Source organism: Flaviaesturariibacter aridisoli, from assembly GCF_004343705.1.
Lineage (GTDB): Bacteria > Bacteroidota > Bacteroidia > Chitinophagales > Chitinophagaceae > Flavisolibacter > Flavisolibacter aridisoli.
The window spans coordinates 56,931-112,267 of record NZ_SKFH01000001.1 but is presented as its reverse complement, the minus strand read 5'-3'; the positions used below and the strand labels follow the sequence as shown (position 1 = coordinate 112,267).

Sequence of the window (55,337 nt, the reverse complement as noted above, 5' to 3'; positions counted from 1 at the left end):
TTCTTTTCTTCGCGGTTATGAACCTTTTTTTACTCCCTTGCCTTCCATCCACGAAATACTGAAAGAATACTGGGGCTACGATGCCTTCCGGCCGCTGCAGGAGGACATCATTCACCATGTACTGGAAGGGAAGGACGCGCTGGCCCTGCTGCCTACCGGCGGCGGCAAGTCGCTTTGCTTCCAGGTGCCGGCGCTGGCCCAGGAAGGCATCTGCATCGTCGTGTCGCCGCTCATTGCGCTGATGAAGGACCAGGTGGAGAACCTGAAAAAGCGCGGCATCCTCGCCGCCGCCATCTACACCGGTATGAGCCGCCGCGCTATTGTGCAAACGCTCAAAAATGTCGCGCACGGCCCGTATAAATTCCTGTACGTATCGCCCGAGCGCCTCGAGACGGGTCTCTTCCAGGAATACCTGCCGGCGATGGACGTGAACCTCATCGCCATCGACGAGGCGCATTGCATTTCGCAGTGGGGCCACGACTTCCGCCCTGCCTACCGTCGCATCGCCGCCCTGCGCGAAGAGTTGCCCGACGTGCCGGTACTGGCGCTGACGGCATCCGCCACCGCAGAAGTACAACAGGACATCCTCACCCAGCTGGCGCTCCGCAACGCGCCCACTTTTCGCCAGCCCTTCCTGCGGCCCAATCTTTCCTATTCGGTGCTGAAGGTGGAAGCAAAGCCGGCGAAGATCGTCGACATCATCGGCAAGGTGCCGGGAACGGCGATCGTATACGCCAGGAGCCGCCGCCGCACCGTGGAGATCGCCGACCTGCTGCGGATGCACGGCCACAGTGCCGAGCACTACCACGCCGGACTGCCGGCGGCAGAGCGCGCCAAGCGGCAGCAGGACTGGATCGAGAACCGCACCCGCGTGATGGTGTGCACCAACGCCTTCGGCATGGGCATCGACAAGCCCGACGTGCGGCTCGTGGTGCATGCCGACATTCCCGACTCGCTGGAAAGCTATTACCAGGAGGCCGGGCGCGCCGGGCGCGACGGCTTGAAATCCTACGCCGTGCTGCTCTACACGCCACAGGATATCCGCGACCTCGACGCCCTCCACGAGCAACGCTATCCTTCCTTTGAAGAGATCAAAGCGGTGTACAGCGCGCTGGTCAACTTCCTGCAGATCCCGAGCTACACCGGCGAGGACCGCTCCTACACCTTTCACTACGATACGTTCGTGCGCAACTTCGGCCTCGATCCCTTCCGGGCGCTGTACGCCCTCAAGGCGCTCGAAGGCGAAGGCTGGTTCGACTACAACGACCGGAGCTACATGCCGCCTACCGTCACCTTTCAAACAAACAAGCGGGGACTGAACGAATTCCAGGAAGCGCACCCCGACCTGGAGCCCCTGCTCACGACCCTCCTGCGCACCTATGCCGGCATTTTCGACGTGCCGGTGTTCGTGTCGGAACTGCAGGTGGCGCAGCTGATGGGCGTGCACATCGATGAAGTGACGGCCGGCCTGAAGCGGGCTGCTGCTTTCGGTGTGATCGATTATACACCGCAGAACGAAGACCCGAAGTTGGTGTTCCGCCGCCACCGCGTGAACGTGGACGACTTCCGGATGAACACTGCTCCCTACGAAGCGCGGCGCGCGCATTTCCGGGCACGGGTTGGCCAGATGATTTCCTACACTTCGGCGGAGGAATGCCGCTCGCAGTTCATCAACCACTACTTCGGGGAAAGCGACGGGCCGGCCTGCGGCATCTGCGACCGCTGCCTGGCGCGCAAAAAGAAGCCCCTCGACGGAGCGGACTTCGAGCGCATCCGGGTCCGCGTGGAAGGCGCCCTGGCCGATCGCCCATTGACCGTAGATCTACTGCTGGCCGCACTTGGCGACGTAGGAGCGAACCAGCTCTGGCCAGTGCTCGACTTCCTGCAGGCAGAACAGCGGCTGCGCATGGACGGGAATGGCCTGCTGACCTACCGCTGAGTCACATTATCTATTTTATTTATGTAACTTCGCGGGTCCTATGAAAACACTCGCCACCCTCCTGTTGTCGTTGGTCCTGCTGGGCGCTGAAGCCCAGGGAGGCTGGAAGCTCACCCGCGACCAGGGCGGTATCCGTGTTTTTCAATCGGATGGCAAGGGCTTTCGCAACATCCGCGTGGAATGCACGCTGAGCGGCACGCTCGACGCTTTTGAACGCACGCTGCGCAACGTAGCGGCCTTCCCGGATTGGGTGTATGGGAACAAGCGCGCCGAGCTCCTGAAGAGCGGCGGCCCCGACGACTACTATTATTATTCCGAGACGGCCCTGCCCTGGCCGCTGCAAAACCGCGACGCTGCCGTGCACGCCCGCTTTGAGCGCGACCCGAAGGGCCAGTGGCTGCGCCTCTACGAAAAGAGCGAAAACGGCCTCGTTCCGCCCCGCGACGGCAAGGTGCGGGTAGCGCAATCCGCCATCTCCTGGATCGTAACCCCGGCCGCAGGGGGGCAGCTGCACATTGTGTATACCTTCCAGGCCGACCCCGGCGGCTCTATCCCCGCCTGGGCTGCGAACGCCTTCGCGGACAAAGGCCCGTATGAGAGCTTTAAGAAGCTGGCGGTGCTCCTGAAGAGTCATTAAACCACGGCAATAAAAGTGGGCAAAGGAGCTAAGGTTCGGAACCGCAAAGAGAATAAGAAAAGAAGCTGGTACGCTAAGAGTAGTGTTACTTAGCGAATACCTTATTCCCTTCTTTTCTTCGCGGTGAAAAACTCTTCCTTACTTTTTCCACCTTTCCCATGGTGCTGTTTTTGCAGGGGTCTGGCTAACGGCTCCCTGTAAACGGGAATCCGTTACCTTTAAAGCGAATTAAAAAAGACAACATGGACGGAAAGAAAGCGAAGATCCTCCTGTGCGAGGACGATCCGAACCTGGGCAGTGTACTGAAGAATTACCTGGAACTGAACGACTACGACGTCACCCTGGAGCGCGACGGGCGCCTCGGACTGGCCGCTTTTCAGCGCGAGCCCTTCGACCTCTGCCTGCTCGACGTGATGATGCCGAATATGGATGGGTTTACGCTGGCTGAAGAGATCCGCGACATCAACCCCGACGTGCCCCTGTTCTTCCTGTCGGCCAAAACAATGAAGGAAGACATTATCCAGGGCTACAAGCTCGGCGCTGATGATTACATCACGAAGCCCTTCGATTCGGAGGTGCTGCTGCATAAGATCAAGGCCATCCTGAAACGCAACGAAGAGATCAACCGCGAACAGGAAAACCGCGAATACGACCTTGCTTCCTATCATTTCAACCCGAAGCTCCGCGAGCTGAGCCATGATGGCAAAACGCAAACCTTGTCGCCCAAGGAGAACGAGCTGCTCAAGATGCTCTGCGAGCACCTCAACGACCTCCTGCCCCGCGAGCAGGCCCTGAAGCGCATCTGGGGTTCCGACACGTATTTCAACGGCCGTTCGATGGACGTATACATCGCCAAGCTCCGCAAATACCTCCGCGATGATACACAGATCGAGATCGTGAATATCCACGGCAACGGCTTCCGCCTCGTGGTGCACAAATAGCCCCCTGCCCCCCGAAAGGGGGACCTGGATGGTCGTATCCTTATTACTTCAGTCTTACTTCAGATCAATACTAAACTAAAAGACCCGGATCGCTTCGCAATCCGGGTCTTTTCTATTCCCCCTTCCTATCGGGAAGGGGTTAGTGGAGGGGCGGGGTGGTCTACATGCTGAACAGGTTTCCCGTAGCGCCGAACTGTGGCCGGATCTTTCCCAGGTGCTGGTAGGCCTTGTCGGTAGCCTCGCGCCCGCGGGGTGTGCGCTGCAGGAAGCCTTCCTGGATGAGAAAAGGCTCGTATACTTCTTCGATAGTACCCGATTCCTCGCCCACTGCCGTAGCAATGGTGGTGATGCCGACGGGCCCACCCTTGAATTTTTCGATGATGGCGGCGAGTATGCGGTTGTCCATTTCGTCGAGGCCGTGCTCGTCTACGTTGAGGGCGCGCAGGGCGTGCTGGGTAATGCCTATATCGATCTGCGAGTCGTTGAGCACCTGGGCAAAGTCGCGCACGCGGCGGAGCAGGCCGTTGGCGATACGCGGCGTGCCGCGGCTGCGGCGGGCGATCTCGCCGGCGGCATCGGCCGTGATCTCGGCTTTCAGGATCTCGGCGGCGCGCAGGATGATCGTAGTCAGCGTCTTCGCATCATAGTATTCGAGGCGGCTCTTGATGGCAAAGCGCGACAGCAGCGGTGCCGTAAGCAGGCCGGAGCGCGTAGTGGCGCCGATCAGTGTAAAAGGATTCAGGTTGATCTGGATGGAGCGGGCGTTCGGACCCGAGTCGATCATGATGTCGATCTTGTAGTCTTCCATCGCCGAGTAGAGGTACTCTTCCACGATGGTGGACAGGCGGTGGATCTCGTCGATGAACAGCACGTCGTTGGGCTGCAGGTTGGTAAGCAGGCCCGCAAGATCGCCGGGCTTTTCAATCACCGGCCCGGAGGTCTCCTTGATGTTCACACCGAGCTCGTTGGCCACAATGCGCGACAGGGTGGTCTTACCGAGGCCAGGAGGTCCGTGAAACAGCACGTGGTCCAGCGCCTCGCCACGGAGCTTGGCGGCTTTGATAAAGATCTTGATGTTCTCGATGATCTGCGGCTGCCCCGAGAAGTCTTCGATCTCCTTTGGACGGATGTTGTTTTCGAACTCCTTTTCCGCCGCCGTCAGGCCTTCGGCACCCGACACTAAATTGGGATTGGACATGCGCTAAAGTTACCGAAAAAGTGCCGGAACGGGCTTTGGAAATCCGTTAACGAACTGTTGCAAAAATTTATTTGCATATACAAATGACAACTACCTACCTTTGTCTCGGAATGAAAACGACCGGCAGCAAATTCGCGCGATGCCTCTACTTCATGAGCGGTGCCCTGGCCCGCAAGGTGGAGAAGCTGGCACAGGAAAGCTGGAAGCCCCTGGGCCTCTCGCCTTCGCATGCCTACCTGCTGCTGGCCGTGCTGGAAGAACCGGGCATTCAGCCGGGCGCCCTGGCGGGCCAGCTGCAACTGCAACCAAGCACGATCACACGCCTGATGCAGAAACTGGAAGAAAAAAAGCTCCTCGTGCGCACCACCGAAGGCAAGGTTGCCAACGTGTACCCGACCCCCAGAGCAAAGGAGCTGCAGCCGAAAATGAACACCTGCCTCGAAGTTTTCTATGCGCAGTGCGATCGCCTGATGAACCCTTCGGAAGCCTCCGAACTGCTCCACTCGATGGGACGGATCGCCGACCGCCTGCACGAATAACATTTTTTTGACTCATCATTTGTATATACAATTATTGAAACCGAAAAACACGTTTCCAACCCACTCAAACCTTTTTAAAAACCCTCTTAAAACCCTTTCTTATGAAGTATGTGCTCCTGGGCGCTTCGGGCAATGTGACCCGCCCTCTTGCTGAAAGCCTGCTGGCCGCCGGCCACGATGTAACCGTCGTGGGCCGCAACGCCGAACACCTCAAGCCCCTGACCGATCGCGGTGCCCGTGCGGCCACCGGGTCGGTGGAAGATGTGGCCTTTCTGACCGAAACCTTCCGCGGCGCCGACGCGGTATACACCATGGTGCCGCCCAACTTCGGCGTACAGGGCGACTGGAAGAACTGGATCGCTGCCGTAGGCAAGGGCTATGCCGAGGCCATTAAGGCAAGCGGGGTTCACTACGTGGTCAACCTGAGCTCCATCGGCGCCGACCAGCCCGAAGGCTGCGGTCCCGTTACCGGCCTGTACCACGTGGAGCAATCCTTCAATGACCTCGACGGCGTGAACGTGCTGCACCTGCGGGCCGGCTATTTCTACACCAACCTGCTCGGCAACATCGGCATGGTCAAAGGAGCCGGTATCATCGGCGGCAATAACGGCGACGCGCAGGCACCGATGGTTCTCGTGCATCCCTCCGACATTGCCGAAGCGGCCGCCGCGGCCCTGCAGCAGCGCGACTTCAATGGCCACAGCGTGCGCTACGTGGCGAGCGACGTACGCAGCGGCGGCGATGTGGCCCGCAGCATCGGCGCGGCCATTGGCAAGCCGGAACTGCCCTGGGTAGGCTTCAGCGACGAGCAAACGCTCGAGGGCATGCAGGGTGCCGGGCTTCCTGCCGAGATCGCAAAAAATTACGTGGAGATGGGCGCCGCCATGCGTGAAGGCCGCATGCAGGCCGACTTCCTCAACAACGGGCACAAGCCCGTCGGCAAGCGCAAGCTCGAGGATTTCGCACCCGAATTTGCAGCGGCCTACAACGCCGGCTAAAGCCAGCACCGCCATGGAAGGAAGACGTTCTTTTCGTAACTTAAAGGCTAAACAGGATCACCATGAAGATCGGCGTATTGGGAACAGGCATGGTGGGCGAAACGCTCGCTACCGCTCTGATACAGCAAGGGCACTCCGTGCGGATGGGCAGCCGCAGTGCCGGGAATGACAAGGCCGCGGCCTGGGCCGCAAAGCACGGGGCCGATGCCTCCGAAGGTTCTTTTGCAGATGCGGCGGATTTTGGAGAGCTCCTGTTCGTGGCTACCCACGGCGGCTCCACGCTCCATGCGATCCAGATGGCCGGACCCGATAACTTTCGCGACAAGATCGTGATCGACGTGACCAACCCGCTCGATTTCTCGCACGGTATGCCCCCGCGGATCCTCAAAGAGTTCCAGGACGTATCGCTCGGCGAGCAGTTGCAACACGCCCTTCCCAGCGCGCACATCGTAAAGACCCTGAATACGATCAACAGCGAACTGATGGTGGATGCGCGGCACGTGCACGGCGGCGACCACGAGCTTTTTCTCTGCGGCGACGACCTTGCCTCAAAAGCCCTCGTCAGCAAGTTCCTCGAGCAGAATTTTAACTGGGAAGCGGCACACATCCGCGACCTGGGCGGTATATCCCTGGCCCGCACGATGGAGGCAATCGTGCCGTTGTGGGTGGTATTGTATGGCCATCTTGGCACCGGGATGTTCAACTACAAAATTGTACACTGATCGAAAGCCCCGCCCCAAGCGGGGCTTTTACGTACTTTCCCGGTATAAACCGATCGCATGAAATTCCATCACCTGCTACTGCTGTTACCGGTGGTGTCCGTACTGGCCGACTGTAAGTCCAAAGAATGCAGTAAAAAGATCTCCTGTCCTGCCTACGAACCGGGTGTGCTGGAAGCCTGGTTTCCCTACAACGCCAACGACCGCCTTCAGTTCCGCAACGCCAGCGGCCAGGTACGCACCGTAACGCTGCGCACCGAACAAACAACGGGTCCCTATGAAAGCAGGAACGGCACCGACTGCCAGGCCGTGCGGGCACTGGTTTCGCTGGAAACCGGAGCACGCGGCTTGCCCCTGGCCGTTTTTTCGCTGGAACAATTGCGTTCCGGGACCGACGGGTTCCGGGATCAAAGCGTATCGATCCGGATGGATAGCATTCATGGAAGCATTTACGGCGTACAGGATGCCGGCTTCGCCGGCGCGGAACTCGGCGGCCCTTTTACACCCCCGCAGACCGTTGCCTCCCTTACGTTGAACGGCCAAACATTTACCAACGTGCGGGCATTCCAACGGGACACGGGCAATTATCATTTTCCCGGTTTTCAGCGTTTATTCGTGGCGCGCAACAAAGGCGTCGTAGCTTTCTCCTTCTACCCCGACGACTCGCTCTGGGTACTGCAATAAGCTTATGAACTTCCCGGTTACCCTCCACATCGGCTCCTACGCACTTACGCTGCACGCGCTCCTGGAAACGGCGGCGTTCTTCCTCGGGTTTCGCTATTTCCTCTACCTGCGCCGGCGGCAGGGAGATGCGTTTGCCACGCAATCGCGCGCCTGGATCGTGCTCGGCGCCATTGTGGGCTCGCTGCTCGGCTCACACCTTATCGGCTCGCTGGAGCGGCCCTATGAATTGGCAATGAGCAAAAACCTGTTGCTCTACGTAGCAGGGAATAAAACGGTGCTCGGCGGCTTCCTGGGCGGACTGCTTGGCGTGGAGCTTACCAAAATGATCATCGGCGAGCAGCGCGCCTCCGGTGATCTCTTCGTGTACCCGATGATCCTGGCGCTCATCGTCGGGCGCATCGGCTGCTTTTCAATGGGCATCTACGAGGAGACGTACGGTATTTATACGGATAGTTTCTTCGGGATGAACCTCGGCGACGGCATCCCGCGGCATCCCGCGGCGCTTTATGAGATCGCGTTCCTGCTCCTGCTCGGCATTGCAATTCGATCAACCGCGCGACGCTTCGCACTGGCCGAAGGCGCCCTGTTCAAGCTGTTCCTGATCGCTTACTGCGCATTTCGCTTCGGACTCGATTTCCTTAAGCCCCACACCCCGGTTCTGTTCAGACTTTCCACCATCCAGCTTACGGCGCTTGCGGGACTTTTGTACTACCTTCCTTACCTGCTTCGCCCCAAAAAACTGACCGCCGTTTATGCCTGAACGCCCCTATACCTATTACGACTTCACCCTGAGCCTTTGCCCCGATTGCCTGAAGCGCGTCGACGCCAAGATCGTGTTCGAAGACGGCAACGTATACATGCTGAAGAACTGCGCCGACCACGGCTTTCAAAAAGTGCTTATCGCGACGGATGTGGAATACTACAAGAATATCCGCAACTACAACAAGCCCTCCGAGATGCCATTGCGCTTCAACACGAAAACGCAGTACGGCTGTCCCTACGACTGCGGCCTGTGTGTGGACCACGAGCAGCACGGCTGCCTGACCATCGTGGAAGTGACGGACCGCTGCAACCTGGCTTGCCCCACCTGCTATGCGGGCTCCTCGCCCTATAACGGGCGACATCGTACGCTCGAAGAGATCGAGCGCATGCTCGACATCATCGTGGCCAACGAAGGCGAGCCCGACGTCGTGCAGATCAGCGGTGGCGAGCCTACAATTCACCCCGATTTCTTTGCCATCCTCGATGCGGCGAAGCGCCGGCCCATCAAGCACCTCATGCTGAACACCAACGGCATCCGCATCGCGCAGGATCCCGGCTTCGCCGAGCGCCTGGCTACCTATTTGCCCGACTTTGAGATCTACCTCCAGTTCGACTCCTTCAAGCCCGCGGCGCTGGAAGCCTTGCGGGGAAAGGATCTCACTGATATACGAAAGAAAGCGCTGGCCGAGCTCAACCGGCTCAACCTCTCCACCACGCTTGTGGTGACGCTGCAAAAAGGACGGAACGACGACGAGATCGGAACCATCATCGACTTTGCGTTGCAGCAGCCTTCTGTGCGGGGAGTCACCTTCCAACCCACGCAGATCGCCGGGCGACTGGAAGGTTTCAACCCGGCCACCGACCGGATCACGCTCACGGAAGTGCGCCGGAAGATATTGGAGCAAACGGACGTGTTTGCGCCCAACGACATCATTCCGGTACCCTGCAATCCCGATGCGCTGGCCATGGCCTATGCGCTGAAGGTGGACGGCAATGTGCTCCCGATGACCCGCTATATAGATCCCGCCGACCTGCTGAACAACAGTAGAAATACGATCGTATATGAACAGGACGCCGGCCTCCAGCAACAGTTGCTGAAGATCTTCAGCACCGGCATCTCGGTGGACCGGGTGGAAAGCAACATGGCCCAGCTCCTGTGTTGCATCCCAAGGGTTGCGGCTCCCGGCCTTACGTACAACAACCTGTTCCGCATCATCATCATGCGCTTTATCGATGCCTGGGATTTCGACGTGCGCGCCATCAAGAAAAGCTGCGTGCACATTGTGCACAAAGACGGCCGCGTCATCCCTTTTGAAACGATGAATCTCCTTTACCGCGATGAAAAGGAAGCCTATCTTAAAAAACTGACCGGACGCGAAGAGGCGGCCGACCCGATACCCAGCTTCTCATGAACAACTCCTCCTTCGACAAGAAAACCTTCTGGATATTCGTGGGCCTCAACGTGGCTCTTTTCCTCGTGGGCATCGCGGGCGCCTTCCCGGCGTTCATCCTGTGGCTGGTGCTGAACTTCGTTCAGTTCATCGTGGGCGTGGTGCTGTCGTTCGGAAAGAACACCCGGCTGACGGGCACGCTGTTGCTGATCAGCGCATTTGTGCTGGTGGCGATCGGCGTTTCGGTGTGTTCGATGACGCTGGATTCCCTTTAGGCTATTCTGCCCGCTCCATCACGCGCAGCAGCACGTCGGGGTCGGGGCAGTTGCGGAGCCAGCTCTCGCGCTGCGAGTAGCGGCAAACACCAGGGTAGTCGCCCCACTTGCCCTGCATATCGATGATGACCTGGAAGTGCAGGTGCGGTGGCCAATGACCGTTCTCTTCGGCGACGCCGAAGGTGGCGATCTGCGTACCGGCTTTTACGGCCTGCCCTTCGACCTTCCCCTGCAGCGATGCGCGGCCCAGATGTCCGTACAGCGTATGGAATACGAATCCATTCACCTCGTGTTGTAGAATTACGGTGCCGCCATAGTCGCCGAACACGTTGTTGTCGGCAAAGCTGTGCACGATGCCGTCCAGCGGCGCGCTGACCGGAGTGCCGGCTGGCCCCCAAATGTCGATACCCAGGTGCAGGCGCCGCGGCTCCTCGCCCGACGTATCGAACTTTTCGGCGCGGGCGTAGATGGTCCGGTGCTCATTGTAGCCACCCACGCCGTAGCGGGCGCCTTTGCGGTGCAGCAGGTCTTCCACCCAGGCCGAGAAGCGCTCCGTGCTGGTAAAGGTCCCGGCATTGAGCCCGGCATTCCCGGCTGTCAGGTTCATCCGGAGCAGTTTGTCTCCGGCATCCAGCGGTACCACCGGCGCAGGTACCAGGCCCTGTAGCCGCATTTGAAATTCGTGGGTCTCCATCAGCACAAATATCGGGAACGGAAAGATTGGGTTACGTTTCGATACCAACAACGGCTGGTCGCTGGAATGCAGCTTCAATGTCGATGCGTGGCAACAGCCGCTCCTCGAGCAGCGCCGCGAAGGTTTCAAAATAGAGGATCACGTCTTCCCGCACATTCTTCTGCAGCCAGCGGAATCCACCCGGCAGGCGGTCGAGCACGGCCCGGTCCTGCAGGTATTCGAGGCAATGGATATCGGTAGGCGTCAGGCCGATGGCTTCGAGCTTGCTCAGCAGCAGTGTCACCGGCGCATCGGTAACGCCGCAATAGTCTTCGGCGATCTCGGTCCACTCACCGATGCCGCTGCGGGCATGGCGAAGGATCTCTTCGCGGCTGAGGTGCGTCAGCACCTGCAGCAGGTGGCCGCAGTTGCAGGACCCGTGGTCGCCCCAGGCGTAGGGCGCACCGCCGCGCAGCTGCCCCGCTGCATGGCGCAGGGCACTGATGAGGGTGAGGTTGGGATAGGCCATAACATGTGTTTCACCCATACAACAACAAACACCGTGCGTTGGTTTGCCAGAAAAATCCCATTTTTCGCACTATTGCTTTCCCGTCTTTTTTAGGCCAGGAAAGGAAGTAAGTGCCCGTTGCAGGAACAGCGCTCCGCGCAGGTCCGCGCAGCGGGACGCGTCAACTACGCTGCGAAACACGTCCTGAAGAGCGCGAAACCTTCAACTGAAACAACTGCCTTGTTTACGTGCGCCACCATAGCGTCAAATGAATTTCTTCAAGTTTTCGCGCTAAAAAAGGCGCTCCTTGCGGGGCGCCTTTAAACGTATTGCTATCCGTACTTATACAACTACATTGATCATACGTCCCTTCACAAACACCAGCTTCTTCAGGGGCTTTCCTTCCATCCACTTCTGCACCGTTTCGTTGGCCAGCACGATCTGCTGCACCTGCTCTTCGGTGGCGTCGAGGGCGATGTTGATCTGTGCGCGGTTCTTGCCGTTGATGGAAACCGGGTATTCCTTCGAGGATTCCACGAGGTATTGCGCCTCAAATGCCGGGAATGGTGCATCCAGCACAGAACCCTCGCTGCCGAGCGCAGCCCAGAGCTCCTCGGCGATATGCGGCGCATAGGGCGTCAGCAGCACCAGCAGCGGCGACAGGATGGCGCGCTTGCTGCACTTCAGGTCGGTCAGCTCGTTGACCGCGATCATGAAGGAGCTGACGGCCGTATTGAACGAAAAGCGTTCGGTGTCCTCTTCGATCTTCTTGATCGTTTTGTGCAGCACCTTCAGTTCCTCGTTCGTCGCGGCGGCGTCGCTGACCTGCAGGCCGCCTTCGTTGTAAAACAGGCGCCACAGCTTTTTGAGGAAGCGGTGGACGCCCTCGATGCCCTTCGTATCCCAGGGCTTCGACATTTCCACCGGCCCCAGAAACATCTCATACATCCGGAAGGTGTCGGCGCCGTACTTCTCCACGATGTGGTCGGGGTTGACGGTGTTCACCTTGGACTTCGACATTTTTTCCACTTCCGTGCCGCAGATGTATTTGCCGTCTTCGAGCAGGAATTCGGCATCCGCGTGTTCCAGCTTCCATTTGCGGAACGCTTCCACGTCGAGCTCAACGCCATCCACGATGTTTACGTCCACGTGAATGGGATCCACGCCGTCGTTGCCGAACTGTTCGATCAGGTTGAGCGAGGCGTAGGTTACGACCTTTCGCTTCGAAACGGGCAGCGTACCGATGTTGTCGCCCAACATCCGGCCCAGGAACGGCACCAGGTCGCCGCTGGCGTAGCGCTCCAGCACATCTTCGCGGCTGAGGACGCACAGCTGGTAGTCTTCCGTTTCGGGTGTCTGGAATTTCTTCGGCTCCCTGCCTTCGATGTTGCGGGAGCTGGTCACTTCGATGGCCACGCGTTTTGCATGCGAAATGAAATCGATCGGCGAATCCCGGTCGTGCTCGAACCCATACTCGCTGAACCCGGTGCGCAATACGTTCCAGAGCAGGTGCTCCACGCCTTTTCCATTGACGCGGTAGGCAAAGCGCGAGCTGCCCTGGATCATTCCCTGGTTGAGGAGCCGCTTGAACGGTTCATCGAACGAAATAAAGTCAAGATCGTACAGGGCTTTCGTCCACATTCGAGCGTACAGCAGGTGTCCCACCGCGTGCTCGGTACCACCCACGTAGAGGTCTACCTGGCGCCAGTAATCGGAGGCGCTTTTCGAGCAGAATTCGCGGTCGTTGTGCGGGTCCATGTAGCGGAGGAAGTACCAGGACGAGCCGGCATACCCTGGCATCGTGTTGGTCTCGAGGTGCTGGGCCGTCCACTCGGGCACATTGGCCAGCGGACCTTCGCCTTCGGGCCCGGGACCGTATTGCTCTACGTGCGGCAGTTCTAGGGGCAGCTCGCTTTCGCTCAGCGGGTACGCGATGCCTTCCTGCCATTGGATGGGGAAGGGCTCGCCCCAATAGCGCTGCCGGCTGAAGGCGGCGTCGCGGATGCGGAAGTTGGTGCGGCGGCGGCCGATGCCTTTTTCCACCAGCTTGTCGATCACCAGATCGATGGCTTCTTTGGCTGTTTTGCCGTTCACGAAATCGCTCTCGTGGAGCAGCAGGTTCTTGTCGGTCACGGCGTCTTCGCCGGTATAGGCATCGCCGAAAATATTGGTGATGGGAATGTTGAAGTGCCTGGCGAACTTATGATCGCGCTCGTCGCCGGAGGGCACGGCCATGATGGCGCCGGTGCCGTACCCGGCAAGCACGTATTCGGAGATCCACACCGGGATCTTCTTGCCGGAAAAAGGATGCTGCGCGTAAGCGCCTGTAAAGACGCCCGAGATCTTCTTCTCGGCCATGCGCTCGCGTTCGGAGCGGCTCTTTACATGCGCCACGTATTCATCCACCGCAGCACGCTGGGCTTCCGTAGTAATACGGGACACCAGCTCGTGCTCCGGCGCCAGCACCATGAAATCGACACCGAAGATGGTGTCGGGACGCGTGGTATATACGTCGAGGGTGAGGCCTGAGTCGTGAAGGGTGAAGGTGATCTCCGCGCCGCTGCTCTTGCCGATCCAGTTGGACTGCATTTCCTTCATTGCATCGGAGAAGTCGACCGTTTGAAGGCCATCGAGCAGGCGATCGGCGTACTCAGTGATCCGGAGGTACCATTGGCGAAGGCGCTTCTTGATGACGGGATAACCGCCGCGCTCACTCACGCCGTTCACCACCTCATCGTTGGCCAGCACGGTGCCGAGGGCCTCGCACCAATTCACCTCGCCGTACCCACAATAGGCGGTGCGGTATTCCATGAGGATGCCCTGCTGCGTTTTTTCATCGAAGCCTTTCCAATCGTCGGCCGTGAAGCCTGCGCCGCTGTTGCGGGAAGGGCTTTGCGCCTTGTGCCCCGGGATGACGTACTGCGCATTGGGGATCGGGTGGGAGGCATTGCCTTCCCGCTCAAAGGCGGCAATGAGGGTATCGATCTTTTCGGTCTTGTTCGTTTTGCGGTTGTACCAGCTGTGAAACAGCTGGAAAAAGATCCATTGGGTCCACTTGTAGTAACCGGGCTCAGAGGTGTTGACCTGCCGGCTCCAGTCGAAGCAGAAGCCGATCTTGTCGAGCTGGCTGCGGAAGGTGGCGATGTTCTTCGCCGTGGAGGCGGCAGGGTGCACACCGTGCTCGATGGCGTATTGCTCGGCGGGAAGTCCGAAGGCATCGTAGCCCATCGGGTGCAGTACGTTGAAGCCGCGGTTGCGTTTATAGCGGGCAAAGATGTCGGAGGCAATGTACCCGAGGGGATGCCCCACGTGCAGGCCGGCGCCGCTGGGATAGGGAAACATGTCGAGCACGTAATATTTCGGCTTCGACGATTCATTGGACACTTTGTAGGCGCCGCTGTCGGCCCAATGCTGTTGCCACTTCTGCTCGATCGCTCTGAAATGATACTCCATGGAAAAATTCTTCGAGATTAAAAACGGCAATAAAGGCCGCAGCCGGGCCGTTAGAGGGGCAAATTTAGCCCTTTCACGCCTTCGGTTTTGACAAAGCTTTAAGGGCCGCCCCCCGGGCAATTGCGGCAAACGACTATTTTTGTTCACTTCTAAAACTCGCGCATGGCACAATCCGGCAAAGCTTCCCTCAAACGCGGCAAACCTTCTTACTTCATGTCGGTCCTCGGCGTGACCCTGGTGTTATTCCTCCTGGGCATCCTCGGCTGGCTGGGCATCAACGCCAAGAAAGTGATGCAGCAGATCAAGGAAAGCGTGGAAGTGCAGGTGTACCTGAAGCCCACCACGCCCGAAACGGCGCGCGCGGCCCTGCAGGACAGCATCGGCGCCATGGCGGGGGTGAAAAGCGTGCGCTACGTAGACAAGGAAGAAGCGAAGCGCCAGTGGCTGAAGAGCGGCAACGAGGACTTTTCGGAGTTTCTCGAAAATTCGCTCCTCCCCTCCTCCATCAACTTCAACCTGCGCGAGGAATTCGTGGATTCCGCGCAGCTGGGTGCCATCAAGGCGCGCCTCCAGCATAATCCCAACGTAGACGAGGTGCAGTATTCGCGCGTGGCCGTGGGCTCAATGCAACGCAGCTTCCGCAACGTATCGCTGGTGCTGCTGGTGATTGTGGTGGTGGTGAGCGTGCTGGTGATCATCCTCATCGACAACACCATCCGCCTGGCGATGTTCTCCAACCGGTTTTTGATTAAAACCATGCAGATGGTGGGCGCCACCCGCGGCTTTATCGCCCGCCCGCTGGCGCTGCGGGCCGTGGTGAACGGCGCCGTAGCCGCCGCCATCGCCACCGCTGCCGTGTACGGCCTCATCCTGCTGGCCGAAAACTTCATCCCCGGTTTCAACGCCCTGTTCGACAGTCAGCTGTTCCTGCTCCTGTTCCTCGGACTCCTCGTCATCGGCGTCAGCATCACCGTGCTGAGCACCTACCGCAGCGTGCTGAAATACCTGAAGATGAAGCTGGACGAGTTGTATTGAATAATAACGATTGAATAAAGTCCATTGAATAATGTATGCAGAATAAGCAGGCCTCTGCGCCGGCGTTATTCAATATTCAATAAATATTAGACATTATTCATTTATTTTGCCCCTCTTATGGCTACTACTATCAGAAGATCCAAAACGGCCCGCGAAGAGCTGCGCCTGAGCGACAAGCCGCTTTTCGGCCGCGACAACCTGCTGTGGATGGGCATCGGCGCAGCCGTGATCATTCTGGGCTTCGTGCTGATGGCCGGTGGCGGCAGCAAGGATCCCAATACCTTCAACGCCACAGAGGTTTATAGCAAAACGCGTATCACCGTAGCACCGATCGTGATCCTGGTTGGCCTCGTTATCGAGATCTACGCCCTATTTCGCCGCCCGCGTAAAAGCGACCCTGCCGCATGACCCTTTTTGAAGCTATCGTGATCGCCGTCGTCGAAGGCCTCACCGAATTCCTGCCGATCTCTTCCACCGGGCACATGGTCATCACCTCCTCCCTGCTGGGCATCGGCACCTCCGACTTTACCAAATTATTCGAAGTGGCCATCCAGCTGGGTGCCATCCTGGCCGTAGTGGCCCTCTACTGGCGCAGGTTCTTTGACTTCGCGCGCTGGCAGTTTTACGTGAAGCTCGCCGTAGGCGTGGCCCCGGCCCTGCTTTTCGGCTTCCTGTTCAACGACAAGATCGACGAGCTGCTCGAAAGCCCGCTGACCGTGGCGCTGAGCATGCTGCTGGGCGGCATTGTGCTGCTGTTCATCGACAAGGCCTTCCGCAACCCGACCATCGAAAGCGACGACCAGATCTCCTACGGCAACGCGCTGGCCATCGGCTTCTGGCAGGTGGTCTCCATGATCCCGGGCGTGAGCCGCTCGGCCGCCTCCATCATCGGAGGCATGCAGCAAAAGCTGACGCGCAACCTGGCCGCGGAGTTCTCGTTCTTCCTGGCCGTGCCGACCATGTTCGCTGCCACCGCTTATTCGCTGTTCCTCAAAAAATGGAAGGAAACGGGCACCCCGCTGCGCGGTTACGAGCTCATCACTTCCTCTTCCGACAATATGGTGGTCTTCGCCGTGGGCAACGTGGTGGCCTTCGTGGTGGCCCTGCTCGCGATCCGCTTTTTCATCAACTACCTCAAAGTATACGGCTTCCGCTTCTTCGGCGTTTACCGGATCCTGATGGGCGCCCTGCTGCTCATCCTGTATTTCACCGGTACGTTCAGCTAAGAGCCGGCCGCTGACTTATAGCCGAAGGCGTCGTGAAAGCGACGCCTTCGGCGTTATTGCTTCCCTCGCCCGAGGCGAGGGAAGCAAGCTCCACGACCTGCAGACCTTTCACAGGCATCCCTCATCCGCTTTTCCCTACTTTTAGTCCTTCAAAACAAGCTGCATGGAAACTACTGTCGCTGCTCCCGGCATCCTCGAAGGCACAACGCAGGTCACCGCGCCCAAAAAGGTGGTCAATGCCTGGGCGATGTACGACTGGGCCAACAGCGCCTACAACCTCGTAATCACCTCCACCATCTTCCCGGCTTATTACGAGGCCATCACCGGCGACGACAACGAGCAGACCATCGACCATGTGACCTTCCTTGGCCGCAGCTTCGTGAATACCTCGCTATACAACTACGCCCTCGCGGTGGCCTTTCTCATCGTGGCGCTTGTGTCGCCGCTGCTTTCTTCCATCGCCGACACGCGTGGCAACAAGAAGTCGTTCATGGGCTTCTTCATGACCATGGGCTCGCTGGCCTGCGCCTCGCTCTTTTTCTTCGACCGCGGCACACCGCACTTCCTCTTTCTTGGGATCGCCTCGATGATCGTAGCCTGCGTGGGTTATTGGGCCAGCCTCGTTTTTTACAATTCCTACCTGCCCGAGATCGCCGCGCCGCAGGACCGCGACCGCATCTCGGCCCGCGGCTTTTCGTTCGGCTACGTAGGCTCGGTTTTGCTGCAGATCATCTGCTTCCTGTTCGTGATGAAGCCCGATCTTTTCGGCATTCCGAAAGGCACGCTGGGCGCTCGGATCTCCTTCCTCGCGGTGGCCCTCTGGTGGTTCGGCTTTGCGCTGCTGCCCCTGAGGCGCCTGCCGCGCCGGCAGGTGCGCAACGTACCCAAGGCCGCCCTGCTGGCGGGCTACCAGGAGCTTCGTAAAGTGTTCGCCCAACTGTCGCACATCCCCGTTCTGAAGCGCTACCTCGGATCCTTTTTCTTTTACAATATGGGGGTGCAGACCGTTATGCTCGCGGCCACGCTCTACGGCAAAGGCGAGCTCAAGATCCCCACCCAGAACCTGATCATCGCCATCGTGGTGATCCAGCTCATCGCCATCCCGGGCGCCCTGCTCATCTCGAGGCTCTCGGCCCGCATCGGCAACCTGAAGGCCCTGATGGTCTGCGTGCTGTTCTGGATCGGTTGCTGCATCGCCGGCTACGCCCTGCCTGCGCACAGCGCCACGCACCCCGACAACGACCGCTGCGTCATGAGCTTCTACGGGCTCGCCGTAGCCGTAGGCTTCGTGATGGGCGGCATCCAGAGCCTGAGCCGAAGCACCTACTCGAAACTGATGCCCGAAACCAAAGACACAACGTCCTTCTTCTCGTTCTTCGACGTCACCGAAAAGATCGCCATCGTGATCGGCATGTTTTCCTTCGGCATCATCAACGAGCTGACCGGCTCGCAACGCAACTCCGTGCTGACGCTGGTGCTGTTCTTCGCACTCGGGTTGATCGGTCTTTGGCTGACCCTCAGAAAGCAGCGGGAGGCGGGTTTTTAGTTTTTAGTTTGTAGTTTGTAGTTTGTAGTTGGCCGGCAACATCGGGGCAACTACCTCATTATCCCATTAATTTTATGAACCTATACAGCATTAATACAGGCAACTTCAAACTGGACGGCGGCGCGATGTTCGGCGTGGTTCCGAAAAGCATCTGGCAGAAACTCAACCCGGCCGACGAGAATAATATGTGCAGCTGGGCGATGCGCTGCCTGCTGATCGAAGACGGCGGCCGCCTCATGCTCGTCGACAACGGCATCGGCAACAAGCAGGATGCGAAGTTCTTCGGCCACTACTTCCTGCACGGCGACGATACGCTCGACCGCAGCCTGGCGGCGCACGGTTTCCAGCGCAGCGACATCACCGACGTATTTCTGACCCACCTTCACTTCGACCATTGCGGCGGCTCTATCGAGCGGCAGGGCGACCAGCTCGTACCCGCCTTCGCCAACGCTACTTACTGGAGCAATGAGGCGCACTGGCAGTGGGCCGTGCAGCCCAACGACCGCGAGAAAGCTTCGTTTTTGAAGGAGAACATTCTGCCGATCCAGGAAAGCGGGCAGCTGAAGTTCGTGAACGCGCCGGAAGGCAACGGCGAAAAGCTCGCCTCCCAGCCTTTTGCCGACGGCATCGACATCCGCTTCGTCAATGGCCACACCGAGAAGATGATGCTGCCGCAGGTCCGCTACAAGGACCGCACTATCGTGTTCATGGCCGACCTGCTGCCCTCGGCGGGCCACATCCCCCTGCCCTACGTAATGGCCTACGACACCCGCCCGCTGATGACGCTGAATGAAAAGAAAAGCTTCCTCGCCGAAGCCGCCGAAAACAACTACGTCCTCTTCTTCGAGCACGACCACCAGCGGGAGTGCTGCGAGCTCGTGCAGACGGAGAAAGGCATCCGGATGGGAGCCGAGTTCCCGCTGCGCGAGTTGTAGCGCGCGGATCACGCAGATCAACTTATTCGCTACAACAAAAGCCCGGCGCGTTGCGCCGGGCTTTCTATTATTTGCAGGATCCGCGCGATCGGCGTGCGGCCTAACGGAGGCTTTTCAGGCTCGCCAGCGGGTAGCGCAGGTTCTGGTAACCCATCATATCCACCTTCACGGAACCGACCTTCAGCGGTGTTTCCACGCGCAGCGGAATGCGGTTCTCGTCGTCGCTGACCCACACGGTCATCTTCTCACCGCCCTCAAACACGGTGCCTTTGATCAGCAGCGGCTTGAACTTGATGGCACGGAACTTACCATACTTGGTCTTGATATTGTCCTTGCCCTCGTAGCGGATGTACATGTTGTACACCTCGTTGTCGATGAACATATTGAAGCTGATCTTGTCGCCGGGCTTGTAGGCGTCGAAGTTGATGTTGCGGGCATAGTACAACGAGCTCATAACGTCCTGCACGCAGCCCGGCACCTTGAACACGCCGTCGTTGGTGATGGCCGTGTTGGCGTTGCGGTTGAAGGTGACGGTCTCGAACTTACGGTAGGAGTCCTCCTGGATGTTGCGCACAAACTTGTAGGGCTGCAGCGTGGAGGTGTCCATAAAGGTCTCGTAGCGGTCGTTGACCTTGGAGATCCACTCCAGCGAGGAGGTGGTCTTGCCTACGGCGGTGATGTGGTATACCGGCCGGTTATTGAGCCTTTCGGTATTCACGTTGATGGTGGCCGTGGCCGCGTTGACGTAGATGCCGATGATGGAATAATAGACGTTGTAGTTCAGCACTTCGCCATCCTGGAAGGTGGTATTGCGGGTGGCGCAGAAATCGGAGGGGGTGGCTACGGGCAGCTCTTGCTGGGGACGGCCGGCGCTTCCCCCGAAAAACAGGAGGCAGGCACCGGAAACGAACAGGATTGGTTTAAGTTTCTTCATATCGTTGCTTGAATAATTTGATTCCGAGGATCAGGATGCTGCCGGCCAGCGCCGGGATGACCAGGTTGATCAGCCAGATGGTCACCGATGTGAGCAAAATTCCCAAACTGTTGGCAGAAAACAAGCCGATCAGTTTGAGGCTTACTTCACCCCGGATCCCTACTTCCAGCAGCACCACGCTTGGAATGACAGCCAGCGCCAGAAACACCAGGCTCATCACCCCTACGGCAGGCAGCAATGATACAGTAACCGAAAACAAACGAAATGCTAAAAGGTACTGTATCACGAAAACCGCGTACCGGATAACGGATAGAAGCAATAAAAGGCCGAGCCGTTGCATCCCGAACTCCTGCAACGCCGTCACCAATGGCAACCAGGAAGCTTTGCGCAGCGCGGATTCCAGCCATTTTTCCAGGCCACCGACGTTAAAATAAAACAATGTTAAAATGCTACATATGAACAGCAGCCCGAACACGCCGAACTGGTAGGCAAGCGGGTGGAGCAGCCCGCCGTCGATCAGGCGGTCGCGCAGGGCGAAGAAGGCAAAGCAGCCGGCCCACAGCGTCACCAGCAGCTGCGCGAGGGAGCCCACCAGCGTCAGGGCGATGATCTTGAGGCGCCGTCCTTCGGGTAGATAGAGCATCCGCCCGAGGTATTCGCCGATGCGGTTGGGGGTACTTATGGAAAAGGAAACGCCGGAAAGGACGGCCTTGAACGATTGAACGAAAGAGATCCGCTGCACCGGCGCCACCAGGATCCGCCACTTGATGGCCTCCAGGCCCCAGTTGCAAAACATCAGCAACAGCAGCAACAGCAGGTAGCCGGCGCCAAACCCGGTTTTGAGCGCCTCCCAGGAGGCGGCCAGGTGCTGCTGCTGGTGCAGCGCGCGCCAGATGGACCACGACAGCCAGGCGAAGAGCAAGGGTCCCAGGAAGTAATTGCTAAATTTTTTACTAATTTTACCCAGCCGCATTGCCGTAAATATAACCGCCCCCCTTGCAAAAACAATCGAAAATCATCCTGGGCATCGACCCCGGTACCGTCATCATGGGTTACAGCGTGCTTGCTGTTTCCGGCAACGACCTCAAGGTCATCGAGCTCGATGCGCTGAAGCTGCCCGTAAAGGAAGACAGCTACGTGCGCCTGCAGCTCATTCACCAGAAGGTCAGCGAGCTCGTGCGCCTGCACCGGCCCCACACCTTCGCCATCGAGGCGCCTTTTTTCGGCAAGAACGTACAGTCGATGCTCAAACTCGGAAGGGCCCAGGGCGTAGCCATCGCTGCAGCCATGAGCGGCGGCATCCCCGTTACCGAATATTCACCCAAGCGCGTGAAGCAGGCCATTACCGGCAATGGCAATGCCGACAAGGAGCAGGTGTGGCAGATGTTGCACCGCATCGTTACTATTGAAGAATCGCCCAAGTATTTCGATGCCACCGACGCCCTCGCCGTCGCTATCTGCCACCATTTTTCCGACGGACTGCCGCAGGCCACGCGCAGCACCGGCCGCGCGCGCAACCCGCGCAAGGCCAAAGCGGCCACCGACTGGGACCGCTTCCTCGCCGCCAACCCGGATCGGCTGGCATAGTCAGCTCATGTGCTGATCTGCTCCTCTGCTACTAACCGGAAACAACAGGTATTGTATCTTAACCGCATGAAACAGATCGCGCTCGTTACCATTTCCTGCTTCCTGCTCACCGCCGGTGCTTCCGCTCAAACGACTCCGGTTCCGAAAGTGCTCCCCGATGGCGACTGGGTACTCGAAGAGGTAAATGACCTCGAAGGCTACGGCGTCACCTTTACCAACCGCAATACCGGCTTGCCCCCCGGCATTCCCGAGCTGCACGTCAGCGGGACCAGCGTTGACCTGATTACGACAGACAAAACGTGGAAGGGCAGCTGGACGATCCGCCAGGACAGCCTGTATATCGAACCCGGGGAAGGTATGCCGGCGCGCAGCTTCGGTATCGCCGCGATCGGCCCCAAAGAAATCCGCCTCCGCATCCTGCAAAAGGAAATACTGGAATTGATCTATCGACGCAAGCAGCCGGCGGCCCCTCCCAAGCAATAATCCTTCGCCCTCATCCTGCGACTGTGAACGGACGGGACGCGTTCGAAGCGCCATCCCGCCATGATCCCAGCACCCGATTTTTTCAAATGTGGGAGAGGATCTTCTGCTGTGCGGCCTTCAGCTGCTCCTCCGAAAGTTTCAGCTTCGGCTGTGTGAAATTGATGTCGTTGGCCGACGAAATGGGCACCAGGTGCAGGTGCGCGTGTGGCACTTCGATGCCGATCACCGACATACCCACGCGCTTTCCGAAAGCCTTTTCGATGGCGCGGGCGATGGGCTGCGCAAACAGGAGCATCCCGGACAGGTATTCGTCGGGCAGCTCGTACAGCTTGTCCACCTCCACTTTCGGGATCACGAGCACGTGGCCCTCGCGGAGGGGAAAGATGTCGAGGAAAGCAAAGAAGCGCTCGTCTTCGGCGATCTTGTAGGAAGGGATCTCGCCGGCGATGATCTTGGTAAAAATGCTCATAGAAGGAAATTAAGTCGAAGATGCGTCCGAACCGCTAAGGAAAGAAGAAAAGAAGGCCGTACGCTAAGATCTGTTTCAATAAAACAGCCCCGCCTGCGGCGGGGCTGTTACCGTATCGCTTTGCGAAACGTTTACTCGCTTTCTTTCTTAGCGGTGAAAAACCTTTTTCAGCTTAAACACTTATTTCCTCCACGCGGAACTTCATCGTTCCGGCGGGGGCGGTCACTTCGGCCACTTCCCCGACGGCTTTGCCGAGCAGGCCTTTACCGATGGGCGAGGTCGAGGAGATCTTGCCGCTTTTGAGGTCGGCTTCCTTTTCGGAAACGATCTGGTAGGTTACCTGCTTATTGTTGGTGAGGTTGGTCACTTTCACTTTGGTGAGGATGGACACCTTAGAGGTATCGATGGTCGCCTCGTCCACGATCCGCGCGGTGGCGATCTGGCCTTCGAGCTGCGCGATCTTGGCTTCGAGCAGGCCCTGTGCTTCCTTGGCGGCGTCGTATTCGGCGTTCTCGCGGAGGTCGCCCTTCTCGCGGGCTTCGGCGATGGCGCGCGAGGCCGCAGGACGATCCACCCCCTTCATATGCTGCAGTTCCGCCCGCATCTGCTCCAGCGTTTCCTTGGTCACATATTGAATTCCACTCATGGTCGTTCGGTTGAGTTATGAAAAAAAGAGCAACGCTCCAGTTGTTCACCGAAGCGTTGCCGTAAAGACAAATATAGTGAAAAGACGCGACGCCTGTTGCCTGCGCACTACCAATGACGGACGGTGGCAGGCGCACCCGGCTTATGTTACAGCAGGGCCAACGCTTCCAGTTTCTGCACCAGCAGGTCGCTCATGCGGCGAAAGCCTTCGAAGCTGTAGCCCGCGATGTGCGGTGTTACGATCACGTCGGGGCGGGCGCAAAGGCGCTCCAGCAGCGCCCGCTCGGCGGCAGTGTAGCTGCCAAGCTTTTCATTCTCCAGCACGTCGAGCGCCGCGCCGCGAATGAGGCCGCCTTCAAGTGCATCGAGCAGCGCCGCCGTGTCGGTCACGGGACCCCGGCAGGTGCTGATGAAAAAAGGCCGGCGCCGCATCCGCCCAAAAAAGGCGCGGTTCGCCAGGTGGCGGGTTTCAGCGGTCAGCGGCAGGTGCAGGCTCAGCAGCTCGGCTTCGTCCTGCAGCTGCTCCAGCGTTGCCTCGCGGATGTAGCCGTCCGTATACCCGCTTTTGTATTTATCCACCGCCAGCACGGTGCCGCCAAAGGGCGCCAGCAGGCGGGAAAAGGCGCTACCGGTGTTCCCATAACCGATCACCCCCACCGTTTTACCCCCGAGCTCGGTGCCGCGGTTTTCGTTGCGCCGCCACAGGCCCCGCTTCACTTCTTCGAAGGAACGCGGGATATGATTGAGCAGGCCCAGGGCAAGGCCCAGGGTATGCTCGGCCACGGCGGGGCCGTTGCCCTCGGGTGTGCTGATGCAGGCGATGCCGCGGGCGGTGGCCGCGGACGTGTCAATAAGTTCCATCCCCGAGCCAAGACGGCCGATCCAGCGGAGCAGCGGGGCGCGCTCCAGCAGGGCGGCGTCGATGCGAAGGCGGGTGGTCACTACAAGGCCCGTTATATCGCCGATGGCTTCGGAAAGTGCTTCGTAGCTAATGTCCGGCGCCTCGGTCACGCGGTAGCCGGCAGCCTCCAGCGAAGGACGCAGCGACTCGTGGGCCGGGGCGGTGATCAGGGCTTGTTTCATCGCATTCGGAAGGTAAGGGCGGCAAATTCGGCGACGCTCAGTTGCTCGGCGCGCCGGTTGAACAGTTCATCCTCCAGCTCGGTCTCGGTAAAAAGGCTTTTGACGGCGTTGCGCAATTGCTTGCGGCGCTGGTTGAAAGCGGCTTTTACCAGAACAAAGAGCTTTCGCTCCGAAGCGATATCGAGCGGCTCCCGGCGAGGGCTGAGGCGGATCACCCCGCTCATCACCTTGGGGGGCGGGTTGAAGGCGCCCGGTGGCACATCGAACAGGTATTCGACATCAAAAAAAGCCTGGGTGAGCACGCTCGTCACGCCATAGATTTTGTTGCCCGACGTGGCGGCGAAGCGCTGGGCCACTTCCTTCTGGAACATTCCCACGCAGCCTTCCACCTGGGCGCGCCACTCGATGATTTTGAAGACGATCTCCGTAGAAATATTGTAGGGGAAGTTGCCGACAACGGTAAAGGGCTCCGCAAAGGGCGGCGCCGTATCGAGAAAGCTCTGGTGGATGAGCTTGCCCCGGATGGCCGGCAGGTTTTGCTCCAGCCAGGCCACCTTTTCGTCGTCGATCTCCACGGCGCGGAAGTCGATGCCCGGCAGTGCGAGCAGGTATTTGGTCAGCGCACCACCGCCCGGGCCTACCTCCACCAGTCGGGCGAAGGGCCGCGCCTGCACGGCCTCCACGATCTTCCGGCAGATGTTCTCATCTTTGAGAAAATGCTGACCCAGCGACTTTTTCAACGTATACATGAAAGCAAAGTTAGGAGGTCGGAAGTGGGAAGTCGGAAGTTAGGTTCGGCGCTTGCAAGCGGATCAGTGTGTTCAGGAGGTGGGTAGCGAAAAAGCCTTACCATTTAACGAATCAACCAATTAACCAAAAACAAAGAAGATCACGGTCGTGGGGGGCGAAGGACCCTCACTGTCCGTGATCTTACCAGAGGAAACCAAATCCAAAAACTAAAGTTTGACGATGCGCTGCGCACTGAGCAGGTGACCGTCGGTATCATAAACCTGGAGCAGGTAGGTGCCTTGCGCCCACTCGCTCATCGGTACGTTGAGTGTGCTGTTGCCGCCACTCTTGTGCTGCCAGAGGCTGCGTCCCTGGAGGTCGCGCAGGTGGAGCTGCAGGGTGCCGGGGCGGGTGCTCTGCACGTTGATGTGGAGCTCGTTGTGCGCCGGGTTGGGAAACACGTTGAGCTGCACGTTCAACTGCACATTGATCAGCACCACATTGCTGTAAGTAACGCGGCCGCTGCGGTCCACCTGCTTTACGCGGTAGTGGTTGGAGCCGGGCTCGGGGTGCGCGTCGAAAAGGCGGTAGGGCGGGTTCGGGTTGGGGCGTCCAAGCGGGGTAAAGTGAATGCCGTCGGCGGAACGCTCCACCTCGAAGTAGTCGTGCTGCTCGTCGGTGCTGGCTTCCCAGTCGAGGCGCACCTGGCCGTCGGGCTGCAGCTGGCCGGTAAAGCGGAGGAAGTGCACGGGCAGTACGTTGAAGGTCTGCGTCGTCTTCACCACGTTGATGTTGTCGATGTAAAACCCGTCATCGAGCTCGTGGGCAAAGTTGTCGGCATCGGCGTCGGAGGTAAAGACAAAGCGCAGGTACACAGCGTTGTTGCCTTTCAGCGAACTGAGGTCATACGACACACGGGTCCACTGGTCGCGGATACCCGTGAGTGCGGGCTGTCCGCCGAGGGAGCCGCCACCGGTTGCCGAAGGTTCGGCTACTGTGTGCGAACCGCAGAGGGTTGTCACGTTCGAAGCGAAGGTGCTGCTGGTCGACAGCTGCACCTGCAGCTTGTCGCGGCAGTTCTCGGTGCGGTGCTTTACCCAGAACACCAGGTAGGAATTGGCCACATCGGAAAAGTCGAAGGCGTTCTTGTACGTCAGCGTGCGGGTGGTGCTGGTGGTATAGTTGACCGCGGTGCTGTTTGTGCTCGGCGACTCGGTGAGTGAATTGCTGCCGGCATAAGCCGCCTGGTTGGTATAGGCCCAGTTGGCGGAGTTGCCCGTTGCGTTGCTCGCGCTCGTCCAGTTGTCGCTGAAGGTGCCCTCCATATCGTCGTACAGCAGCGAGATGGGGTTGAAGATCTTCGTTACGGTGTCGTATACCGACACGCCTCCGGCAGTTACCTTCCAGGCATAGCGCACGCGGTAGCCGTTCTTGATGGCGTCGGGCAGCTTGTACCCAACCGATCCGGAATAGGTATCGTAATAATTGGTGGGGGTAAAGGTCGCGGCGGTGCCATTGAGCGTAATGTTCTCGATGGGAACAAACGTTACCGTGGCCTGGCCAATGGTGAGACCGATGTTGCGGATCGTGAAGGGAAGCGAACCGGTCTTTGCAGTCAGCGTGATATCGCTGCCGTCCTGGACGTCGTAGTAGGCGCCGGCGGCGTAGGAAAGCTGCAGGTTCTGCATGCAGTTCTGCTGGCAAAGCGTTTTGATCTGGCTGATCGGCGCCCAGAAGTCGCCGCCGCCGGCCTCGCCGGTCATGCCGTACACCTTGCCCTTGGTGCCCAGACCGATGTCACCCATCAGCAACCAGTCTTTGATGCCGCCGGCCACTTCGTAGTTGACCGTCTCGGGCGAGTTGCCCGCGCGGTGACAGTTGTAGGTGCCCATGAGCGCCGGGATAGCGGTGTAGAAATACGAGTCGTTGGTGCTCATCGTATGCAGCGAGGGACGGCCGAAAGGCAGCGAGTAATAAGGGCCGTAGCAGTGCTGGTCGATGGCAGCCACAAAGTGGTGCGCCGTCACAAACGCGCGCACATTCTGCGTTTCTTTTTCCGAGAAAGCCGACGGTCCGTAGTAGGTTTCCTGCGAGGCCGTGCTGGAGCCGCAGCTGGTGCTGGCGCCGGCGCAGTTGCCCCAGTCGATACCGTAGTTGCGGTTAATGTCCACGCCGTAGGTGCTGCCCGAGATCAACCGGCGGTTTTTCCGCCAGAGGCCGCCGCCCGTAGTGGGATAGGAAGCACTCGCGCCGCTGTAGTTGTAGGCGTAGCCGTCGGGATTGAGGCAGGGGATGATGAAGATCTCGCGGTTGTCGACAAGCTCCTTGATGCGCGCGTCGCTGCCGTAATTCTCGGCGAGGTACTGTGCAAAGAAAATAAGGCTGGTACCACCGATCGCCTCGCGGGCATGCTGCAGGCCGGTGAACAGCACTTCGGGCTCCGACTCGTCGGTGGACACTCCGTCGGAGATCTTCACGCCGTAAGTAACCTGTCCGCCTTGCGAGGTGCCGATGTTGAATACCGACACGATGCCCGGGTAGGCGCTTGCCAGCGCGTTCATCTTGGTGATCATTTCCGCGTAGGTGAAATAGCCGGTGCCGGAGGCGGCGCCGAGGCGCAGCGATCCGCCATTGCCGAAGGCGGCGGGAACGGTGAAAATATTGGAAGCCTGCTTGCAGCTGACCTGCAGGTTGGCGCGTGCCTGCTGCTCGGCTTCTTCCCAGTGTTCGCCGATGCGTTTGTTCTTTTCGGTGGTATAAGCTACGTAGTCGTCCACGACCACGGTGTAGGAAAAGCCCGAGGCACGCAGCACGGCGAGCTCATCCTGGTTGAGGATGACCTCCATGGCGTCTTTTTTCATCTCGTAGTGATCGAGTGCCAGCCGGTCGATGGCAAAAGCCTTGGCAGCGGGGTTCTTGATGGAAATGCGGACTTTGCTGTATTTATCCTGCGCGAAAGAGGCCGTACTGCAAAGCAGTAGCAGAAGAAAGGTTAGAATTTTCCTCATGGGTTCTGGTTGGATTTGGATAGTGGTTCTGGATATTGAAAGGACTGGTCTAGCGGCGTAATACGAGACGTTGGGTGCGACGCTGCGGCCCGGTTTGCAGTTCTACCAGGTAGGTACCCGCAGGCAGCAGTCCGGGGAGCGCGATGGGATGGCTGCTGCTTCCGGCAGGAAGGCGCAACGACTGCTCGAGCACGAGGCCGCCCGTTCCCGTATAAATACGGAGGACGCCGCTGCCGTCGGCCGGCATGTCCACATCGATGCGGGCCGTTCCCGCGCTCGGGTTGGGGCGAACCACGAAAGCAGGGTCATTGCTCCATACGAGCTCACGCACAGCGCTCCACAGTGCCTGGCCACCAGGCTTGCGCAGCTGCAGGCGATAGTAGGTCACCCCGGGGAAAGGGCGCGCGTCGACGGCGCTATAGCTGCGCTGCGCGGCGGGCGTGGCAGCCTGGCTGCGCTGCAGCTCTTCCCAACGCTGGCCGTCGGGGCTGCGTTGCAGGATATAGGAGGTGCCGGCCACTTCGTCGGAAACATCCCAGCGCAGCTGGCTGCGGAGGCCGTCTTTGTGGGCTTCAAAAGAAAGCAGGTTCGAGGGCAGCGTGTAGGCATTCACCTGCACGCGGTAATCCTCCACCTCACCGTCGGAGAAGTAGCCCGTAGGGTTGCTGGTGGTCATGCCGTTGATGGCCGATGTCACGCGGATGCGTACGAAGGTGTAGGAGTACGGGGCCAGCGTGGTGCTGGGCGTGGGCCAGAACAGCTGCACCGTCTGTGTGGAGCTGCTCGAAGGAACGTTCACCGAAATGCCTTCGCTGGCTTCGAACGTTCCATTGCTGTTGAAGTCCACCCAGGCGCAGACCGTAGCGGCCGCACCGGTGTTGTTGAATACGTTGACGCTGGTGAGGTAGTTGCTGTTGCTGATCACGATGGAAGGCGTGGGCAGGCCATCGTCGGCGTCGCCGGTGGCGAGCACGGATGTATTTTTCGACCATTCGTCGGTCACGGCTGCGCCGAGGCGCAGGTTGGTCACCAGCTCGTGCACCGCGGGGGCATCAGGGTTGGGATCATAAGTAGAAGGCGCGTCACCGAAGTCGGCCTTCGGCTTGAAAGCTTCCGTGGCGTCGCCGATGCTCGGCGAAGCGGGTAAGGCCGGCGATCCTACGATCGCCTTGGTATTGCTGATACCGGTAGTGCCGTTGTAAAGCGATACGCTCGTACCCACGTTGTAGATGTTGCCGGCGTAGTCGATACCCGTCTGGTTCACCGTAAAGCCGGGAATATTGGACGTCAGGGCGCCCGTGAACATATTGTACTGGTTGATATTGGCTCCGTTCACCGATACGTCGAAGTCGTACAGGATGCCGTTGTAGATACCGATATCACCCCAGTCGTGGATCTGGTTGCTGCCGTCGTCGGCGGGCATGCCGAAGGCCTGGATGGCCGTGGCGGGCGTGCTGCCGCTGATGTCGATGCGCCACACGATCGACTTGCGACCGGTATTGTTGGAAGTCGTACCGCTGTACCCTTCAACGCCCAGGTAGAGGCTGCCGTTGAAGAAGGCGGCGGCGCCTGATTCCAGGCCCGACTGGTACGTCGGGACGCCGAGCGTGTTCACATCGGTAATAAAGGTGCTGATGCTGCCGTTGTTGAAGTCATACTTCATCACCTTTTTGGTGGCGGATGGGCTACCGGTAAGGCTGTACGTATAGTACAGGAACTTGTTGTAAGGGTCGTAGGCGCAGGAGTTGATGTTGTTGCCGGAAGGATCGGTAAAGATCCATTTGCCTTTGCCCGTGACGGGATCCACCTGGTACACCTGGTTGTTTACCGACACCAGCACGTATCCGGGCTGGTTGGTGAAGGGCTTGGCCGTAGCGAAGTAGTTGGTGGGGAAGGCCGCCGCCGTGGTGCAGGCTGTAATGTCGGACAGGAAGAACATACCCGACTCCTGGCCGGACGCCGGGCCGCTGTTAATCGTTCCAGTATTGGTAACGGTGATGGTGATGGTTTTTACCGAACCGGGAACCGAAACGTTCAGCGTGCCGTTCACCGACGTGTTGCTAACCGCCGAGCTGCTGGCGTCGGCACGGGCCGTAGCGGTGCCGTTGTTGGTGAAAGAAAGCACCGAGGAGCCGAGACCGGACAGCGTCACGTTCTGCGCCACCCCGAGGGAATTGTTGGCCGTGAAGGCAATACGCTGGCTCACATCCACGTCGTATAAAGAGAACTTCAGGTTCTGAACGGCAGTCTGAAACGTCAGGGTGATGATACCGTTGCCGATGAACTGCACATCCACACCCGCGCCGTTGGAGCCCGCCTCACCGGTGTTGGAAGCGCTGATGCCCCCGATAGAGGATCCGCTGTAGTTGTGGGTGATCGTTAGTTTTTCGGTGCCGAACGCGAAGTATTGCGTCTGCGATTGCGCCGTAGTTACGTAGGTGGCATATCCGCCCGTCGTTTTCAGGAAGTCCATCGCGTCCCAGTTGATCTGGGCCTGGGCAAAGCCGGCGCCGCATTGTGCGGAGGCCTGGTTGGAAAAGACCATTACGGCCACAAGGAGGCGTAAAAGTCGCTGCATAGGATACGGTTTTAAAAGGATAGGATCACGCTTCCGAAGTAGCGCGCCAGGCTCACTACCGTACCCTCCTGCCAAAACAGCCCGCTAAGCGGCCCTGTTCGCGAAGGCGACGAAAAGAAGGATGTTCAGTTTTTGGGTACGGATTCGGTTTGATATGCATAGATACGAGACCTATTGCTTACCGGTTCAAAAGTAAAGGGCGATTCTCATCTATACAAGGGTAAAACTCGGTAATTTTTAATAGTAAACTTACGATGCCACAATCCGTGTTTTTACCTAGTGGGGTTTTTTCGTAACCTTTGCACATGCAAAAACCTGTTATCGGCATCACCTGCGGCGACCTGAACGGCATCGGAACGGAATTGATCATCAAGACCTTCTCGGACCACCGCCTGCTGGAGCATTGCACGCCGGTCATTTTCGCGTCGAACAAACTGATTAACTTCTATAAGAAGACGATGCCCGAAGCGGCATTCAATTACCAGAGCCTGAAAGACCTGACCAAAGTGAATCACAAGCAGGTCAACGTTGTCAACTGCTGGGAGGAAGATGTGGCCATTATACCGGGGCAGCTCACCGAGGCTGGCGGCGCTTATGCGGTCAAATCGCTGCAGGCCGCCACGCAGGCCCTGCTCGAAGGCCATATCCACGGCATCGTCACCGCCCCGATCCATAAAAAGAACGTACAGTCCGAAGAATTCAAGCACACCGGCCATACGCCCTACTTCAAGGAGGCAGCCCGCGCCCGCGACGTGCTGATGCTTCTTTATACCGACAATATCCGCGTCGCCCTGGTTACCGAGCACCTCCCGGTGAAGGATGTGGCCGCTCAGATCACCAAGGGTGCCCTCCTCAGCAAGCTGCAGCTGCTGCAGCAAAGCCTGCGCCGCGACTTCGGCATCGACAAACCCAAGATCGCCGTGCTGGGACTCAACCCGCACGCCGGCGACGAAGGGCTGATCGGCAACGAAGAAGAAAGCATCATCCGCCCCGCCATCAAAGAAGCCAAGAACACCGGCGCCCTCGTGTTCGGGCCCTACAGCGCCGACGCTTTCTTTGCCCGCCGCTCCTACCTGCAGTTCGACGCCGTGCTGGCCATGTACCACGACCAGGGGCTTATTCCGTTTAAGACGATCGCCGTGGGCGAAGGCGTCAACTTCTCCGCCGGCCTGCCCTTTGTACGCACCTCTCCCGACCACGGAACGGCCTTCGACATCGCCGGGAAAAACCTGGCCGATGCGACGTCGTTTACTACCGCGGTTTTCGAATGCGTGGATATCATCAACCGCCGCCGCGAATACGAAGAGCGCAACAAAAACCCGCTGCGCAAAGTGACGGGCGAGATCCTGAAGAATGTGGAAGACGAGCGGATCGATGAGACCATCGGTTAATGTATTAATAGTTAATCTGCTAACAGGCGAACGCCCGGCCAATGGCCGGGCGTTCGCATTTAAATAGTGCCGGTAGCCGATCGGCAGGAGCAGACCAGCAGATTTTTCAGGTGAGCAGGTTAGTTGGCAAACACCCGCTCCGGCACTCCTTTATTAATGGTATAGGTACCATAGGTCAATGTAACGCGGCCTTTGCCGTCGCCTTTGGGTGCTTCTTTTTTCGGCCCGCTCTTTTCGTAGTCGAAGGTCATGCCCTTGGGGAGCTTGAAGTCTTTGGCGCTGAACACGAAAGTGACTTTGTCGGGCAGGCCCCAGGCGGTGTACCTGCCGTAATCCAGCAGCATTTCGTAGGAGCCACCGTCGCGGGTGACGACCGTACTTCTACGGATAACGCCCGCAGCCGCATCTATAAACAACGTACTCAGCACTACTTCGGCATTTTCGGCCGTCGGCAGCAGCTTTACTACCCGTGTATGAAACGGGCCTACTTTAGCCGACCCCGCATCCACAATGCTGTATTGATCGCCGGCAAGCAGCGCCGCCATGTTTACCCGTACGCCACCTTTGGGCAGCACGGAAATGCCGTTGGGCTTCTGCACCCGGAAGCGGTCGGGGCTTTTGTAATACACGGTCACCGCCGAGCGTGGCGCACTGATAAAGGGCACGTTGATGTCCATCACGGCAGCTGCCTGGTAATCGCGCACCTTGTCCAGCCGCGCCTTTACCTGGCGCACCAGTGTGGGAGCGTCCTGCGCGCCGGCAGCACCGGCGGCCAGTATAAATACGGAGAGGAGTAGTTTTTTCATACGGTTCATTTACGAAAGAATGTCTTTTTTGCGCGCGATCAGGAGCGTGCCTCCAACCAGGAGCACGATGTGCGCGGCGAGGATCGTGGCCGAGCGCGCTATCTCCGCCCCATCAACCGGCCGCTCAAAAAAGCCTTTCCAGTTGAGCATGTGGTTGGTGAACAGCCAGGGCTTGAGCACGTTAAACATGGGTATATCCATCGTGGTGAGGATCGTGCATACGATGATGACGCTCATAGTGGCGATGATGGGCCCTACGGCGTTCTCAGCGAAGAGCGAAAAGAAAAAGGCCAGTGCCGCGACGGTGGTCATGGCCAGCGCGGCGAAGCCGAAGGCCGCGCCGTAGCGCCAGAAGATATCCGCGTGGTCGAGGATGACGATCATATCGCTCTTCAGGATGATGAGGTCGCCGCTGCCGAAGAGGAGCAGCGAGCCGAAGAGTGCGAGCAGGGCCATAAAGAGGAGCAGGCACAGCGTATAAATAGTGGCCGCCGCGAACTTGCTCAGCAGCAGCGCGCTGCGGCTGACGGGCCTGGAGAACAACAGGCGCAGCGTTCCCATGTTGGCCTCGCCGGCAATGGAGTCGCCGGCCACCAGGGCAATGAGCAGTGGAACGTGCACCAGCAGCGTTTGCAGGATCACGAAGCACACGAAGTACCCGTTGATGATGCGGCCGCTGATGGAGAAGGTGCTTTCCACCGATTGCAGGGCGAAGCCCAGGTAGGTAGCCCCGTCGGAGTACAGGGCCAGCTGCAGCAGCAGCACGATGGCTGCCACCGCGCCGAAGGCGATGTAGGTGCGCGGCTTGCGGGCGATCTTAAAGAGCTCGATCCGGACGAGGGGCCACATGGGTGTTCTGGGTTATGGAGAGGAAATAGTCTTCGAGGGAATGGCGGGGCTGCAGCGCCTGGATGGGCACACCCAGTGCCACCAGGTCGCGGGCGAGGGCCGGCACGTCGGCGCGGGCCATACGCAGGAGGAGGCGGTCTTGCCCGTCCTGCAGGGCACCGGCCCAGGAGGAAGCGGCCAGCAGTTGCCGGGCGACGGCACTGTCGTTGGTGACCAGCTCCACCAGCATGTCGGCAGGGTTGAGCAAATCGTGCACGCGCCCTTCGGCCACCTTTCGGCCGCGGTCGATGATGAGCATGGCATCGGCTACCAGCTCCACTTCACTGAGCAGGTGCGACGACACGAGTACCGTCTTGCCCTCCTCGCGGCTCAGGTGCCGGATAAGCGTGCGCACTTCGGCGATACCCTGGGGGTCGAGGCCATTGGTGGGCTCGTCGAGAATGAGGAGGCGCGGGTGGTGCACGAGGGCGCAAGCAAGGCCGAGGCGCTGCTTCATGCCCTGCGAAAAGGTCTTTGTCTTGTCGAAGGCACGATCGCGCAACCCCACCACGTCGAGCTGCCGCAGCACTTCTTCTTTTGAAGGAGCAACGCCGCTGAGGCGGGCCATGATGCGCACGTTGTCGTAAGCCGATAAGTATTTATACAGGTCGGGGCGCTCGATGACGGCGCCCACCTGCGCCAGGATAGCGTGGCGGTGCTGTTGCAGTTCCTTTCCGAAGATCTCGATGCGCCCCGCCGTGGGCTGCACCAACGTGAGCAGCATCCGGATGCTGGTGCTCTTGCCCGCGCCGTTCTGGCCCAGGAAGCCATACACAGCGCTCTCCGGCACCGTAAACGACAGGTCGTCCACAGCCTTCAGGTTGCGGTACTGCTTCGAAAGTCCGGTTACGGAGATGATCGGTGGCATGCGTTGCAAAGCTAGGCCGGGGCCTTGCTGGTGTAACAACCGGAGAAGAAGAAAGGTTGTTAAAGCCGGGGGAATTCAGCAGGGCAGCCCGTTACACGATAAGTAACCTGCCTGTTGATGGTTTCTTTAAGCCCGAGGCAATAAAAAAAAACGCCGCTACGCGGCACCCTGCACTACAGCCGGCCTTCCACTTCCGACTTCCGACTTCCCACTTTCCTACTTCCTGATATATCCCTGCAGCGCCTTCACATAGGCCTCAAACGCATCGACCCCTTTCGGCGTAATCTTGCAGAGCGTCTGGGGGTAGTTGTCTTTGAACTGCTTCGTCACCTCGATGTAACCGGCCTCTTTGAGCTTTTGCACCTGCACGCTCAGGTTGCCGGCCGTGGAGCCCGTTTGCTCGCGCAGGAAAATAAACTCCGCCTCCTTCACCCCGATGAGGAGCGACATGACGGCGAGCCGCAGCTGCGAGTGCAATATGGGATCGAGGTCTTTAAACATGAAGGGTACGGTTCTCGTTCCTGTAGCGGGCGCGCAAGATAAGCCCGGGGACGAGCCAGTTGGCGATGCCGGCAAGGCCGTTGAGCAGCAGATCCCAGGTGTTGTCGGTATAGCAGGAGATGATGAAGAACGTGTAGCAAAAAATGGCGCCCACCAGCATGGGCCGAAAGCGCTGCGCGATACCGGTGGCCAGCGTCGGGATCCCGTAGAGCAGGATCAGCAGGCTGCCGTAGCTGGGGATCCGCGGTTGCACGACGCGCAGCTCGCCGTTTACCTTTTGATAAAGCTCCGCTCCTTCGGCCGACAGGCGCGCCGCCTCTACAGCACCGACGGTATTGCAATAAAAGACGAGGGCAAAGAGGCTTAATCCATATACCTGCCACACCGCGTTCAATGCCTCCTGCGTGTGCGTGCGCACGCGGCGTTGGCGCGCCTCCCGGACGCTGATGATCACCTGGGGCAGCAGCGCCGCCAATGTCAGCAGCCACACGTCGAAGCCGATGTAAAAGTGGGCGCGTTGCTGCGCGAAGCTCATAAGCCCGCAAAAAGCGATGACGCTGCCCCAAAGAATAGCGCTGGTGCCGGTTTCGTGAAAGTTCCTCCTTGCCTTCCCGATCATGTCGGTAATAAGCTTCAGGCTCTCCTGCTCGTTCATGGGTTGCTCGTTCATAGTACTTCAGTTTTGCTACGGCCCAGCAGGTACCCGGGAATAATGTAGCTGCAGAGAATGGCCAGCGCCGTCAGCAGCATCTGGTAATCGTAGGGCACAAAGATGCAGATCATCGCCAGCACCCAGTTGATCAGGCCGCCTGCCACGAGTGGACGAAAGTGCAGCAGGCGCCCGGAGATGAAGGTGCCGAGGCCGTAAAACAGGATATAGAACGGGTAGGCGTGCAGGAAGCCGCCGGGCAGCTGCGCGATGAGAAACGAAAGCACGAAGAAGGAGATGCCTACGCCCATCCAGAGCGCGCTCATCGACTCGCCCACATAGGTGCGCGCACCCGCGCGGCTGTGGCGCCTTGTGCGGATCATCGTGATGATCACCGCCGGCACGATCACCCACCACACCTGGTAGTGCCGCGGGTAGTGCACCAGCACCTTCAGGATAAACTGGGCCACGAGCGCCCCGAAAGCTACCCAGCCCCAGAAGAGGAAGTAAAACCGGTTCGCGCCCAGGTTGGAGCGCGTTTTCCGGATCATCGTGTGGATCAGCGCAAGGCTGTCGTCGGGCGTGAAGTTTGGTTGCATAGTTTCTATAGTGAATCGTGAGAGAGAAAGAACGCAGATTTTGTAGGATTCATCAGCTGATAAATGATTTTCTCTTTTTGCTATTCCTATAGGCAATCGGATTTTTGCTACGATTATAGGGCCTTTCTACTGAAAGAACAGTACTAAAGAATCTGCGCTAATCGTAGAAATCATAAAAGATCTGCGTTCTTTCTCTTCGCTATTTCGCTGCCTGCGCCAGGAAGTATTCCGTATTTATACGGCCCCAGTGTGGCGCAAGCGCGTCGGCGGGCTTGAAGCTATCGAATTTTTTCAGGGCTTCTTTCCAGAGTTCAACGGCTTCTTCCTTGCTGCCGCCAAACTGCGCCGGCGTAAAAAACTTGTCCTGGCCTTCCAGGTACAACACGCGCGGGTTGTCGGGGTTCAGCTTTTTCGCTGTCTCCAGCGCCTCGCCGGCCTGGCGTCCATAGGTCATGTAGCGGCTCATCGGGTCGCCCATCATGCGCAGCGTAGCGATCATCTTGCGCACAACGTAGATCTCGGAGTTGTCTTTGCTCAGTGCTTCGGCCTTGTTCAGCAACTCTTCGGCCTTGTCGGCAATGGGGTCCAACTGTGCGGCCATACCGCCCATCTTGCCGCCGGTGAGCGAGTAGCCGCTGCTTACCTTGGCCAGCGCGGCGTAGTAAAAGGGAATCCACTGCGTTTTCTCCGCTTCGGCAATACGCTCAAAGCCGGCCGAAAGATCGTTGAGCCCGCTCAAGCTGCGGGTCGTGTCGAAGGCGTTAACCCGCGGCTGCATGGCGGCCACGTATTTCTCGCTCTGGGCAAAGGAAGCGCCCGAAACGAACAGGGCAAGAAGAAGAAGGATCTGTTTCATTGTTTTTGTTTTTGTGTTGACGACGCAGCGCGCCGGATTTTTTTATTTTGGAGCGGCACGAAGCACCGCCACCTATGTTGTTCTTGGAGATCAGCGGCCTTCGCGCTCGCGCATCAGCTTCTGGTATTCCGATTCAGCCGGGTCGGCATGGTTGCTGCCCGGACCGAAAGCGCCGAACCACTGCGCGGCGATACCGATGCCCCAGCCGAGCGTCGGCCACACCGGCCAGGGAACGCCGGCACCGTAGGAACGCGCCCCGGTGAAATACCAGATGGCCCACAGAAAGGCGTTCACGGTAAGATAAGTGAACAGCGAGCGACGGAAGCCGGCCCGCCGGCGCGCAATGCGCCACAGGTGCGGATCCTTGTCTTGCGGAATGTCGTTGTAGTTCATATAAGCGAAGTTTAGAGGTTTAGTAGGATTTGTCCGTTTAGGAGTTCAGAGCTTCAAAAATTTCTCTCGAATCTGAAATCTGAAATCCAACATCAAAGATTGTTATTGATGATGTCTTCCGTGCGGTCAACGCCGAAGGAGATAAACGCACCCAGGAAAAAGAACATGTTGGTGGGCGGCGTAATCGCCTCTTTCCGCGATCCGTTCTGCGCATACTTGTAGCCATACACCTGCTTGTTGCCCAGGAAATTGGTGACCGATGCCACCAGCACTGTATTCTTGCCGGCGCCTTTGGAGAACAGCTTCGGCAGGTAGTTCATGCTGAACGACGCACTATGGTAATCGATGGTGCGGCCCGCGTCGGTCAGTTGGAACTTGCCCGAGCCGTTGTCGTAGCCGATGTTGTAGTAGGGACGTCCGGAAGCGTACGTATACGAGAGGTTGAAGCCGGTTTTGATGGCCGGGATAAAACGCTTCAACACCAGCGACGCCGTGTGCTTCGCCGCAAAGGAAGGCTCCAGCGCCGCGGGGAAATTGAGGTAGTCGCGCTTTGTGTCGAGGTACGAATACGAGATCCAGTAGTCGAGACCCTTGAAGGTCTGCTTGTCGCGCCAGAACAGTTCAAAGCCCGCCGCCTCGCCGTAGCCGCCCGTGCCGGTAGCCGTTTCGCGGCCTTGGAGCACACCCGTCTTCAGCAGGCTGCGGTATTTCTTGTAAAACACTTCGGTGCGTAGCGTTTGCTTCGGGCTCACGCGCTGGTATTGGGCAATGTAATGCGTAGCCTTGGCGTAATCGAGCGTTACCGGCGCGGACAGGTAGCGGCGCTCGGGCGTCTGGTAAAATTCACCGTAAGCCAGCGATGCCTGTCCTTCCTTGCCCACCTTGTAGGCGAGCGACAGGCGTGGCGCCGCATTCACTTTATCAAGCAGCGCGGAATGCTCGGCACGCATGCCCACGCGGGCTGCCAGCGCATTGGTGATGTAAAGATCGGCTTCCCCGAAGAGCGCCTTCCCGTGCTCGGTCACCGCGTTCGGGAATTGCTGCCCGTTGAAAAGCGTATAGTCGCTGCGGTCGGAGCTGTAGTTGTACTCGCTGCCCAGGCGGAGCGCGCTGAGTCCGCGGAGGCGGTATTCGAATACGGCCTTCGCATTGATGTAGCGGCCTTTCGTAACCAGGCCGAAGTTCTTCTGCTCGAAGCCGGCGACCATCTTCGGATCGTTTTGCCCGTCTACCAGCTGCGCGTCGATGTCGTCGCGGTTGGTCGAATAGGAGGCGCCGAGCTGCAGCTTCCAGCGGCCGCCGAGCGAGCCGCGCCACGACAGGTTGTGGTACATGTTGTTGTTGCGCAGGGCGAAGGCGTCTTTGTAACCGATCGTGTCGATGCTTTGCTGGCGCAGCCCCAGCTTGTTGAAGCTGAAGTAACCGTAGTATTTCAGCATGCCCGTGCGGCCGGTCTTGATGCGGAAGTTGGCGTCGGCGGTATGGTACTGCGGCACACCGAAGTATTCGTCGCGGAGCTTGATGAGCGCGAAGCCGAGGCCCACATTGGTGTAGCCATAGGAAGCGCCCCAGGAAGCCTTCTTGTTTTTCGACAGCTTCTGGAGGCCGCCGCTCACACCCAGCACCGACACGCCCACCTGTCCGGAGCTTTGCTCGGGCAGGTCGATCGATTCGAGGATGAGTGCCGACGAAAGGGCCTGCCCGTACAGGGCCGAGTAACCGCCGGCGCTGAATACGGTTCCTTTAAAAATAAAGGGCGAAAAGCGGCTGCGCTGTGCCACGTTCGGCACCGAGCTGTAAAAGAAGTTATTGACGAGCGTGCCGTCGATAAAGGTCTTTGTTTCCTGCGCCGTGCCGCCACGAACGAAGAGGCCTTCGCTCTCTCCCACCTGCTGCGCGCCCGGAAGCGTCTTAACGGCTCCGGTAACGTCGGCGAGGGCCGAAGCCGTGGTGACAATATCGATCGGGCTCAGCACCGTCGTCTTTTTCTTGTCGCTGGCTTCAAAGGAGCCGGCCGAGATCACTACGGCCTTCAGTTCCGTTACCTCCTCTTTCAGTTGCACCGACAGCTGCAGCGGGCTGCCGGTAAGCTGCACCGGGCCTTCCCACGACTTATAGCCGATGGCCGACACCAGCAGCACCTGGGCGCCTTTTTCGGTGCTGGCAAAGGAGAAGCGCCCGGAGGAATCGGAGGTTCCGCCGTCGTAGGAACCTTTGATCGTAAGGCTGGCGCCGGCAACTGCTGCGCCCCGGGCATCGCGTACGGTGCCGCTGAGGGGCTGGGCACCGGCAAGGCCGGCGATCAGCAGGAGGCAGAAAAGAAGGGAGAAGGATCTCATAAATGCAATTGTCAGACAAACATAAACTGGTTTACGATATAAACCAAACTATTTTTCAACTTCCTTTTCCAGGAGCACCTCTTCCGTCAAAATCCTACAGCCCCGATTGGCACTATGTTTTCTGCCTGATTAAAAGCATGCGTATTCATCGCGAACTGGGAAATTGACTGACCAATCGCTTGCTTCCACACCTATCCAACCTAACCGACTAATGTTATGACGTCACCATCATTAGGAAAATCCGTTCTTCTGAACGCGCAAAAGAACCTCCTTCTCCTTCCAGTTGCACAATGTGTACTGCCCTTGGTATTGCTCCGGGCCGTTTTCCACCTCGCGGGACACGAAATAGCATTGGAAACGGAAACAACCTATGTCCTTTATCTCTATTCAATTGTGTTTATCAATACAGGGCTTGAAATGTATGCCGTAGCCCGGCTGCTTTTCAGTGCCGATCCGGACAGGGAGCGGGCCCGCATCGCCAGTCCGATCCTGCTGGTCAAAGCATGTCTTTGGCTGCCAGCTTTGGCAGGCGGCATTGCCTGCTGCGTCCGGTATGCCGATTCGCCTATCTACAACCTGGTCACACTCACGATGTTCTCCCTACTGTCGGCCAGCCTGTTGCTCCCGGCTTGGCTGGATGAGGGCTCCGGGCGACTGGCGGCGGGAACACGCTTGCTGCTGCTCCATCTTTCGTTTTGTGCAGCAGCTATTGTACTGACACACCTCCGTGCCGCGCGGTGGCTGCTGCCACCGCTTGCCGTAGCCTATGCACTGCTTACCCTATGGCGGCTGGGGAAAGGGCTTCGCAAAGCCCGGCCGGACCAAACTCATTCGTGGGCTGCCTTGCTCAGCCAGTTTCTGAAAAACGGCGCCTCCTCCCCGGTAAAATACTGGATCGCCAATCAATTGTCGGTAAGTATTCTGCTGGTCGCCGCATATTTGCTGGTGAAGGAAGATGCCTGGCTTTTTGCCGGGGCCATCAACGTGTTCCTGCTGGAGCAGGCCCTTTTTCTTTTCCCGATAATTGCCATCCTGCTGCCTTTTATACAAGTTGCGTTTAGCCGGAGTCGCCGGGATGGACTGGAACGGCTGCAGCGCATCCTGCCCTATATCATATTCCTAAGCCTCGCGGCTGCGCTATCAGCCTTTTTCCTTGCCGAAAAGATCGTCACACATTACCTGGGAATTCACTTTGCCGCCTCCACTACCATTGTGTCGATGATGTCGCCGGTGCTCTTCTTTCACCTGACCAATACCCTTCTGGGCACACAACTATTGCTTATAGGCGACGAAAAGCGGATCTGCATGCGCTTTTTAGGCTTTGGGTTCATCGTGAATTTTTCCCTCCTCCTGTTGTTTGCAAAACTGTGGCACGGCAATGGCGTTGCCGTTGCCTTTGCTATCGCCGAAGTGCTCCAGTTCGCCGGCTATCTGCTTTACCTGAGCCAGCAGCAGGATCCGGATGCGCATTCTGGATTTATGCGTCCCGGCCAGATTGCCAACAATCTGCTGCACACCCTGTCGGAACGGGCCTCGCGATATCCTCATTCCCTGGCAACACGCCTCGCTTTCCGGTATGGACTGCTGGTGGAGGCTACCCGCCAGATTGAAACTGAAAAGCGATTGATTTACCTCACCTTCGACGATGGCCCCGACCCCGTCGGAACGCCGTTCGTGCTGGAGCAATTGCAGCTGTATGATGCCCGGGCCACCTTCTTTTGCCTCGGCTCCGCTGTTGCACAATACCCGGAGATCTATGCGCGCATCCGCTTTGAAGGCCATGCTGTTGGCAACCATACCCACTCACACCTTGATAGCTGGAAAACCCCATCCGATACCTACATTGCCGACGTAAACGAGGCAGCCCGTCTCATCGACTCACCGCTTTTTCGACCGCCTTACGGGCATATCAACCGCTCCCGGATGCAGTACCTGCAATGCAAAGGGCATCCCCTCCAGCTCGTCCTGTGGTCGGTCGACAGCAAGGATTACGACAAAGGCATCACACCCGAACAGTGCTTCCAAAACGTAGCCAGTAAAGCCGGCCCAGGATCAATCATACTTTGTCACGACATTTTAAGCTCTGCGGGCCATATCCGTGTAGTTCTGCCACGCTTACTCCAGCATTTCACAGCATTGGGCTATCGTTTTGAAGCAATACCGATCGCGGCGCACCAGGTTGCGTTTCACCTCCCCGCCAAAGCGTCGTAACGGCGGGCCAACCCCGTATAGCCTTATGGATACGATCGATGCCGCATTCGGCCATTGAAATAGTGCCGCCATTGCGGTACTGTCGCTGATCTGGGTAAAGAAATAGCTGCCGTTGGCATTACCGTAGCCGCCACCGTCCGAAGAGTCCACACGGGTGGACCCGTATTGATCTTAAAGCTATCATCTTCTGTCAATAAAGTGTGATCGTAAGCGCCATTATTCAGTCACGGGCCAAATTCAGCATAGGGGTGATAACCTATATTTTTCCGAGCATTTACCCTAACGTATTTATACGATTTATTTTTTTCTGCCTAAGTCATTGTGGCTGAATGCACAAACGAAGTTGTTGCGTCGTAGATTAGCCGCCCGAACGACCGGTTTTTTAAAATCCGGGGCTGCCGCTACTCCGTAAGTAACCAACTGCTATGACCCCTTCTATTCGCCTGCTGCACCTCGAAGACGACGAGGACTATCAACGCCTGTTGGAGCTCGCCCTCCGCGCACACACCCATGCCATCAGCCTGGAGCGCTTCACGCGCGCCGACGACGCGCTGGCCCACCTGCGCAGCCTGCCGCCCGTGGCCTACCCCGACCTGCTCGTGGTGGACCTAAACCTGCCGGGGATGTCGGGCTACGAATTCATCGAAGCCCTGCACCGCGAAGGACCGCAGGGACTCACCGCCGTCGTATTCACCTCCTCGGCGAGCGCCGAAGACGAGGCTTTCTGCGCCCGCCACGGCATCGACATGCTGACGAAACCCGCCAGCATCCGCGATTGGGAAGAATTGGTCGGGTGGATGCTCGCCACCAAGCTTGAGCTGCATTAAAGCACCGTATATTAGCACCGCGCCGGTGCAGCGGTCAAACAGGCTCGGTTTTTGGCAGCTGCCGCGGGACAAATGATCGGCTTATGGCGGAAAAATGCATCCTGTGGGTAGACGATGATACCGACGACCTCGAAATGTTTTCGGAAGCGGTGGCTGAATTGCAACTGGGCATCAGCGTGCTTTATGCGCGCAACGGGCGCGAAGCCCTCGAGCTGCTCGAAGACGGCGCCACCCGCGACGCCCTCCCCTGCCTCGTGATCCTCGACATGAATATGCCCCAGATGAGCGGCCGCGAAACCCTGGTGGCCCTGCGCCAGCACGAACACTTCGCCGCGCTGCGGACCATCGTGTTCACCACTTCCGAAAACCCGCTCGACCGGCTCACCTGCGAAAAATTCGGCGTGCCCCTTTATGTGAAGCCGCGCACCTACCAGCAACTGAAAGAAACCATCCGGGAATTTCTCACCGACGACGGGGCACTATCCTGACGGCGACTGACGAGGATCAGTTTCCGAGTAAAAGTATCCATCTACTTTTACTCCGGATTAAAACAACTCCTCATGATGGCTACCGATACCACCGTCCCGGGCAGCGTATACACGCTCCACGTTTCGATTATTGAACCCCGCCTGAAACACCCCACCATCTTCCGCTACTTCGACGAGCTGGCGCCGGGTGACGCCTTCCGCATTCTGAACGACCACGACCCGAAGCCCCTGTATTACCAGCTGATCGCCGAGCGTGGCAACGTATTCGCCTGGACCTACCTGGAGCAGGGGCCGGACAACTGGCTTGTAGAAATACGGAAGCTCGCCACCGCCGACGGCCCCACCGTGGGCGAGATCGCCGCGAAGGATCTCCGCAAGGCCGAAGTGTTTCGCAAATACGGCATCGACTTCTGCTGCGGCGGTCGCAAATCGCTGAAGCAGACCTGCGCCGAAAAAGGCCTTGACCTCGCCGCTGTGGAAGCCGAACTCGAGGCCAGCGCCGGCAGCGCCGCACCCGCCGAGAACTACGACGGCTGGGACCTCGGATTCCTGGCAGATTACATTTACAACAAGCACCACCGCTACTACTATGACGAAGCGCCCGCGATCGGCGACCTGCTTGAAAAAGTAGCCGGCCACCACGGCCACGCCCTCCCCGAGCTCCTCGACCTGCGTGCCGCCTGGACCATTCTCAGCAACGAGCTTCAGACGCACTTCGCAAAAGAAGAGAAAGTGGTCTTTCCCTTTATCAAGGCCCTGGTGCAGGCCCGCGACAGCGGCGACCACGAAGCCCTGCGCCGCCAGTTTTCCCTGCGCGAGCCCCTGCAGATGATGGAAGCCGACCACGAAGCCGCCGGCGAGCTGCTGGCCGGCATGCGGAGCTGCACCTTTGGCTACCGGCGCCCCGAAGGTGCCTGCAACAGCGTCAACCTGCTGTATACGAAGCTGGAAGGGCTGGAAGCGGACCTTCACCGCCACATACACCTCGAAAACAACATCCTGTTCCCGAAAGCCCTCCAACTCGAGAAGGAGCTCCGCGGATAAGGTTCCCGGGCCATCTTTGCCTATGCTTTCCACCTCCTGTAAATATGCCTTGCGGGCGGCCGTATTCCTGGCTGCGCACTCCCGGCAGGGAGCGCGCGCCGGAATCCGTGCCGTGTCGGAAGCGATCGGCGCCAACGAACACACTACGGCCAAGATCCTGCAGTTGCTGGCGCGCGAAGGCCTGATCGAATCGGCCAAAGGACCCAACGGGGGCTTCAGCATTCCGCCCGGCGGCAAGGAACTTTTCCTGATTGATATCGTGCGCGTGGTGGACGGCACCGGCCTGTTCACCGAATGCGGGCTGGGCCTGCAAAAGTGCTCCGACAAGAAACCCTGCCCCATCCATTTTTCCTACCAGGCGGCGCGCGGACAACTGCACCAGGAGTTTTGCACCCACACCGTACAGGGCCTTGCCGACGACCTGGAGCTCGGGAAGACCTTCCTCAAACGAAATCGATGAAACTGACACTGGCAGCCCTGCCCCTGGTTCTGCTGGCCCTGCTGGCAGCCCTCTGGAGCGGCCTGCTCCGCACCGGCTGGGCGCTGCCCTTGCCGCTGGCCGCCGCCAACCACGGCAATTTTATGGTCAACGGGTTCCTGGCCTCACTGATCATCCTGGAACGATCTGTCCTCTTCCGCGGCTGGTGGGTGCGCCTGCTCCCCGCACTGAGCGCGGCCAGCGTGCCCGCCTTCCTCTGCGGCGCCCCGCTGCTGGCCGAAGGCCTGCTGCTGGCCTCGGCCACGGGCTTCCTGTTGCTGTGCGCCTGGTTTGTATACCGCCATCGCGAGCTTCATTACTATGTTTTTGCCGCGGGTGCCGGCTCCGCCCTCTGCGGGCAACTTGTATTTCTACGGACGAACAGCTACGCCGCGGCGTCGGGCTGGTGGATGGCTTTCCTGCTGCTCACCATCGTTGCCGAGCGGCTTGAGCTCACCAAGTTCCTGCCGCGCCCACCCGGCCGCCAGGCCATCCTGCTGACCGCGCTTGCACTGGTGCTGCCGGCCCTGCTGCTGCCCGCAGACGGGTCCTACCTGCTGTCGCTGTCGCTGGGTGTTACGGCGCTCTGGCTGCTGCGCTACGATATGGCGCGGCATGCGCTTCGCGCCGGCGGGAGCCATCGCTACTCCGGGTGGCTGCTGCTCACGGGCTACGGGTGGCTGCTGGTCGCAAGCGTGCTGCTGCTGGTACAGGCGCGGCTGCCGCTTGGCTACGACGCGGTGCTGCACAGCTTTTTCATCGGCTTTGTATTTTCGATGATTTTTGCCCACGCCCCGGTGATCCTGCCGGCGTTGCTCAAAAGACGGCTCCGCGTATATCACCCGCTGTTGTATGTTCCGTTTGGCTTGTTGCAGCTGTCGCTGCTGCTGCGTATCTGTGCCGATGTGGCGGGCGCACCGGCGCTGCGGCGCTGGGCCGGCCTGGGCAATGCTGTGGCGATCGTACTGTTTCTCGCCTTTGTGGGTGTGCATACGGCGGCGCAGTTGCGCTCAGGAAAAGCCTAGCTGCGCGCGGGCTTCGGGGCTCATGCGCGCCTGCGTCCAGCGGGGCTCGTAGGTAACGTCTACATGCGCCGTTGTAATACCCGGTGCTCCTTCGATCGCGGCCCGCACCTCCTCGGGGAGAAAGGCCGCTGCGGGGCAGGAAGCCGTGGTGAGCGTCATCAGCACATAGACTTCGGACCCGATCACCTGGAGGTCGTAAATGAGACCAAGGTCGTAGATGTTCACCGGGATCTCGGGGTCATAAACGGTGCGGAGCCGCTCGATCACTTCGGGCACTGACATAAAGGGAGGTTTGCGCAAAGGTCTGCGGGCCCGCTTCAGGGCAGGGTGACGCCGCAGCAATGGCGCGCTGATTCTGGTCAGGGTTGTGAAACCAGGAGCCGCGGCCATTATTGCAAGCAGTAACGGCCAACACGATGGCCGGGGAACGATAGAACGGCAGGCACTTTGTTCACTTTCCGCTGGCCGGATCCGGTCATTGGATACCGCCGCGATGCGGCAGCGCTTAATTTCGTTTATGCATAGCAAGCATCTTTATTTCCGGCTCGGGCTGCTGAACCTGGTACTGGTTGCACTTTTTGGTTTCCTGATGCGCCTCAAGATCGTGTTCGAATTACCCATGATCGACTACCGGAACCTGCTCAGCGCCCATTCGCATTTTGCGTTCGGGGGATGGGTCGGCTTTATGCTGCTGTCCTTCTTCACGGTGTACTTGCTGCCCGCCGAAAACCGGCGCTGGTTTGGCTACCTGCTGCTCTTGATAAACGGTTCGGCGCTGGGTATGGCACTGACTTTTCCCTGGGAAGGTTACGGCGCCGCCTCGCTGTTCTTTTCCTCCGCCTTCATCCTGCTGACCACTGTCTATGCCATCGCCTTTTTACGGACCAGCCTGCGTACTATAGAAAAAACTACGCGGATGCTGATCTATTGGGCGCTACTAGCGATGATCTTGTCGACAGTCGGGCCCGGCCTACTGGCTTGGATGATGTCCGGTGCCTCGGCTAACCCCTACCTGCACCGCAGCGCGATCTACTGGTTTCTGCATTTTCAATACAACGGCTTTTTCACGCTGGGCATCTTTGCGCATTACCGCTCGAGCCTGGCCGGCGCCCCTGCCGTTAGTCCCTGGACAGGCCGCTTCAGCCGGCTTCTTTGCGCGGCGCTTCTCCCCTCGTTATTCCTGTCCTTGCTCTGGCTGAACCGGCCGTTCTTCTACGTGCTGGGCGCCGCGGGCGTGTTGCTGCTGCTGGCGGCGCTGTATGCCTTCGTGCGGATGTGGCAGCAATCGGGGCACCTGTCCTCACACCGGACGTTGCTCGGGCGCCGCCTGCTGCGCTTGTCCTTTCTGTCGCTTGGGCTGAAGCTGCTGCTCCAGGCCGGAACCATCATCCCCGGGCTGGGCAACGCCGTCTTTGGCGACCGGCCGGTGATCATCGGGTTTCTGCACCTCGTGTTCCTGGGGTTTGTGAGCTTTTACCTCCTGGCGCACCTGGCCGAGGAAGGCTATTTTACGAAGACGCGGGGTGGATCCATCCCGGTTTATGTATTTGCCGCCGGCATCTTCGCTAACGAAGGGTTGCTGATGCTGCAGGGGCTGGGTGTGCTGCTCGGCACCAACAGCAGCCTGTTCAGCTGGGCCTTGTTGGGTGCCGCCGGCCTGTTGCTGAGCGGCGCGCTGCTGATGGCGCTTTCCGCCTGGCGACGACCCACAGGGGCATAACAAAGCCGCTGCAATATTGCAACGGCTTTGTGGAAACACAGGAAGCATTACTTCTTGCCGTCGTTGGCGAACATGAATTCAAGTACGGCGCGCGCGTCGGTCTCGGTCAGGTTTTGGTTGGGCATCTTAACCATACACTCTTCCACCATTTTCTGGGCGGCCGTGTCTTTGTTAAGCATTTCCTCCGTGTTCATCACGAAGTTCATCACCCACTCCGGCTTGCGGCGGTCGGTGACGCCTTTCCAGCCCGGGCCCACCAGCTTTTCGCCGGAGAGTTTGTGGCAGGAGCCGCACTTCACTTCATAAATGCTCTTGCCGCCGGCAACGAGTTTTGAGTCGAGGGGATTGTTCAGCTTAACCTCGGTTACCGGCCCGATGCCGTGGGGATTGCTGGCGGCGGCCTCAGTGCTTCCCGTGCTGCCCGCGTCGGTGGTAGTGGTTGCGGGGGGCGAGCTTTCCGGCGCAGAATTGCCGGAGTCCGAACCGCAGGAAACCGCGAGCAAACTACAGGCGCCCAGCGCCATGGTCAGAAACGCATTTCTCATAATGATGGGTTTATTGTTAAAAATAAAAAAGGGACGTGGAAAGACGCAAGCTCCGGCTAGCGCGCCTCGAAAGGAACAGTGCGCAGGAGCGTATGCCCATCGTGATCGAGCGTGAGCTTGATACGCAGCTCCAGGGCCACCGGGGTGGGCCGGTCGTTCACCCAGTACCGGTCGATGTGCAGCGTATCGTTGTGATCGTGTACGTGCTCGGAGTAAAGACTTGTCGTGTCGTTGACCGGGCACACCGACCATTCATAACCGTGAATCGTGGCCGGAGCCGTGGCTGTTGCCCGGAGGTGCAGCGTGTCGCCGTATCGGTACTGCGCCTGGATACCCGGCTCAAAAATTGTCAGCACAGCAGTTCCAGCAGTAGTGGCCGGCGCAGGCACATCGCCCTGGTGACGGGTGCAGGCCAGCAGCGCCAGCAGGGGCAACGCGGAAGGCAGGATCATTCTGTAGTTCATAAAAGTAGGTTGGTTCAGAAAAGAAAAGTGGTCCGTACCGAAAAGCCCGGCTTCACCTGCACGAGGCCACCGGCCAGGTGCTGGGCGATGGGCGCCTGGTAGTTGACACCCAGCGACACTTTGCGGGTATTGAAGTCGACGCCGCCGCCGGCATACACTACCTCGCCGCCCGAGTCGGGCTGAAGTACGTGGTTGCTGGCGTCGGTCAGCTGCCATTCGCCGCTGGCCTGCAGGTAAGGCGTGAGCGACCAGTTGCGCCGCTCGCGGCGGAAGGCCGCCTGTACGCCCGTGTTGAGTACGTCGCCGTAGCGAAAGCCGTCCCGGTTCACCGTATTGTATTTATACGACCCGGTGGCGCTCAGCGACCAGTGCCGCACGCTGAGGCGGTATACGCCGTTGAGCAGCACATCGGTACTGCCCGTACCCAGCTGAAAGTTTTGTTCCTCGATCTTGGACGCCGCGGCCGCGGTATAGCTTCCCGACGGAAGCTTCACACCCGCACCGGCCACGAACACCTGGCGCACCCCCTTATCGCTGCTGCGATCCCACAAGCGGTATTGCGCCAGCAGCGTTGCGTCGCCGGCGCCGCTCAGCGTGCGTGCCCCCGCGTCATTGCGCAGCGTATTGAATTGCCAGGGAAGCAAAGCCACGAGCTTAAGACGCTTGCCGGCTGCATACTGCACGGTAAGCAATAAGCTGTTGTATCGTTCCGTGCCCACGTTGCCCCCGTGCCCCGCCGTGTGGTAAAGACGATGCAGGTAACTGAGGCCAACGAAATTCTTCGACAGGTGCGGAAACAGGTTGGGATTATAGTAACTCACGCCGCAGCCGCATATGTCGCAGGCGCGCGCCGGCGCGGTTGAAAGGGCCAGCAGTAAAAACAGGACGGAAAGCGGTTTCATGAGCAGTTCTTTATTGAGACACAAAGGTCTTATTAACAAGGCGGGGCTTTGGCTAACGCCCCTCAACGCCCGGGATGACAATGGTCACGTGCCTAGCGCAGGATGCCTGCGGCGGGCTCTGCGACCACAACGCTCCGAACCACCGGATCCTGCACGGTCTTCGGCTCGCGGCACCACAACACGCGCAACAGGGACACCACAATCAGCGCGAGGCCGGCAAAGAGAAAAGCACCACTGCCGGCAAACAGGCGAAACAGGGGCGCCGCGCGTTGCATGATGGTAGCGAACGACTGCCCCGACGAGGTCCCGGCGATCTTCACCAGTCCGCTCCCCAGCAGCGAGATCCAGAACAGCAGCAGCGACCCGTTGCTGATCCACACGCCCAGCTTGATACGCGTTTCTTCACGGGCGAAACCCTGCGGCCGGGCGCGCGTAAGCATGTAACTGATAGAAGCGAGTAGCAGCATCGAGTTGATGCCGATGGTGGCGCCCATGGCATGGGCAACGGTGATGTGCGTACCGTGCGTATAGCGGTTGATGGCGGGCACCGACAGCGCGATCGCGAGCACGAGGTTCAGCAGGATCCAGCCGTCGGCCAGCGACAGCAACCGGAACGTGAGGCTGTGAAAGCGGCGCCGCGCTTCGCTCATTGTGCGCCGGAATTTGAACAGCAATTGCGCCAGCAGGAGTAGCTCAGTCATGCTGATGGCATACGACACGCTGCGCACCCACGGCGCAGCCGGCACCACGTAGGTATGGTGCCCCCAGTTGAACAGCAGGTTGGTAAACCCAAGGAAGAAAAAGAAGAAAGCGGTCCGTCCCTGCGCCAGTTTCTTGTCGCCGTTCAATTGTTGCATCACGTACAGGCTGCAACCATAGATCAGCATGTTCCAGCTGCCGACCATCGAGCCGAGGGCCTTCCACTGCACCGTCACGTCGCGCACCGGGTTGCCGAAAAAGTAGTCGGACACCCACAGGTAGCTTTCCGATAGGGTGATGAAGAAGAACAGGAGCCCGGCTGTCCAGCTGAAATAATAAACCGGCGCCCTGCGGAAGCGAGGACGCAGCGTAGCGAAGAAGTTGACAGCGAGTGGCAGCCACGAAAGGGCGATGAGCATCCCAAGGGCCGGTGGAAATTCCAGGTACTCGCGCCCGCCGAAGCGGCCGGCGAAGAAGCAGCCGATGATGAGAAGCGAGCTCACTACCTGCAGTGCGAAGTGGAGCCAGCCCCCTTTTGGCCAGCGTAGCGGCCGGCCCGCCACGCGGGGCACGTAGAAATACAGTCCCGCCTGCGCCGCCGTGAAGATCCAGGAAGTCGCAAGGTATACATGCAGCGGCCGCGTTTTCTGAAAGGCCAGCTGCGTGCGCAGGAAGGCAGGCAGCACGTACTGCAATCCGCCGAGCAAGCCGAAGCTGAGGCCGAGCAGCAGGTAACAGAGTGCCAGGGCCACAAAGGCCAGCGCGATGCGGTCGGAGCGTCGATAAAGAGCGTCAGGGTTGCTCATGTGCGAAAGCATCTATGGAGCGCAGGTAGGCCAGCAGGCTTTCTACCTCTCCGGGTGTGAAATGAAAATTCGGCATGCGGCTGCCCCCCGATTGGAGCAGGGCCCGCAGGTAAGCAGGGCCGCGCGTGGAGTCGCTCCAGGCCGTGGTCAGGTCGGGACCGAGGTAGCCGCCCAGGCCAAAGAGCTGGTGACAAGCGGTGCAGTTGTGTTTTTGGAAAAGCCGCTTCCCCGCGGCGGCCTCCGCCGTCCACACCGGTGGCGCCGCCGGCGCGTCAGTGCCGCGGGTATAGACCAGCGCACTGTAGCCCGCATAAGCTGCCAGCAGGCATAAAGCGATCAGTACCCGTACCATAAATCCCGATTCAACATGTGATGTGTTTTGTCTGCGTCAGAGGTCTTTTTTCCTGAAGATGCGCAACGCCCAGTACAGCGGGAGCAGCACCCAAAGCACCAGCACACCGAGTGTGAGCACCGTGCCGGCGGCGGTTCCGAGAAAGTCTTTGTACAGCGCGCCGGTATAGCCCATAAGAGCGCTCACGTCGAGGTGGAGCATGATATAGATCCGCCCCAGGTCCACGGGATTGAGGCAGGAAAGCACGAGCGTCGGCGTCTCCATCGGGTAGTCGGCGAAGGCGAAAAGCAACAGCAGCAACAGGCCGTCGTAGATCAGCGCACAATAAAACCAGATGAGCAACGCAGCGCCGATGCCACGGGCCTTGTCGCGGCTGCGCGCCGAGGCGAGAAAGGCCAGCGAGGTAAACACCAGTGTGAGCAGGCTGCCGACCAGCAGCAGCGACAGCCCCGTGGCGTTGCCGTTGTAAATAAGTACCGGGATGCCCACGCCTACGAGGAAAGCTACCAGCAGCGACGACGAGATCCCCGCCCATTCCGACAGAAACACTTTGCCGCGACTCAGGGGCTGCGTCAGCAGCAACTCGAGAAACTCGTAGGAGTTGTACCAGTGTATGGTAGCGAAGACCATGCTCACCAGCGGCACCACGATCAGGATGATGTTCAGCAGGCTGAGCACCGCTTTGGAGGAATCTTCCTCGAGCTGGAACAGGCTAAGCGACACCAGTAGCAGGAAGGCCGTATAGGCCAGCACCACCTTGTTGCGCAGGATGTCGTACAACACATAGCGGGATATCTTCATCATGATCCGTTCGAAATTTTGACGTAAAGAAATTCGTGGCTGGCCCCCTGCAGTCCGTGCTGCATCAGGTGGGCCACGGCTTTGCCCAGGCGCAGCTCGCCGGTCAGGCGCTGCAGGGCACCCACGGTTTCCTGGAACAGGATGCGGCCGTCCTGCAGAAAGAGCACGTCGGTAGTTACTTCCTCCAGGTCGGAGAGCACGTGCGACGTGATCAGGATCAGTTTGCCCTTCGCTTTTTCGCGCAGGATCTTTTTCTTCAGCACTTCACTCGCCAGCGGGTCGAGGCCGGCGGTGGGCTCGTCGAGGATGAGCACCGGTGGATCGAAGAGAAAGGCGAGCGCCGCGCTCACCTTCTGGCGCGTGCCACCCGAAAGTCCGCGCATCGGCTTGTCGCACAGGGTGTCGAGCTTATACTGGTAATACAGCTCTTCGTCGATGCGCGCTTCGCTTCCGCGCAGGTCGCGGATCATGCGAAACAGCTGGCCGATGGTCATGTTGTCGGGGTAGCGGCCGATCTGCGGCATGTAGCCGATGCGGCTCCGGTAGGCGCTGTCGCCGGCCACCGGTTGCCCGTCGAACGTCACCACGCCGCTGTCCGGGCGCACGAGCCCGAGAATCGTTTTGATCAGGGTAGTCTTGCCCGAGCCGTTGGGGCCCACGAGCGCTACCACCCGGCCGGCGGCAAAGGCGGTGCTGATGGCGTCGAGAGCAACAAGCTTGCGAAAGCGCTTGCTGATGTTGTTAATGTGGATCATTGTGGTACGGTTTCATGAGCGGGGTGCTGTCGGCCATCCCGTTCGGCGTGAGACTGGGCATGGCTTTCTCCGCTTTGTCGAGCAGCGTCACCATGAAGCTGCGGAGCAGGATCACCGACTGCGGGTTGCGTTCGATGATCATCGAGTAAAGGCTCACCGGGTGGTAGGGCACGTCGCCGGTGCCGTCGCGGTTGAGGTCATAGCCGTCGTATTTGTCCCAGTAGTTGTTGTAAAAGCGGTTCAGCATCAGTTCGCCGTTGGTGGCCACATCGAACGTGTTGCCCAGAAAGTTGTTCTGCCGCACGGTATTGTCGTTGCACGATGCCGAGATGCGCAGGCCCCAGCCGTTGGCCCGGAAGATGTTGGCCACCACATCGATGCGGTTGGTGCTTTCCATCAGGATGCCGGCCGTGTTCGCTTCGAAGCGGTTTCCGCCGATCTGCGCGTCGGAGATCTCCTTCAGCAGCAGTCCGTAGGCATTGGCGCCCCAGTTGCGCTGGAATACGTTCCGCTCCATACGCACGTGGTGCGAATACATCACCGCCACGCCCGCGCCGTTGGCGGAGAAGGTGTTGCCCACGTAGCTGTCGTTGTTGGAAAACATGAAGTGCAGCCCGTAGCGGATGTTGTGGTGGCTGACGTTGCTGCGGATAGCCGAATTGGTTACGAACTCGAAGTATATCCCGTCGCGATGGCCCTGCACATCATTGCTCAACACCTGCATGCGGTCGCACTTCCAGAGGTGGATGCCGTTGCCGGATGTTTGCTCCGTGCGGGCGATGCCAGCGATGCGGTTGCCGGCGATAATGCAGTTGCGTGCGTTGGCCACGTGGATGGCGAAGAAGGCATTGCGGATCTCGTTGCCGGCCAGCACCACGTCGTGGGCGTCGATGACGCTGATCGCCGCATTGTCGTTCAGGCTCGAAAAGCCGGTGCCGGTAAAGCGAAGGCCCTGCACGCGGATAAAAGCGCCCGACAGTGTCAGTTGCTCGAAGCGGCCTTCGCCGTCCAGCAGCGGCCCGCCCACACCCAGCAGGGTAATGGATTTGCGCAGCACGATATTCCCTTCGCGGTAGGTGCCGGCGTGCAGGCGCACCGTGTCGCCGTTGCGGGCAAGGGCGATGCCTTCGCGCAGTGTGCGCACAGGGAGGCCCGGACCCACCTCGATAGTGCGGGCGCGCGCGATGGCGGCCGACAGTAGAAATACAAGCAGGGTCAGGAGACGCATAACTTACAGTTTGCCGAGCAGCTCCGCGCCTTGTGTCGGTGTGCCTTTTCCTTCGGCGAGGGCAGCGGCGCGGCTGGCGAAGGAAACGCTGTGGCTGTTCATGGGTGTTTTATAAAAAGAGTCGGTCAGGCTCCAGGCCGCGGCCGCCGGCAGCAGGTTGCCGCTGGTATAATCGGCGAAATAGAGCTGCGCGTCCTTTGCGGCATCGGGGTTCGATTTACGGAAGCGGGCGAGGCAGTGCAGGTCGTCGAACTTGTAGAGGCGGCCCTTGCGGGTGATGAGCTCCGCACCATAGTGCGTATCCACGATCGTCATCCGGCAATCGTCGCAGGCATCTCGGCCGGCCACAAACGGCTTCGGTCCGCTGCTGCAGGCGCTCAGCGCGGCAGCTACAAGTACGCAGGCGGCCAGTGCCCCCGGCTGTGGCAACCGTACCGCTGCCTGCGGCCGCACCCCCCGGCGCAGGAAGCGCTCCCAGCCCCATACGGCGAAGCACAGGAGACCAGCGCCAATAACGATCCAGCCACCGGTATCGGGGTAGGAATAGGCATCGAAGTTGAGCAGTTGCTTGTGGCCCAGGAGCGGCGGCTGGTAAAACAGCCCCGGCACCTGGATGGCGGCGTGCGGATCGAGGTGGTGCCCGTAGTCGTAGCCCCACTGGTAGAAGTCGTACATCGCGGTACCGGCGGCGGCGAGCAGCAGCAGCAGGTAGGCAAACAGGTGCTTG

Annotated in this window: 56 protein-coding genes (1 of these 56 only partly in view); 25 read left to right on the top strand and 31 right to left on the bottom strand. The window is 59.1% G+C overall.

Annotation, left to right across the window (positions count from 1 at the left end; genetic code table 11):
• Positions 1-37: 37 nt before the first annotated feature.
• The 3 genes from E0486_RS00520 (at position 38) to E0486_RS00510 (ending at position 3,517) form a co-directional block, all read left to right on the top strand.
• Entirely contained in the window at positions 38-1,939 is a 1,902-nt protein-coding gene (locus E0486_RS00520) for a RecQ family ATP-dependent DNA helicase (RefSeq protein ID WP_131850177.1), read from the top strand.
• A 40-nt stretch (positions 1,940-1,979) separates the two neighbouring features.
• Positions 1,980-2,576, top strand: coding sequence for an START domain-containing protein (locus E0486_RS00515; RefSeq protein WP_131850176.1), 597 nt, complete (start codon positions 1,980-1,982; stop codon positions 2,574-2,576).
• A 242-nt stretch (positions 2,577-2,818) separates the two neighbouring features.
• Positions 2,819-3,517: a response regulator transcription factor gene (locus E0486_RS00510; protein ID WP_131850175.1), complete on the top strand. Its 699-nt coding sequence runs from the start codon at positions 2,819-2,821 to the stop codon at positions 3,515-3,517.
• A gap of 160 nt (positions 3,518-3,677) precedes the next feature.
• On the opposite strand, the gene ruvB is transcribed toward E0486_RS00510, so the two are convergent.
• Positions 3,678-4,715, bottom strand: a complete 1,038-nt coding sequence (gene ruvB, locus E0486_RS00505; protein ID WP_131850174.1) for a Holliday junction branch migration DNA helicase RuvB — start codon at positions 4,713-4,715, stop codon at positions 3,678-3,680.
• A gap of 110 nt (positions 4,716-4,825) precedes the next feature.
• Here ruvB and E0486_RS00500 point away from each other — a divergent pair, with 110 nt between their 5' ends.
• From E0486_RS00500 to E0486_RS00470, 7 genes are all read left to right on the top strand, one after another.
• A complete protein-coding gene (locus E0486_RS00500) occupies positions 4,826-5,254 on the top strand; it encodes a MarR family winged helix-turn-helix transcriptional regulator (RefSeq protein WP_165917135.1) in 429 nt (142 codons plus the stop codon).
• A gap of 101 nt (positions 5,255-5,355) precedes the next feature.
• Positions 5,356-6,252: an NAD(P)H-binding protein gene (locus tag E0486_RS00495; RefSeq protein WP_131850172.1), complete on the top strand. Its 897-nt coding sequence runs from the start codon at positions 5,356-5,358 to the stop codon at positions 6,250-6,252.
• Positions 6,253-6,314: 62 nt separating this feature from the next.
• Positions 6,315-6,974, top strand: a complete 660-nt coding sequence (locus tag E0486_RS00490; RefSeq protein WP_131850171.1) for an NADPH-dependent F420 reductase — start codon at positions 6,315-6,317, stop codon at positions 6,972-6,974.
• A gap of 57 nt (positions 6,975-7,031) precedes the next feature.
• Positions 7,032-7,655: a Rossmann-fold NAD(P)-binding domain-containing protein gene (locus E0486_RS00485; RefSeq protein ID WP_131850170.1), complete on the top strand. Its 624-nt coding sequence runs from the start codon at positions 7,032-7,034 to the stop codon at positions 7,653-7,655.
• A 4-nt stretch (positions 7,656-7,659) separates the two neighbouring features.
• On the top strand, positions 7,660-8,415 hold the full coding sequence (locus E0486_RS00480; RefSeq protein ID WP_131850169.1) for a prolipoprotein diacylglyceryl transferase: 756 nt from the start codon (positions 7,660-7,662) through the stop codon (positions 8,413-8,415).
• Complete coding sequence (locus tag E0486_RS00475; RefSeq protein WP_131850168.1) at positions 8,408-9,829, top strand: radical SAM protein; 1,422 nt, start codon at positions 8,408-8,410, stop codon at positions 9,827-9,829. The genes E0486_RS00480 and E0486_RS00475 overlap by 8 nt, the downstream gene beginning before the upstream one ends.
• On the top strand, positions 9,826-10,083 hold the full coding sequence (locus E0486_RS00470) for a hypothetical protein (RefSeq protein ID WP_131850167.1): 258 nt from the start codon (positions 9,826-9,828) through the stop codon (positions 10,081-10,083). The genes E0486_RS00475 and E0486_RS00470 overlap by 4 nt, the downstream gene beginning before the upstream one ends.
• A gap of 1 nt (position 10,084) precedes the next feature.
• On the opposite strand, the gene E0486_RS00465 is transcribed toward E0486_RS00470, so the two are convergent.
• The 3 genes from E0486_RS00465 to E0486_RS00455 form a co-directional block, all read right to left on the bottom strand.
• Positions 10,085-10,777 carry a peptidoglycan DD-metalloendopeptidase family protein gene (locus tag E0486_RS00465; RefSeq protein ID WP_131850166.1) on the bottom strand — a complete coding sequence of 231 codons (693 nt, stop codon included), beginning with the start codon at positions 10,775-10,777 and terminating at the stop codon, positions 10,085-10,087.
• Between the two features lie 31 nt (positions 10,778-10,808).
• Positions 10,809-11,285, bottom strand: a complete 477-nt coding sequence (locus E0486_RS00460) for a hypothetical protein (RefSeq protein ID WP_131850165.1) — start codon at positions 11,283-11,285, stop codon at positions 10,809-10,811.
• Positions 11,286-11,606: 321 nt separating this feature from the next.
• Positions 11,607-14,717, bottom strand: a complete 3,111-nt coding sequence (locus E0486_RS00455; protein ID WP_131850164.1) for a leucine--tRNA ligase — start codon at positions 14,715-14,717, stop codon at positions 11,607-11,609.
• Between the two features lie 162 nt (positions 14,718-14,879).
• Between E0486_RS00455 and E0486_RS00450 the strand changes: the two genes are divergently transcribed.
• From E0486_RS00450 to E0486_RS00430, 5 genes are all read left to right on the top strand, one after another.
• Positions 14,880-15,752: a cell division protein FtsX gene (locus E0486_RS00450; protein ID WP_131850163.1), complete on the top strand. Its 873-nt coding sequence runs from the start codon at positions 14,880-14,882 to the stop codon at positions 15,750-15,752.
• A 117-nt stretch (positions 15,753-15,869) separates the two neighbouring features.
• Positions 15,870-16,160 carry a DUF3098 domain-containing protein gene (locus tag E0486_RS00445; protein WP_131850162.1) on the top strand — a complete coding sequence of 97 codons (291 nt, stop codon included), beginning with the start codon at positions 15,870-15,872 and terminating at the stop codon, positions 16,158-16,160.
• Positions 16,157-16,978 (top strand): undecaprenyl-diphosphate phosphatase, encoded by an 822-nt coding sequence (locus tag E0486_RS00440; protein WP_131850161.1) that lies wholly within the window; start codon positions 16,157-16,159, stop codon positions 16,976-16,978. Before E0486_RS00445 ends, E0486_RS00440 begins: the two co-directional genes overlap by 4 nt.
• A 163-nt stretch (positions 16,979-17,141) precedes the next feature.
• Positions 17,142-18,524: an MFS transporter gene (locus E0486_RS00435; protein WP_131850160.1), complete on the top strand. Its 1,383-nt coding sequence runs from the start codon at positions 17,142-17,144 to the stop codon at positions 18,522-18,524.
• Positions 18,525-18,598: 74 nt separating this feature from the next.
• A complete protein-coding gene (locus E0486_RS00430) occupies positions 18,599-19,459 on the top strand; it encodes an MBL fold metallo-hydrolase (protein ID WP_131850159.1) in 861 nt (286 codons plus the stop codon).
• A 100-nt stretch (positions 19,460-19,559) separates the two neighbouring features.
• Here E0486_RS00430 and E0486_RS00425 read toward each other — a convergent pair whose 3' ends face one another.
• The gene (locus tag E0486_RS00425; RefSeq protein ID WP_131850158.1) at positions 19,560-20,393 is read right to left on the bottom strand and encodes a DUF3108 domain-containing protein; all 834 of its coding nucleotides are present in this window, start codon (positions 20,391-20,393) and stop codon (positions 19,560-19,562) included.
• A complete protein-coding gene (locus E0486_RS00420) occupies positions 20,380-21,315 on the bottom strand; it encodes a lysylphosphatidylglycerol synthase domain-containing protein (protein ID WP_165917134.1) in 936 nt (311 codons plus the stop codon). Before E0486_RS00420 ends, E0486_RS00425 begins: the two co-directional genes overlap by 14 nt.
• 74 nt (positions 21,316-21,389) lie before the next feature.
• Between E0486_RS00420 and ruvC the strand changes: the two genes are divergently transcribed.
• Positions 21,390-21,980 (top strand): crossover junction endodeoxyribonuclease RuvC, encoded by a 591-nt coding sequence (ruvC, locus tag E0486_RS00415; protein WP_207906176.1) that lies wholly within the window; start codon positions 21,390-21,392, stop codon positions 21,978-21,980.
• Positions 21,981-22,046: 66 nt separating this feature from the next.
• The gene (locus E0486_RS00410; RefSeq protein WP_131850156.1) at positions 22,047-22,463 is read left to right on the top strand and encodes a hypothetical protein; all 417 of its coding nucleotides are present in this window, start codon (positions 22,047-22,049) and stop codon (positions 22,461-22,463) included.
• An 82-nt stretch (positions 22,464-22,545) separates the two neighbouring features.
• Here the strand turns inward: E0486_RS00410 and E0486_RS00405 are convergent, their stop codons facing one another.
• From E0486_RS00405 to E0486_RS00380, 6 genes are all read right to left on the bottom strand, one after another.
• A complete protein-coding gene (locus E0486_RS00405; RefSeq protein WP_131850155.1) occupies positions 22,546-22,932 on the bottom strand; it encodes an HIT family protein in 387 nt (128 codons plus the stop codon).
• Positions 22,933-23,104: 172 nt separating this feature from the next.
• On the bottom strand, positions 23,105-23,578 hold the full coding sequence (greA, locus tag E0486_RS00400) for a transcription elongation factor GreA (protein WP_131850154.1): 474 nt from the start codon (positions 23,576-23,578) through the stop codon (positions 23,105-23,107).
• A gap of 146 nt (positions 23,579-23,724) precedes the next feature.
• Positions 23,725-24,660 carry an NAD(P)-dependent oxidoreductase gene (locus tag E0486_RS00395; RefSeq protein WP_131850153.1) on the bottom strand — a complete coding sequence of 312 codons (936 nt, stop codon included), beginning with the start codon at positions 24,658-24,660 and terminating at the stop codon, positions 23,725-23,727.
• Entirely contained in the window at positions 24,657-25,409 is a 753-nt protein-coding gene (gene rsmA / locus E0486_RS00390) for a 16S rRNA (adenine(1518)-N(6)/adenine(1519)-N(6))-dimethyltransferase RsmA (protein ID WP_131850152.1), read from the bottom strand. The genes E0486_RS00395 and rsmA overlap by 4 nt, the downstream gene beginning before the upstream one ends.
• A 207-nt stretch (positions 25,410-25,616) precedes the next feature.
• Complete coding sequence (locus E0486_RS00385) at positions 25,617-28,397, bottom strand: M14 family metallopeptidase (protein ID WP_131850151.1); 2,781 nt, start codon at positions 28,395-28,397, stop codon at positions 25,617-25,619.
• A gap of 49 nt (positions 28,398-28,446) precedes the next feature.
• Positions 28,447-30,975, bottom strand: coding sequence for a GEVED domain-containing protein (locus E0486_RS00380; protein ID WP_131850150.1), 2,529 nt, complete (start codon positions 30,973-30,975; stop codon positions 28,447-28,449).
• A gap of 305 nt (positions 30,976-31,280) precedes the next feature.
• Between E0486_RS00380 and pdxA the strand changes: the two genes are divergently transcribed.
• On the top strand, positions 31,281-32,366 hold the full coding sequence (gene pdxA, locus E0486_RS00375; protein ID WP_131850149.1) for a 4-hydroxythreonine-4-phosphate dehydrogenase PdxA: 1,086 nt from the start codon (positions 31,281-31,283) through the stop codon (positions 32,364-32,366).
• A gap of 119 nt (positions 32,367-32,485) precedes the next feature.
• Here pdxA and E0486_RS00370 read toward each other — a convergent pair whose 3' ends face one another.
• From E0486_RS00370 to E0486_RS00330, 9 genes are all read right to left on the bottom strand, one after another.
• On the bottom strand, positions 32,486-33,172 hold the full coding sequence (locus tag E0486_RS00370; RefSeq protein WP_131850148.1) for a LolA family protein: 687 nt from the start codon (positions 33,170-33,172) through the stop codon (positions 32,486-32,488).
• Positions 33,173-33,181: 9 nt separating this feature from the next.
• The gene (locus tag E0486_RS00365) at positions 33,182-34,021 is read right to left on the bottom strand and encodes an ABC transporter permease (protein WP_131850147.1); all 840 of its coding nucleotides are present in this window, start codon (positions 34,019-34,021) and stop codon (positions 33,182-33,184) included.
• The gene (locus E0486_RS00360) at positions 33,990-34,928 is read right to left on the bottom strand and encodes an ABC transporter ATP-binding protein (protein WP_131850146.1); all 939 of its coding nucleotides are present in this window, start codon (positions 34,926-34,928) and stop codon (positions 33,990-33,992) included. The genes E0486_RS00365 and E0486_RS00360 overlap by 32 nt, the downstream gene beginning before the upstream one ends.
• 216 nt (positions 34,929-35,144) lie before the next feature.
• Complete coding sequence (locus E0486_RS00355) at positions 35,145-35,429, bottom strand: winged helix-turn-helix domain-containing protein (RefSeq protein ID WP_131850145.1); 285 nt, start codon at positions 35,427-35,429, stop codon at positions 35,145-35,147.
• Positions 35,422-36,099: a hypothetical protein gene (locus E0486_RS00350; RefSeq protein ID WP_131850144.1), complete on the bottom strand. Its 678-nt coding sequence runs from the start codon at positions 36,097-36,099 to the stop codon at positions 35,422-35,424. The genes E0486_RS00355 and E0486_RS00350 overlap by 8 nt, the downstream gene beginning before the upstream one ends.
• Complete coding sequence (locus tag E0486_RS00345; RefSeq protein WP_131850143.1) at positions 36,096-36,677, bottom strand: hypothetical protein; 582 nt, start codon at positions 36,675-36,677, stop codon at positions 36,096-36,098. The genes E0486_RS00350 and E0486_RS00345 overlap by 4 nt, the downstream gene beginning before the upstream one ends.
• Before the next feature lie 199 nt (positions 36,678-36,876).
• Positions 36,877-37,533: a tetratricopeptide repeat protein gene (locus E0486_RS00340; RefSeq protein ID WP_131850142.1), complete on the bottom strand. Its 657-nt coding sequence runs from the start codon at positions 37,531-37,533 to the stop codon at positions 36,877-36,879.
• A gap of 90 nt (positions 37,534-37,623) precedes the next feature.
• The gene (locus tag E0486_RS00335; protein WP_131850141.1) at positions 37,624-37,926 is read right to left on the bottom strand and encodes a 2TM domain-containing protein; all 303 of its coding nucleotides are present in this window, start codon (positions 37,924-37,926) and stop codon (positions 37,624-37,626) included.
• A 92-nt stretch (positions 37,927-38,018) separates the two neighbouring features.
• Entirely contained in the window at positions 38,019-40,265 is a 2,247-nt protein-coding gene (locus E0486_RS00330) for a TonB-dependent receptor (protein ID WP_131850140.1), read from the bottom strand.
• A 216-nt stretch (positions 40,266-40,481) separates the two neighbouring features.
• Between E0486_RS00330 and E0486_RS00325 the strand changes: the two genes are divergently transcribed.
• The 6 genes from E0486_RS00325 (at position 40,482) to E0486_RS00300 (ending at position 46,338) form a co-directional block, all read left to right on the top strand.
• Positions 40,482-42,476 carry a polysaccharide deacetylase family protein gene (locus tag E0486_RS00325; protein WP_131850139.1) on the top strand — a complete coding sequence of 665 codons (1,995 nt, stop codon included), beginning with the start codon at positions 40,482-40,484 and terminating at the stop codon, positions 42,474-42,476.
• Between the two features lie 425 nt (positions 42,477-42,901).
• Positions 42,902-43,303 (top strand): response regulator, encoded by a 402-nt coding sequence (locus E0486_RS00320; protein ID WP_131850138.1) that lies wholly within the window; start codon positions 42,902-42,904, stop codon positions 43,301-43,303.
• A gap of 83 nt (positions 43,304-43,386) precedes the next feature.
• Entirely contained in the window at positions 43,387-43,791 is a 405-nt protein-coding gene (locus tag E0486_RS00315) for a response regulator (protein ID WP_131850137.1), read from the top strand.
• Between the two features lie 72 nt (positions 43,792-43,863).
• Positions 43,864-44,835: an iron-sulfur cluster repair di-iron protein gene (ric, locus tag E0486_RS00310; protein WP_243697342.1), complete on the top strand. Its 972-nt coding sequence runs from the start codon at positions 43,864-43,866 to the stop codon at positions 44,833-44,835.
• A gap of 22 nt (positions 44,836-44,857) precedes the next feature.
• On the top strand, positions 44,858-45,295 hold the full coding sequence (locus tag E0486_RS00305) for an RrF2 family transcriptional regulator (protein ID WP_131850136.1): 438 nt from the start codon (positions 44,858-44,860) through the stop codon (positions 45,293-45,295).
• On the top strand, positions 45,292-46,338 hold the full coding sequence (locus E0486_RS00300) for a hypothetical protein (protein ID WP_131850135.1): 1,047 nt from the start codon (positions 45,292-45,294) through the stop codon (positions 46,336-46,338). The genes E0486_RS00305 and E0486_RS00300 overlap by 4 nt, the downstream gene beginning before the upstream one ends.
• Here the strand turns inward: E0486_RS00300 and E0486_RS00295 are convergent.
• Positions 46,324-46,620 (bottom strand): metal-sulfur cluster assembly factor, encoded by a 297-nt coding sequence (locus tag E0486_RS00295; protein WP_131850134.1) that lies wholly within the window; start codon positions 46,618-46,620, stop codon positions 46,324-46,326. The two genes, E0486_RS00300 and E0486_RS00295, sit on opposite strands and share 15 nt — an antisense overlap.
• Before the next feature lie 235 nt (positions 46,621-46,855).
• Between E0486_RS00295 and E0486_RS00290 the strand changes: the two genes are divergently transcribed.
• Entirely contained in the window at positions 46,856-48,058 is a 1,203-nt protein-coding gene (locus E0486_RS00290; protein WP_131850133.1) for a hypothetical protein, read from the top strand.
• A gap of 47 nt (positions 48,059-48,105) precedes the next feature.
• Here the strand turns inward: E0486_RS00290 and E0486_RS00285 are convergent, their stop codons facing one another.
• The 9 genes from E0486_RS00285 to E0486_RS18690 all read right to left on the bottom strand — a co-directional run.
• Positions 48,106-48,603: a c-type cytochrome gene (locus tag E0486_RS00285; protein ID WP_131850132.1), complete on the bottom strand. Its 498-nt coding sequence runs from the start codon at positions 48,601-48,603 to the stop codon at positions 48,106-48,108.
• Positions 48,604-48,659: 56 nt separating this feature from the next.
• Positions 48,660-49,067 (bottom strand): hypothetical protein, encoded by a 408-nt coding sequence (locus E0486_RS00280; protein WP_131850131.1) that lies wholly within the window; start codon positions 49,065-49,067, stop codon positions 48,660-48,662.
• A 14-nt stretch (positions 49,068-49,081) separates the two neighbouring features.
• A complete protein-coding gene (locus E0486_RS00275; protein ID WP_131850130.1) occupies positions 49,082-49,969 on the bottom strand; it encodes a transporter family protein in 888 nt (295 codons plus the stop codon).
• A gap of 92 nt (positions 49,970-50,061) precedes the next feature.
• A complete protein-coding gene (locus E0486_RS00270) occupies positions 50,062-51,474 on the bottom strand; it encodes a cbb3-type cytochrome c oxidase subunit I (protein WP_165917133.1) in 1,413 nt (470 codons plus the stop codon).
• Positions 51,461-51,826: a c-type cytochrome gene (locus E0486_RS00265; protein WP_131850128.1), complete on the bottom strand. Its 366-nt coding sequence runs from the start codon at positions 51,824-51,826 to the stop codon at positions 51,461-51,463. Before E0486_RS00265 ends, E0486_RS00270 begins: the two co-directional genes overlap by 14 nt.
• Positions 51,827-51,862: 36 nt before the next feature.
• Positions 51,863-52,630: an ABC transporter permease subunit gene (locus tag E0486_RS00260; RefSeq protein WP_131850127.1), complete on the bottom strand. Its 768-nt coding sequence runs from the start codon at positions 52,628-52,630 to the stop codon at positions 51,863-51,865.
• Positions 52,627-53,382 (bottom strand): ABC transporter ATP-binding protein, encoded by a 756-nt coding sequence (locus E0486_RS00255; RefSeq protein WP_131850126.1) that lies wholly within the window; start codon positions 53,380-53,382, stop codon positions 52,627-52,629. The genes E0486_RS00260 and E0486_RS00255 overlap by 4 nt, the downstream gene beginning before the upstream one ends.
• Positions 53,369-54,610, bottom strand: a complete 1,242-nt coding sequence (gene nosD / locus E0486_RS00250) for a nitrous oxide reductase family maturation protein NosD (protein WP_131850125.1) — start codon at positions 54,608-54,610, stop codon at positions 53,369-53,371. Before nosD ends, E0486_RS00255 begins: the two co-directional genes overlap by 14 nt.
• Positions 54,611-54,613: 3 nt before the next feature.
• A protein-coding gene (locus E0486_RS18690; RefSeq protein WP_165917132.1) for a nitrous oxide reductase accessory protein NosL crosses the window boundary here: on the bottom strand, positions 54,614-55,337 show its 3' portion. The gene runs 302 nt beyond the window's last position; 724 of the gene's 1,026 nt are visible here — the last part of the coding sequence; its start codon lies off the right edge, out of view; the stop codon is at positions 54,614-54,616.

What these genes read in the sequence shown, in the direction of transcription:
- nosD (WP_131850125.1), bottom strand. Translation starts at nt 54,610, where the DNA reads ATGCGTCTCCTGACCCTGCTTGTATTTCTACTGTCGGCCGCCATCGCG.
- E0486_RS00370 (WP_131850148.1), bottom strand. Translation starts at nt 33,172, where the DNA reads ATGAAAAAACTACTCCTCTCCGTATTTATACTGGCCGCCGGTGCTGCC.
- E0486_RS00295 (WP_131850134.1), bottom strand. Translation starts at nt 46,620, where the DNA reads ATGTCAGTGCCCGAAGTGATCGAGCGGCTCCGCACCGTTTATGACCCC.
- E0486_RS00490 (WP_131850171.1), top strand. Translation starts at nt 6,315, where the DNA reads ATGAAGATCGGCGTATTGGGAACAGGCATGGTGGGCGAAACGCTCGCT.
- E0486_RS00510 (WP_131850175.1), top strand. Translation starts at nt 2,819, where the DNA reads ATGGACGGAAAGAAAGCGAAGATCCTCCTGTGCGAGGACGATCCGAAC.
- E0486_RS00290 (WP_131850133.1), top strand. Translation starts at nt 46,856, where the DNA reads ATGCATAGCAAGCATCTTTATTTCCGGCTCGGGCTGCTGAACCTGGTA.
- E0486_RS00410 (WP_131850156.1), top strand. Translation starts at nt 22,047, where the DNA reads ATGAAACAGATCGCGCTCGTTACCATTTCCTGCTTCCTGCTCACCGCC.
- E0486_RS00485 (WP_131850170.1), top strand. Translation starts at nt 7,032, where the DNA reads ATGAAATTCCATCACCTGCTACTGCTGTTACCGGTGGTGTCCGTACTG.
- E0486_RS00395 (WP_131850153.1), bottom strand. Translation starts at nt 24,660, where the DNA reads ATGAAACAAGCCCTGATCACCGCCCCGGCCCACGAGTCGCTGCGTCCT.
- E0486_RS00340 (WP_131850142.1), bottom strand. Translation starts at nt 37,533, where the DNA reads ATGAAACAGATCCTTCTTCTTCTTGCCCTGTTCGTTTCGGGCGCTTCC.
- E0486_RS00345 (WP_131850143.1), bottom strand. Translation starts at nt 36,677, where the DNA reads ATGCAACCAAACTTCACGCCCGACGACAGCCTTGCGCTGATCCACACG.
- ric (WP_243697342.1), top strand. Translation starts at nt 43,864, where the DNA reads ATGATGGCTACCGATACCACCGTCCCGGGCAGCGTATACACGCTCCAC.
- E0486_RS00360 (WP_131850146.1), bottom strand. Translation starts at nt 34,928, where the DNA reads ATGCCACCGATCATCTCCGTAACCGGACTTTCGAAGCAGTACCGCAAC.
- E0486_RS00330 (WP_131850140.1), bottom strand. Translation starts at nt 40,265, where the DNA reads ATGAGATCCTTCTCCCTTCTTTTCTGCCTCCTGCTGATCGCCGGCCTT.
- E0486_RS00315 (WP_131850137.1), top strand. Translation starts at nt 43,387, where the DNA reads ATGGCGGAAAAATGCATCCTGTGGGTAGACGATGATACCGACGACCTC.
- E0486_RS00260 (WP_131850127.1), bottom strand. Translation starts at nt 52,630, where the DNA reads ATGATGAAGATATCCCGCTATGTGTTGTACGACATCCTGCGCAACAAG.
- E0486_RS00425 (WP_131850158.1), bottom strand. Translation starts at nt 20,393, where the DNA reads ATGAAGAAACTTAAACCAATCCTGTTCGTTTCCGGTGCCTGCCTCCTG.
- E0486_RS00335 (WP_131850141.1), bottom strand. Translation starts at nt 37,926, where the DNA reads ATGAACTACAACGACATTCCGCAAGACAAGGATCCGCACCTGTGGCGC.
- E0486_RS00470 (WP_131850167.1), top strand. Translation starts at nt 9,826, where the DNA reads ATGAACAACTCCTCCTTCGACAAGAAAACCTTCTGGATATTCGTGGGC.
- E0486_RS00385 (WP_131850151.1), bottom strand. Translation starts at nt 28,397, where the DNA reads ATGAGGAAAATTCTAACCTTTCTTCTGCTACTGCTTTGCAGTACGGCC.
- rsmA (WP_131850152.1), bottom strand. Translation starts at nt 25,409, where the DNA reads ATGTATACGTTGAAAAAGTCGCTGGGTCAGCATTTTCTCAAAGATGAG.
- E0486_RS00465 (WP_131850166.1), bottom strand. Translation starts at nt 10,777, where the DNA reads ATGGAGACCCACGAATTTCAAATGCGGCTACAGGGCCTGGTACCTGCG.
- E0486_RS00275 (WP_131850130.1), bottom strand. Translation starts at nt 49,969, where the DNA reads ATGAAACCGCTTTCCGTCCTGTTTTTACTGCTGGCCCTTTCAACCGCG.
- E0486_RS00300 (WP_131850135.1), top strand. Translation starts at nt 45,292, where the DNA reads ATGAAACTGACACTGGCAGCCCTGCCCCTGGTTCTGCTGGCCCTGCTG.
- E0486_RS00435 (WP_131850160.1), top strand. Translation starts at nt 17,142, where the DNA reads ATGGAAACTACTGTCGCTGCTCCCGGCATCCTCGAAGGCACAACGCAG.
- pdxA (WP_131850149.1), top strand. Translation starts at nt 31,281, where the DNA reads ATGCAAAAACCTGTTATCGGCATCACCTGCGGCGACCTGAACGGCATC.
- E0486_RS00350 (WP_131850144.1), bottom strand. Translation starts at nt 36,099, where the DNA reads ATGAACGAGCAACCCATGAACGAGCAGGAGAGCCTGAAGCTTATTACC.
- E0486_RS00480 (WP_131850169.1), top strand. Translation starts at nt 7,660, where the DNA reads ATGAACTTCCCGGTTACCCTCCACATCGGCTCCTACGCACTTACGCTG.
- E0486_RS00500 (WP_165917135.1), top strand. Translation starts at nt 4,826, where the DNA reads ATGAAAACGACCGGCAGCAAATTCGCGCGATGCCTCTACTTCATGAGC.
- E0486_RS00265 (WP_131850128.1), bottom strand. Translation starts at nt 51,826, where the DNA reads ATGGTACGGGTACTGATCGCTTTATGCCTGCTGGCAGCTTATGCGGGC.
- E0486_RS00270 (WP_165917133.1), bottom strand. Translation starts at nt 51,474, where the DNA reads ATGAGCAACCCTGACGCTCTTTATCGACGCTCCGACCGCATCGCGCTG.
- E0486_RS00255 (WP_131850126.1), bottom strand. Translation starts at nt 53,382, where the DNA reads ATGATCCACATTAACAACATCAGCAAGCGCTTTCGCAAGCTTGTTGCT.
- E0486_RS00445 (WP_131850162.1), top strand. Translation starts at nt 15,870, where the DNA reads ATGGCTACTACTATCAGAAGATCCAAAACGGCCCGCGAAGAGCTGCGC.
- E0486_RS00460 (WP_131850165.1), bottom strand. Translation starts at nt 11,285, where the DNA reads ATGGCCTATCCCAACCTCACCCTCATCAGTGCCCTGCGCCATGCAGCG.
- E0486_RS00440 (WP_131850161.1), top strand. Translation starts at nt 16,157, where the DNA reads ATGACCCTTTTTGAAGCTATCGTGATCGCCGTCGTCGAAGGCCTCACC.
- E0486_RS00475 (WP_131850168.1), top strand. Translation starts at nt 8,408, where the DNA reads ATGCCTGAACGCCCCTATACCTATTACGACTTCACCCTGAGCCTTTGC.
- E0486_RS00450 (WP_131850163.1), top strand. Translation starts at nt 14,880, where the DNA reads ATGGCACAATCCGGCAAAGCTTCCCTCAAACGCGGCAAACCTTCTTAC.
- E0486_RS00355 (WP_131850145.1), bottom strand. Translation starts at nt 35,429, where the DNA reads ATGTTTAAAGACCTCGATCCCATATTGCACTCGCAGCTGCGGCTCGCC.
- E0486_RS00430 (WP_131850159.1), top strand. Translation starts at nt 18,599, where the DNA reads ATGAACCTATACAGCATTAATACAGGCAACTTCAAACTGGACGGCGGC.
- E0486_RS00285 (WP_131850132.1), bottom strand. Translation starts at nt 48,603, where the DNA reads ATGAGAAATGCGTTTCTGACCATGGCGCTGGGCGCCTGTAGTTTGCTC.
- E0486_RS00405 (WP_131850155.1), bottom strand. Translation starts at nt 22,932, where the DNA reads ATGAGCATTTTTACCAAGATCATCGCCGGCGAGATCCCTTCCTACAAG.
- E0486_RS00380 (WP_131850150.1), bottom strand. Translation starts at nt 30,975, where the DNA reads ATGCAGCGACTTTTACGCCTCCTTGTGGCCGTAATGGTCTTTTCCAAC.
- ruvB (WP_131850174.1), bottom strand. Translation starts at nt 4,715, where the DNA reads ATGTCCAATCCCAATTTAGTGTCGGGTGCCGAAGGCCTGACGGCGGCG.
- E0486_RS00365 (WP_131850147.1), bottom strand. Translation starts at nt 34,021, where the DNA reads ATGTGGCCCCTCGTCCGGATCGAGCTCTTTAAGATCGCCCGCAAGCCG.
- E0486_RS00280 (WP_131850131.1), bottom strand. Translation starts at nt 49,067, where the DNA reads ATGAACTACAGAATGATCCTGCCTTCCGCGTTGCCCCTGCTGGCGCTG.
- greA (WP_131850154.1), bottom strand. Translation starts at nt 23,578, where the DNA reads ATGAGTGGAATTCAATATGTGACCAAGGAAACGCTGGAGCAGATGCGG.
- E0486_RS00495 (WP_131850172.1), top strand. Translation starts at nt 5,356, where the DNA reads ATGAAGTATGTGCTCCTGGGCGCTTCGGGCAATGTGACCCGCCCTCTT.
- E0486_RS00305 (WP_131850136.1), top strand. Translation starts at nt 44,858, where the DNA reads ATGCTTTCCACCTCCTGTAAATATGCCTTGCGGGCGGCCGTATTCCTG.
- E0486_RS00320 (WP_131850138.1), top strand. Translation starts at nt 42,902, where the DNA reads ATGACCCCTTCTATTCGCCTGCTGCACCTCGAAGACGACGAGGACTAT.
- E0486_RS00455 (WP_131850164.1), bottom strand. Translation starts at nt 14,717, where the DNA reads ATGGAGTATCATTTCAGAGCGATCGAGCAGAAGTGGCAACAGCATTGG.
- E0486_RS00515 (WP_131850176.1), top strand. Translation starts at nt 1,980, where the DNA reads ATGAAAACACTCGCCACCCTCCTGTTGTCGTTGGTCCTGCTGGGCGCT.
- E0486_RS00325 (WP_131850139.1), top strand. Translation starts at nt 40,482, where the DNA reads ATGACGTCACCATCATTAGGAAAATCCGTTCTTCTGAACGCGCAAAAG.